62 protein-coding genes and 1 riboswitch (1 of these 63 cut by a window edge) are annotated in these 57252 nt (G+C 39.7%); of the genes, 24 read left to right on the plus strand and 38 right to left on the minus strand.

The window, feature by feature from the left end; translation table 11 throughout:
• Window positions 1–44 precede the first annotated feature (44 nt).
• Complete coding sequence (locus AR334_RS04490; protein ID WP_066305713.1) at window positions 45–353, plus strand: helix-turn-helix domain-containing protein; 309 nt, start codon at window positions 45–47, stop codon at window positions 351–353.
• Window positions 354–422: 69 nt separating this feature from the next.
• On the opposite strand, the gene AR334_RS04495 is transcribed toward AR334_RS04490, so the two are convergent.
• Both AR334_RS04495 and AR334_RS04500 read right to left on the minus strand, forming a co-directional pair.
• Window positions 423–1259: a DUF4405 domain-containing protein gene (locus AR334_RS04495; protein WP_172799155.1), complete on the minus strand. Its 837-nt coding sequence runs from the start codon at window positions 1257–1259 to the stop codon at window positions 423–425.
• A gap of 185 nt (window positions 1260–1444) precedes the next feature.
• Window positions 1445–1699 (minus strand): GlsB/YeaQ/YmgE family stress response membrane protein, encoded by a 255-nt coding sequence (locus AR334_RS04500; RefSeq protein WP_066305719.1) that lies wholly within the window; start codon window positions 1697–1699, stop codon window positions 1445–1447.
• Window positions 1700–1871: 172 nt separating this feature from the next.
• Between AR334_RS04500 and AR334_RS29375 the strand changes: the two genes are divergently transcribed.
• Both AR334_RS29375 and AR334_RS04505 read left to right on the plus strand, forming a co-directional pair.
• Window positions 1872–2030, plus strand: a complete 159-nt coding sequence (locus AR334_RS29375; protein ID WP_156431176.1) for a hypothetical protein — start codon at window positions 1872–1874, stop codon at window positions 2028–2030.
• Window positions 2031–2119: 89 nt separating this feature from the next.
• A complete protein-coding gene (locus AR334_RS04505; RefSeq protein WP_066305724.1) occupies window positions 2120–2968 on the plus strand; it encodes a hypothetical protein in 849 nt (282 codons plus the stop codon).
• Window positions 2969–3120: 152 nt separating this feature from the next.
• Here AR334_RS04505 and AR334_RS04510 read toward each other — a convergent pair whose 3' ends face one another.
• Window positions 3121–3489 carry a PH domain-containing protein gene (locus AR334_RS04510; protein ID WP_066305727.1) on the minus strand — a complete coding sequence of 123 codons (369 nt, stop codon included), beginning with the start codon at window positions 3487–3489 and terminating at the stop codon, window positions 3121–3123.
• Between the two features lie 114 nt (window positions 3490–3603).
• The gene (locus tag AR334_RS04515; RefSeq protein WP_066305731.1) at window positions 3604–4116 is read right to left on the minus strand and encodes a hypothetical protein; all 513 of its coding nucleotides are present in this window, start codon (window positions 4114–4116) and stop codon (window positions 3604–3606) included.
• Window positions 4117–4275: 159 nt separating this feature from the next.
• Between AR334_RS04515 and AR334_RS04520 the strand changes: the two genes are divergently transcribed.
• Both AR334_RS04520 and AR334_RS04525 read left to right on the plus strand, forming a co-directional pair.
• A complete protein-coding gene (locus tag AR334_RS04520) occupies window positions 4276–4503 on the plus strand; it encodes a DUF4177 domain-containing protein (protein ID WP_066305735.1) in 228 nt (75 codons plus the stop codon).
• On the plus strand, window positions 4481–4822 hold the full coding sequence (locus AR334_RS04525; RefSeq protein ID WP_066305743.1) for a hypothetical protein: 342 nt from the start codon (window positions 4481–4483) through the stop codon (window positions 4820–4822). Before AR334_RS04520 ends, AR334_RS04525 begins: the two co-directional genes overlap by 23 nt.
• A gap of 139 nt (window positions 4823–4961) precedes the next feature.
• Here AR334_RS04525 and AR334_RS04530 read toward each other — a convergent pair whose 3' ends face one another.
• From AR334_RS04530 to AR334_RS04550, 5 genes are all read right to left on the minus strand, one after another.
• Window positions 4962–5579: a hypothetical protein gene (locus AR334_RS04530; protein ID WP_066305746.1), complete on the minus strand. Its 618-nt coding sequence runs from the start codon at window positions 5577–5579 to the stop codon at window positions 4962–4964.
• 13 nt (window positions 5580–5592) lie between these two features.
• The gene (locus AR334_RS04535) at window positions 5593–5799 is read right to left on the minus strand and encodes a hypothetical protein (protein WP_253701182.1); all 207 of its coding nucleotides are present in this window, start codon (window positions 5797–5799) and stop codon (window positions 5593–5595) included.
• 139 nt (window positions 5800–5938) lie between these two features.
• Window positions 5939–7210: a hypothetical protein gene (locus AR334_RS04540; protein ID WP_066305748.1), complete on the minus strand. Its 1272-nt coding sequence runs from the start codon at window positions 7208–7210 to the stop codon at window positions 5939–5941.
• 220 nt (window positions 7211–7430) lie between these two features.
• Complete coding sequence (locus tag AR334_RS04545; RefSeq protein WP_066305763.1) at window positions 7431–8435, minus strand: anti-sigma factor; 1005 nt, start codon at window positions 8433–8435, stop codon at window positions 7431–7433.
• On the minus strand, window positions 8419–8955 hold the full coding sequence (locus tag AR334_RS04550; RefSeq protein WP_066305769.1) for a sigma-70 family RNA polymerase sigma factor: 537 nt from the start codon (window positions 8953–8955) through the stop codon (window positions 8419–8421). Before AR334_RS04550 ends, AR334_RS04545 begins: the two co-directional genes overlap by 17 nt.
• A 243-nt stretch (window positions 8956–9198) precedes the next feature.
• Between AR334_RS04550 and AR334_RS04555 the strand changes: the two genes are divergently transcribed.
• Entirely contained in the window at window positions 9199–9474 is a 276-nt protein-coding gene (locus AR334_RS04555) for a hypothetical protein (protein ID WP_066305772.1), read from the plus strand.
• A 26-nt stretch (window positions 9475–9500) separates the two neighbouring features.
• Window positions 9501–9782, plus strand: coding sequence for a hypothetical protein (locus AR334_RS04560; RefSeq protein ID WP_156431177.1), 282 nt, complete (start codon window positions 9501–9503; stop codon window positions 9780–9782).
• A 107-nt stretch (window positions 9783–9889) separates the two neighbouring features.
• On the opposite strand, the gene AR334_RS28720 is transcribed toward AR334_RS04560, so the two are convergent.
• Genes AR334_RS28720 through AR334_RS04570 form a run of 3 tightly spaced genes read right to left on the minus strand, consistent with a single transcriptional unit; the run spans window position 9890 to window position 12058 of the window.
• A complete protein-coding gene (locus AR334_RS28720; protein WP_082692789.1) occupies window positions 9890–10087 on the minus strand; it encodes an ankyrin repeat domain-containing protein in 198 nt (65 codons plus the stop codon).
• A 59-nt stretch (window positions 10088–10146) separates the two neighbouring features.
• Window positions 10147–10482 (minus strand): DUF6054 family protein, encoded by a 336-nt coding sequence (locus AR334_RS04565; RefSeq protein WP_066307659.1) that lies wholly within the window; start codon window positions 10480–10482, stop codon window positions 10147–10149.
• Window positions 10483–10534: 52 nt separating this feature from the next.
• On the minus strand, window positions 10535–12058 hold the full coding sequence (locus AR334_RS04570) for a hypothetical protein (protein WP_066305778.1): 1524 nt from the start codon (window positions 12056–12058) through the stop codon (window positions 10535–10537).
• Window positions 12059–12402: 344 nt separating this feature from the next.
• Between AR334_RS04570 and AR334_RS04575 the strand changes: the two genes are divergently transcribed.
• A complete protein-coding gene (locus tag AR334_RS04575; protein ID WP_066305790.1) occupies window positions 12403–13113 on the plus strand; it encodes a hypothetical protein in 711 nt (236 codons plus the stop codon).
• Window positions 13114–13274: 161 nt separating this feature from the next.
• Here AR334_RS04575 and AR334_RS04580 read toward each other — a convergent pair whose 3' ends face one another.
• The 6 genes from AR334_RS04580 to AR334_RS04605 all read right to left on the minus strand — a co-directional run bounded on the left by AR334_RS04580 (window position 13275) and on the right by AR334_RS04605 (window position 20681).
• Window positions 13275–14597 carry a VanZ family protein gene (locus AR334_RS04580; protein ID WP_172799157.1) on the minus strand — a complete coding sequence of 441 codons (1323 nt, stop codon included), beginning with the start codon at window positions 14595–14597 and terminating at the stop codon, window positions 13275–13277.
• A 483-nt stretch (window positions 14598–15080) separates the two neighbouring features.
• Window positions 15081–16022, minus strand: a complete 942-nt coding sequence (locus AR334_RS04585) for an anti sigma factor C-terminal domain-containing protein (protein ID WP_066305803.1) — start codon at window positions 16020–16022, stop codon at window positions 15081–15083.
• Window positions 16015–16521, minus strand: coding sequence for an RNA polymerase sigma factor (locus tag AR334_RS04590; RefSeq protein ID WP_066305805.1), 507 nt, complete (start codon window positions 16519–16521; stop codon window positions 16015–16017). Before AR334_RS04590 ends, AR334_RS04585 begins: the two co-directional genes overlap by 8 nt.
• A gap of 703 nt (window positions 16522–17224) precedes the next feature.
• Entirely contained in the window at window positions 17225–18406 is a 1182-nt protein-coding gene (locus AR334_RS04595; RefSeq protein ID WP_066305812.1) for a NupC/NupG family nucleoside CNT transporter, read from the minus strand.
• A gap of 435 nt (window positions 18407–18841) precedes the next feature.
• Window positions 18842–19087 (minus strand): hypothetical protein, encoded by a 246-nt coding sequence (locus AR334_RS04600; RefSeq protein ID WP_172799151.1) that lies wholly within the window; start codon window positions 19085–19087, stop codon window positions 18842–18844.
• 37 nt (window positions 19088–19124) lie between these two features.
• The gene (locus AR334_RS04605; protein WP_066305818.1) at window positions 19125–20681 is read right to left on the minus strand and encodes a hypothetical protein; all 1557 of its coding nucleotides are present in this window, start codon (window positions 20679–20681) and stop codon (window positions 19125–19127) included.
• 254 nt (window positions 20682–20935) lie between these two features.
• Here AR334_RS04605 and AR334_RS29845 point away from each other — a divergent pair, with 254 nt between their 5' ends.
• Together AR334_RS29845 and AR334_RS04610 are read left to right on the plus strand one after the other, a co-directional pair.
• Entirely contained in the window at window positions 20936–21094 is a 159-nt protein-coding gene (locus AR334_RS29845; RefSeq protein ID WP_172799158.1) for a hypothetical protein, read from the plus strand.
• A gap of 146 nt (window positions 21095–21240) precedes the next feature.
• Window positions 21241–21987, plus strand: a complete 747-nt coding sequence (locus AR334_RS04610; protein WP_066305825.1) for a VWA domain-containing protein — start codon at window positions 21241–21243, stop codon at window positions 21985–21987.
• A gap of 60 nt (window positions 21988–22047) precedes the next feature.
• On the opposite strand, the gene AR334_RS04615 is transcribed toward AR334_RS04610, so the two are convergent.
• The 5 genes from AR334_RS04615 to AR334_RS04635 are packed head-to-tail and all read right to left on the minus strand — an operon-like array spanning window position 22048 to window position 26264.
• Window positions 22048–23427: a cell wall metabolism sensor histidine kinase WalK gene (locus AR334_RS04615; RefSeq protein ID WP_066305832.1), complete on the minus strand. Its 1380-nt coding sequence runs from the start codon at window positions 23425–23427 to the stop codon at window positions 22048–22050.
• Window positions 23424–24104: a response regulator transcription factor gene (locus tag AR334_RS04620; protein ID WP_066305839.1), complete on the minus strand. Its 681-nt coding sequence runs from the start codon at window positions 24102–24104 to the stop codon at window positions 23424–23426. Before AR334_RS04620 ends, AR334_RS04615 begins: the two co-directional genes overlap by 4 nt.
• 27 nt (window positions 24105–24131) lie before the next feature.
• Window positions 24132–24521, minus strand: coding sequence for a hypothetical protein (locus AR334_RS04625; protein ID WP_066305846.1), 390 nt, complete (start codon window positions 24519–24521; stop codon window positions 24132–24134).
• 26 nt (window positions 24522–24547) lie between these two features.
• Window positions 24548–25228 (minus strand): ABC transporter ATP-binding protein, encoded by a 681-nt coding sequence (locus AR334_RS04630; RefSeq protein ID WP_066305849.1) that lies wholly within the window; start codon window positions 25226–25228, stop codon window positions 24548–24550.
• A gap of 1 nt (window position 25229) precedes the next feature.
• A complete protein-coding gene (locus AR334_RS04635; RefSeq protein WP_066305861.1) occupies window positions 25230–26264 on the minus strand; it encodes an ABC transporter permease in 1035 nt (344 codons plus the stop codon).
• Window positions 26265–26494: 230 nt separating this feature from the next.
• Here AR334_RS04635 and AR334_RS04640 point away from each other — a divergent pair, with 230 nt between their 5' ends.
• Window positions 26495–27214, plus strand: a complete 720-nt coding sequence (locus tag AR334_RS04640) for a metallophosphoesterase (protein ID WP_066305867.1) — start codon at window positions 26495–26497, stop codon at window positions 27212–27214.
• Window positions 27215–27268: 54 nt separating this feature from the next.
• Here AR334_RS04640 and AR334_RS04645 read toward each other — a convergent pair whose 3' ends face one another.
• The 3 genes from AR334_RS04645 to AR334_RS04655 all read right to left on the minus strand — a co-directional run bounded on the left by AR334_RS04645 (window position 27269) and on the right by AR334_RS04655 (window position 30369).
• On the minus strand, window positions 27269–28129 hold the full coding sequence (locus AR334_RS04645) for an EamA family transporter (protein ID WP_066305870.1): 861 nt from the start codon (window positions 28127–28129) through the stop codon (window positions 27269–27271).
• 195 nt (window positions 28130–28324) lie between these two features.
• Window positions 28325–29779, minus strand: coding sequence for a DHA2 family efflux MFS transporter permease subunit (locus AR334_RS04650; protein ID WP_066305879.1), 1455 nt, complete (start codon window positions 29777–29779; stop codon window positions 28325–28327).
• 161 nt (window positions 29780–29940) lie between these two features.
• The gene (locus AR334_RS04655) at window positions 29941–30369 is read right to left on the minus strand and encodes a MarR family winged helix-turn-helix transcriptional regulator (RefSeq protein ID WP_066305884.1); all 429 of its coding nucleotides are present in this window, start codon (window positions 30367–30369) and stop codon (window positions 29941–29943) included.
• A gap of 139 nt (window positions 30370–30508) precedes the next feature.
• Between AR334_RS04655 and AR334_RS04660 the strand changes: the two genes are divergently transcribed.
• Entirely contained in the window at window positions 30509–31000 is a 492-nt protein-coding gene (locus AR334_RS04660) for a CarD family transcriptional regulator (protein ID WP_066305887.1), read from the plus strand.
• A 30-nt stretch (window positions 31001–31030) separates the two neighbouring features.
• On the opposite strand, the gene AR334_RS04665 is transcribed toward AR334_RS04660, so the two are convergent.
• A complete protein-coding gene (locus AR334_RS04665) occupies window positions 31031–32857 on the minus strand; it encodes an APC family permease (RefSeq protein ID WP_066305891.1) in 1827 nt (608 codons plus the stop codon).
• Window positions 32858–33013: 156 nt separating this feature from the next.
• A riboswitch (cyclic di-AMP (ydaO/yuaA leader) is annotated at window positions 33014–33157 on the minus strand.
• A gap of 69 nt (window positions 33158–33226) precedes the next feature.
• Between AR334_RS04665 and AR334_RS29380 the strand changes: the two genes are divergently transcribed.
• The 3 genes from AR334_RS29380 to AR334_RS04675 all read left to right on the plus strand — a co-directional run bounded on the left by AR334_RS29380 (window position 33227) and on the right by AR334_RS04675 (window position 36311).
• Window positions 33227–33361 carry a hypothetical protein gene (locus tag AR334_RS29380; protein ID WP_156431178.1) on the plus strand — a complete coding sequence of 45 codons (135 nt, stop codon included), beginning with the start codon at window positions 33227–33229 and terminating at the stop codon, window positions 33359–33361.
• A gap of 143 nt (window positions 33362–33504) precedes the next feature.
• A complete protein-coding gene (locus AR334_RS04670; RefSeq protein ID WP_066305895.1) occupies window positions 33505–34080 on the plus strand; it encodes a TetR/AcrR family transcriptional regulator in 576 nt (191 codons plus the stop codon).
• 113 nt (window positions 34081–34193) lie between these two features.
• A complete protein-coding gene (locus AR334_RS04675) occupies window positions 34194–36311 on the plus strand; it encodes an MMPL family transporter (RefSeq protein WP_066305898.1) in 2118 nt (705 codons plus the stop codon).
• A gap of 63 nt (window positions 36312–36374) precedes the next feature.
• On the opposite strand, the gene AR334_RS04680 is transcribed toward AR334_RS04675, so the two are convergent.
• Both AR334_RS04680 and AR334_RS04685 read right to left on the minus strand, forming a co-directional pair.
• Window positions 36375–36722: a multidrug efflux SMR transporter gene (locus AR334_RS04680; RefSeq protein WP_066305901.1), complete on the minus strand. Its 348-nt coding sequence runs from the start codon at window positions 36720–36722 to the stop codon at window positions 36375–36377.
• A gap of 12 nt (window positions 36723–36734) precedes the next feature.
• Window positions 36735–37058, minus strand: coding sequence for a multidrug efflux SMR transporter (locus AR334_RS04685; protein WP_066305903.1), 324 nt, complete (start codon window positions 37056–37058; stop codon window positions 36735–36737).
• Between the two features lie 168 nt (window positions 37059–37226).
• On the opposite strand from AR334_RS04685, the gene AR334_RS04690 reads away from it, so the two are divergent.
• Window positions 37227–37781 carry a GNAT family N-acetyltransferase gene (locus AR334_RS04690; protein ID WP_066305905.1) on the plus strand — a complete coding sequence of 185 codons (555 nt, stop codon included), beginning with the start codon at window positions 37227–37229 and terminating at the stop codon, window positions 37779–37781.
• Window positions 37782–37965: 184 nt separating this feature from the next.
• On the opposite strand, the gene AR334_RS04695 is transcribed toward AR334_RS04690, so the two are convergent.
• Genes AR334_RS04695 through AR334_RS04705 form a run of 3 tightly spaced genes read right to left on the minus strand, consistent with a single transcriptional unit; the run spans window position 37966 to window position 40882 of the window.
• Entirely contained in the window at window positions 37966–38559 is a 594-nt protein-coding gene (locus tag AR334_RS04695) for an HD domain-containing protein (protein WP_066305907.1), read from the minus strand.
• 48 nt (window positions 38560–38607) lie between these two features.
• Entirely contained in the window at window positions 38608–39282 is a 675-nt protein-coding gene (locus AR334_RS04700; RefSeq protein ID WP_156431203.1) for a response regulator, read from the minus strand.
• Window positions 39283–39310: 28 nt separating this feature from the next.
• Entirely contained in the window at window positions 39311–40882 is a 1572-nt protein-coding gene (locus AR334_RS04705) for a sensor histidine kinase (protein WP_066305917.1), read from the minus strand.
• Between the two features lie 78 nt (window positions 40883–40960).
• Here AR334_RS04705 and AR334_RS04710 point away from each other — a divergent pair, with 78 nt between their 5' ends.
• The 3 genes from AR334_RS04710 (at window position 40961) to AR334_RS04720 (ending at window position 45100) form a co-directional block, all read left to right on the plus strand.
• Window positions 40961–42022, plus strand: a complete 1062-nt coding sequence (locus tag AR334_RS04710; protein WP_066305922.1) for a DctP family TRAP transporter solute-binding subunit — start codon at window positions 40961–40963, stop codon at window positions 42020–42022.
• Between the two features lie 129 nt (window positions 42023–42151).
• Window positions 42152–43414: a dicarboxylate/amino acid:cation symporter gene (locus tag AR334_RS04715; protein WP_066305924.1), complete on the plus strand. Its 1263-nt coding sequence runs from the start codon at window positions 42152–42154 to the stop codon at window positions 43412–43414.
• 300 nt (window positions 43415–43714) lie between these two features.
• Entirely contained in the window at window positions 43715–45100 is a 1386-nt protein-coding gene (locus AR334_RS04720; RefSeq protein WP_066305926.1) for an MATE family efflux transporter, read from the plus strand.
• 58 nt (window positions 45101–45158) lie between these two features.
• Here AR334_RS04720 and yidA read toward each other — a convergent pair whose 3' ends face one another.
• Both yidA and AR334_RS04730 read right to left on the minus strand, forming a co-directional pair.
• Window positions 45159–45971 carry a sugar-phosphatase gene (gene yidA / locus AR334_RS04725; RefSeq protein WP_066305933.1) on the minus strand — a complete coding sequence of 271 codons (813 nt, stop codon included), beginning with the start codon at window positions 45969–45971 and terminating at the stop codon, window positions 45159–45161.
• 60 nt (window positions 45972–46031) lie between these two features.
• The gene (locus tag AR334_RS04730; RefSeq protein ID WP_066305935.1) at window positions 46032–47066 is read right to left on the minus strand and encodes a pirin family protein; all 1035 of its coding nucleotides are present in this window, start codon (window positions 47064–47066) and stop codon (window positions 46032–46034) included.
• Window positions 47067–47300: 234 nt separating this feature from the next.
• Between AR334_RS04730 and AR334_RS04735 the strand changes: the two genes are divergently transcribed.
• Complete coding sequence (locus AR334_RS04735; RefSeq protein WP_066305938.1) at window positions 47301–47618, plus strand: hypothetical protein; 318 nt, start codon at window positions 47301–47303, stop codon at window positions 47616–47618.
• 85 nt (window positions 47619–47703) lie between these two features.
• The gene (locus tag AR334_RS04740; protein ID WP_066305940.1) at window positions 47704–48339 is read left to right on the plus strand and encodes a pentapeptide repeat-containing protein; all 636 of its coding nucleotides are present in this window, start codon (window positions 47704–47706) and stop codon (window positions 48337–48339) included.
• Window positions 48340–48464: 125 nt separating this feature from the next.
• Here the strand turns inward: AR334_RS04740 and AR334_RS04745 are convergent, their stop codons facing one another.
• Window positions 48465–49094: a fumarylacetoacetate hydrolase family protein gene (locus AR334_RS04745; RefSeq protein ID WP_253701183.1), complete on the minus strand. Its 630-nt coding sequence runs from the start codon at window positions 49092–49094 to the stop codon at window positions 48465–48467.
• A gap of 141 nt (window positions 49095–49235) precedes the next feature.
• Here AR334_RS04745 and AR334_RS04750 point away from each other — a divergent pair, with 141 nt between their 5' ends.
• From AR334_RS04750 to AR334_RS04760, 3 genes are all read left to right on the plus strand, one after another.
• Window positions 49236–49727 (plus strand): GNAT family N-acetyltransferase, encoded by a 492-nt coding sequence (locus AR334_RS04750; RefSeq protein ID WP_066305945.1) that lies wholly within the window; start codon window positions 49236–49238, stop codon window positions 49725–49727.
• 61 nt (window positions 49728–49788) lie between these two features.
• Window positions 49789–51003 carry an MFS transporter gene (locus AR334_RS04755; protein WP_066305952.1) on the plus strand — a complete coding sequence of 405 codons (1215 nt, stop codon included), beginning with the start codon at window positions 49789–49791 and terminating at the stop codon, window positions 51001–51003.
• Between the two features lie 259 nt (window positions 51004–51262).
• Window positions 51263–53020 (plus strand): PhoX family phosphatase, encoded by a 1758-nt coding sequence (locus tag AR334_RS04760; RefSeq protein ID WP_066305953.1) that lies wholly within the window; start codon window positions 51263–51265, stop codon window positions 53018–53020.
• 181 nt (window positions 53021–53201) lie between these two features.
• Here AR334_RS04760 and abc-f read toward each other — a convergent pair whose 3' ends face one another.
• The 3 genes from abc-f to AR334_RS04775 form a co-directional block, all read right to left on the minus strand.
• Window positions 53202–55124, minus strand: a complete 1923-nt coding sequence (abc-f, locus tag AR334_RS04765) for a ribosomal protection-like ABC-F family protein (RefSeq protein ID WP_066305954.1) — start codon at window positions 55122–55124, stop codon at window positions 53202–53204.
• Between the two features lie 473 nt (window positions 55125–55597).
• On the minus strand, window positions 55598–56761 hold the full coding sequence (locus AR334_RS04770) for a C40 family peptidase (RefSeq protein ID WP_066305968.1): 1164 nt from the start codon (window positions 56759–56761) through the stop codon (window positions 55598–55600).
• Window positions 56762–57067: 306 nt separating this feature from the next.
• Window positions 57068–57252, minus strand: the 3' end of a protein-coding gene (locus AR334_RS04775) for an LL-diaminopimelate aminotransferase (protein ID WP_066305970.1). Its footprint extends 1003 nt past the window's final position; only the last 185 of its 1188 coding nucleotides appear in the window; its start codon lies off the right edge, out of view — the gene reads right to left on this strand; the stop codon is at window positions 57068–57070.

Consider the following 57252-nt stretch of genomic DNA (forward strand, 5'->3'; position numbering starts at 1 on the left):
TTTAAAGAAATATGATTATAATAGTAAGTAAGGAGTTGATTTCAATGGATAAATCGATTTGTCCCCGATTTGAAAAAGCCATGGGAATGTTAAGCCAAAGATGGACTGGCATGATCATTTATCAGCTTTTACTTGGTCCCCAGCGTTTCTGCAATATTGAATCTTCCATTGGCATAAGTGGAAGAGTGCTTTCTGAACGGTTGAAGGATTTAGAGAACGAAGGAATTGTGAAGCGCGAAGTTTTCCCAGAAACTCCTGTTCGTATTGAATATTCTTTAACAGAAAAAGGCAAGGCCTTAGAACCTTTAATGAGAAGTATAGAAACTTGGTCACATACTTGGTTGAATGAATAAATGAAAGTAACCGCCCCATTAGAAGCGGTTACTTTCTTTTTTTATCATGAGACTAACCAGGCAAACATTTCATTGTAAAGATTGAGTATCTCCTGCAATCAACTTCCGCTTGGACTTAAATTTGCGCTTTCCAAAATAATAAACAGGAACGATGATGACAGCCCAGATGGCAAAATAGTTAAGGATGACAAGGAATGGGTTGCTGCTGCCGTTATGGCTCTCTATTCCCTCTCTCCTATGAAATTTTTCTCCATGAAACTCTCCATCAGGCCGTCCATGTTTCACATCCGTCTGATAAACTGAGGTCCCATTAGTTGGGGCCTCCCACCTTTGCTCCATTTGTTTTGGCATGAAATCCCCGCGATTGGCAGAGGCTGTTGAAGCAAACCACTGAATTCCGCCTGCCAGAATGGTGAGTGATAGGACGACAGGAACCAGGATACCCTTTCTGACCTTACCTTCCTTCGTTTTAAATGCTTTTTTGCAAATCGTCATGACCCATTGCCAATGCAAGGCAATATGAAGGCCGACTAGGACCAGCGTAGCGTCAGCGAATAAACCATGGAGTCCACGCAACCAGCGGCTCCCCTGGATAGCAAGACCTGGAAAAACAACCCGCGAAATAAAAATCCCAGTGATGATGACACCTGCCATCGCGATTAATAGCAATACGTTTAACATATAACCAAATCGCGTCTTATTGGGAAGTTTGGAATCAAGAATCTTTTTGGTTGTATTAACAACCCAGCGATAATTTAATCCGATGTGAATAAGGATCGCAACTCCGATTACAGTGCCGGCAATTTCATGGAACGGCAATCCGTCCAAGACTCTCGGATTCATCAGCAAAACAAAAGTAACAGCCATCAGCAAGTCTAAAACAATTTTTATATAATTCTTTTTCACGTCAATTCCTCCAAACTTAATGGTTCAAGCTTAACTGCCTTTATATTAGTTGGGGAATCTTAATAAATCCTTAAGATACTTTGGGCACTTTTAAAAAATATGTTGCTTTAACCTATAAGAGGCGAATTTTGAAATAAAAAAATAACCCCCTTTATTGTAGGCGGTTACTTTTTATTTATAAAAATTTAATCAAAAAGCCTTGTAATAATTCCGCCAATAATGACAACTACGATGGCACCGAGCAAAGCCGGCAATAACGAAACTCCCCCTATCACCGGTCCGAACGTTCCAAACAGATACTCGCCAAGCCATGCCCCGACAAATCCAGCAAAGATGGCCGCCGCCCAGCTGCCCGGCATTTTCAAAGGTGACAGCTTTTCCGCAACAGTCCCAATGACGAACGCTATAATGACAGCCATGAGAAAAGAAGTAATGGTCATCTGAACAACCCCTTTTTGTCATTTTATTCAAGAATTGTCCAATTGGTTCGAGAGCAATCAGGTATGTTTATATATAAGTAATTTCCTTATTCATTTAAAGAAAGTTCATATTATTTCATTTTTGCACTAGTATTTGGTGGTAAAATTATGAAAAACAGAGGAGGAATTTTTTATGTCTAGTATAATGGGGTTATTCTCATTATTTATTGTAACGGGAGTACCTGTGGCTATAATTTTTCTATTAGTATTGATTTATCAAATAAAAAAGAATAGCGAAATTCAAATTGAGCAAAACAAAAAGATTATTCAACTGTTAGAAAAAAGTCATTGAGGCAACTAGGCGGCTTTGCGGGTATTTTTTAAATCTCCCTTTGGCTATCACAATCTAGAACTATTGCTTAAAGGTTGGTAGGAAACCAAATGAAGAAGTTAAAATATTGGAGAGTTGCGGCGGTTATAGGGCTGCTGATCGGCATAGTATATTGGTGGGCAACATCCTTGGTGAAAGACTTAAAGGACCCGTTGAACAAAGCTGACGTGTTTGTATACAGCGATAACGGCATACTTCATTGGTTTGAACTGACTAGCAGAAGTGGGAAAGTTAAAGGAAAACTTCACCAACTGAGATTAATAGAAAAAGTCGGAAAAGCACCGTCTATGGAAGAGAAAATATATCCCGTGACCGGAGAGACTACCAAAAAAGGATATACATTTGTGGTGAATAAAGACGGGAACCTAAAATCATATGAGGCTTGGTTTTCTGGTCCGCATCTCTCAGTACGTATGCAAGTAGAACAAGACAGCATACTATACAATCCCGTTAATCAGGAAGAACTCAGTGGGTACGTGAAGGCCCTAAAAGATTATAACACGGAAGAAAAGGAAAATAAGCAACGAAGACAATTTTTTGACGAGCTACGTAGTGTAATCGGATTTCTTTACGTAGACGAGAACGATTTGTTCAAATTGTTCATCAAAATCGACGAAGCCTTAATCGAAGGCGAATTGACAGGTTCCCTTCTCATGATGGATAGTAATGGGAAAGAAACCAGGTATGCATTAAAGGGTATAACAGATGGACAGATGTTGAGGCTCTTCGCCACAGTAAACGGAGAAACAACCAAGCTGGAAGGCCATTTTCATGAGGGTGCAGCTGAATTCGACTTGTCATTTTGGACGGCAGACAAAAAACTGACGTTTCATGCCGTAACCGAAAAAGAGTTTAACCAGAGTTACGAGAAGCAAAAGAATAATTCGGCAACAGAATGAGCCTATAAAAAAACCGCTTGGAGATGCACCCAAGCGGTTTTTAGTGCTTTCTTAATAGACGGTTCATTTTTTAACTCATAATATCATACAACATTGGTTTGTTTTCAATAAATTTCTACTTCCAGCCAAGCGACAGAGATATTAGAACGTCTCTAAAGGATTGCATTTGCAATGAGTTTGTCAAATTTACGTATGTCGACACCTTTTTTTAGATTGACTTTTATGTGGCCCGCTCTGGTCCACAATTCAACCTCTGCATTTACGTCAAAAAAACTACCCGCATTTTCTGTTGACCACATATTAATCGATGAATATGGCAGTGAATAGATTTCTACCTTTTTTCCGGTTAATCCTTGAGCGTCTCTTACGATTAACCTCTTATTCGTGAAAATCGCACTGTCACGAATTGTTTTATAAGCAGCAACCGCCACCTCCCCATTCACTAATAGTTCATTTACATCATTTGGTATCGGACATTCAGAGATGAAAGTCCATTGCAAAATATCCTGGGTTGCAGCCATTAAAAAACCTCCTATTTTAATTTATCATTTACATAAGTTCTGTAAATATATGCTAAAACCTTTTTTTACCTATGGAAAGAAAACGCAAAATTACAAGGGAACCGAGCCAATCCCCTATTTCATCGACTTCTCATCAAATCTATAAAACTCCAACTTTCCATCCGCTAACCAAAACTCCAAAGAGATTTTTCTTTTTTTGTCGACATATCCAACAATGTCAAACCCTTGCTCCGAGCGTGTATAATGGTGTTTTTCATACTTTCTGATTACATCTTCCTTAGTATCGCCAATGTGAATCCCTTTTGCTGTTGGCAACCCTTGATCGGTAATGATGAATCGGCTGATCCTTCCTGCTTGATCAGTAGCAATTTCTACTCCATCCCTTAATAAATAGTAATTATATTTTTCAACATCTCGGCTTTTTTCCGTAGGTATCTCGTACTTTTTGGTGACTTTGTTGCTTTTAATATTATCCCCCACATAAATTCCTTCAATATTCTCATGACTTAAATCGGTTGAACTCGTTATCAGTTGATGAAAGCCCCGGGGAAAAGTATTTTCAAAAAAAATGATAAAAACCATTAGAACGATTCCAGATGCGATCAAAATAAGGGGTATTCTTTTCATTCGTGATCTCCCTTTATATAGAATTAATATGTATATAGAATTTCTATGTATATAGAATACACCCTGTTTTACCATTTTTCAACAGATTAATTCTAAAACCGTTTATGTAATTCAAAAAAATTGTAAAATATGAGTAATACATATAAGTGGGTGAAGCAGATGGACAGATGGGAATATAAATCTATCAAGTTTAAACCAGGCGGATTTTTCGGAGGAAAGCTGGATGAAAGTGAATTCGAAAATGAACTCAATGAGTACGGAAACAAAGGCTGGGAATTGATTTCTTGCTTTGATACCAGTTTTGGCCAAGGCACCTCGAGAGAAGTCATTGCTGTGATGAAACGAAAAAAAATTAGGACTAACAATGAAAAAATACCTATTACTTAGTATTACTACTGCATTGTTATTAATCGGATGCAGCCATAATCTACCTATTTACGAAGATGACAGAAACTTTGATACGACAATCATCAATGGAACTGAATATGCTCTGCAAAAATTAAGTTATAATGGCCAAACGTACATTTCCGAACCAGAACAGTTTATGAACCCTGATGACTATGACCGCTTTAAGCTTGGAAGACAAATTGGAAAAACTCAAGACAGTATGCAAATTTATGAAGTGAAAAACGATAAGAAACGTATCGCCATGTGTGGTTTCATGTTTCCAGCAACATTTTATAAATTGAGTGAAAGTGAAAAATAGCCATATGGATAATTTAAGAAAACCACCCTGCTTTCGATGGCTTCGGGTGGTTTTACCGTGTTTTTGACTGTTTTTTCAACCACAATAAAATTATTATTTCTCTCCCAATATTTGAGTGTCGCCAGTAGCATTGTTTAAATTAGTTGTCCATTTTTATGGTGAATTCAAAACCAGTCAGCTTTGTATTGTAGGGTGTTTTAGTTTCTTGAAAGACTAATTTTGTTTTAGACAAGTCGTCTGGTAAGGGCGGCGATACAATAAAAGTGTATGAGGTATGTCCTCCTGAACCGCCCCCACCTTCATTTCGACAGTCGTAATCGGTCCCTTTTCCATCGTCGACGGAAAGGCTAAACCAGTTATGGTCCAAAAAATCCCTCGGGTTTTCATCGGAATCATCCACATCAATCGTAAGGTGAACCACACTGGCATTTTGGAATTGACGGATAAATGTTACGGTGTAAAACAAATCATCCTTTTCAAATGATTTTAAGATCGGAATATTTTTAACAAACCCTTCTGGCTCTACAATAGGTTTAAATAATTCCTCGTTATAAAAATGGCCAAAAACGCCATTTAAGAAGAGCTCATATAAATCATATTTACTTGACCACTTGTTTATAAGTTGTTCGGTAGGAAAACCAGGATTATTATTTGTAAGGTCCTTCCGTTTCTTGATTAATTCACATATTTGCTCATCAATGTCCTCAATTCGAGTATCATAATGTTCTGTTGGTGGTTCAAATCCCATTCGTTTCATATTTTCCGCCTCCTTATATATTTTTGTTTAAGGCTCGCTTTATATCAATAAAACCTACAGTTCCACAAATGAAAACCCCTAATGCCAAAATCACGGTAAAAAACCAATTATCTCCCCAACTTACCACTACACTATACAAACAAGCCAATGCCGTGATGGACGCGGCATATGTCGCTCTCCATTTTTTTAATTTTTGAGACATTCCATTACTCATCATCATTTTCCTCCAAACAGCGAGCATGGTCTAACCATCACAACAACTTCTCTTCTTTATTTTCTTTTTCTTTTTCTTTTTCTTTTTGTCCCCGTGTCGTAAACGAATCGTCAACTTGATTTTGATTAGGAATTACTTCAATATCCTACAAATCGTCTAATGCGATTACTTCACCGCTCGAAGCATTCACTCCAAACTGGCAATCTAATTTCCCGCATAAAACATATTGTTTTCTGCCAAAATCATAAACATAATAAGGCTTTAGTTCAACCTGATCTTTTAGTTTTTCATATGCTACTTCTCTCGAAATCATGATTGGGTCAGGGGTTTGGAACTGCTTAAACATATCCAACATCAGTTTGTTGTCCATGTAATTTACGGCCCTAAGGTTGTTTGTATCAATTATGACCATGAGTTTCCGTTGAAACACATGCTGACTTTTTTTATTTGCTCTTAAACTGGCATGAATGTATCCTTTTTCACGATGGAGCGTTTTTAGCACCCATTTCCCCGTATCATTTGGATATTCCTGGCGTAAAAAGTTTGTCACTTCATTTATACATTTCTCTTGTTCTACTTTTGTGATGGGAAATGTTTCGGGTGATGGTTCCAAAGAGAACGCCTCGTCTGCCGATACTTCCTCGATCCATTTTATTTCCTTTCTGTCAAACGGGCGATCTAACGGTTCATCCCAATGAATGGTTTTGTTGATTTTTAAATAGGAATTGACATCTGCCATGATTTCGAATGGAATGGTCGATTCCCCATCATTTTCCACAAAAATCTCCTCCACCGCATAAATAGGAATTAATCTTTCCTGTTCATATGAAGGACAATGAATCAATTTCAATTGCTCTCTTGCTATGAGTTCTATTTTTTCAAGGGATAGTGAATAGTTTTCTTCCCTAATCAATTCTTTAGAAGGAAATTGACCATAGGCAGAGAAAGAGGTGAGCTTCCCTTCTGAGTCGAATTTCACTTCTATAGAACCAGCAGGTGACAAAGCCACTCCTTCAAAGCACTCGATAAATTGGAGTTCCCCTTCATCTTCTTTTTGTATTTGAAATTGTTTCCCATATAGTAGCCCTGTTTCTTGTTCGACCCATTCGATTATTTTCTTTGTATCCAGATTGGCAAACGTAATCCCATCTTTGGCGTATGTCTTGCCCAACACAAATATAGCACTCTCAAACTTACGGGTATTCACATTGATCTCAATACTTGCTGTACCTTCAGGATTCGAGTCATCATCCTCCTGTTCCATTTCATGGTTAGGGAACCACTCCATCCATAATGTATAGCTAGTATCATTGAAGAAGTTTACCTTTCGCGAAAGGCCATGGCGTTTTAAGTAATAGTTACCTAATCCAAACTTTTCCTTGGTAATTTCAATTAATTCTTGTATTCTACTATCCAATTTCCTATCTCCTGGTAACATTAAAACGTAAAAAAACGTACACTTATCGTAAAATGGCTACCAGGTTTCACCTCCTTATTTATTTTAACATAATTATCCAATTGCATTTCTTATATATGTAAGAAAGGCTACTATTTTAGCAGCCTGATCATCATGAAAGAAAGCATTCATTTGATTAGTACTTTTTTAGTATTTCATAAACGCCCCTTCAAATAAGTAACTACTCTTTATCCTCCAACTGCCAATTCCACAATTCTACTTCGCCTAGCTGCTCCCCTTGGATAAATGATTCATCCTTCAGTTTTAATAATTCCTTCACGGGCCCCGTTACAACAGCACCATATACGGTAAATCCCTTCTCTTTTAAATATTGATATTTTTGCTTTAAATGCCCAAGACCTAAAAATTGCTCATAATAGCTTTGGGGCTTATTTAACAGCTCCTCCATATTTTTCAACATTAATTGTTCGCTTTCGGTAAGGGTATCCTCATCCAATCGATTCATTCGTAACGACTCATGATAATTTTTATCATGTTCATTTCCGCCTGTTAGACCAATTAAATCAGAAATAATTATATCTTCATTTCCACCCCAGCCAGATGGTTTGTAATCGACAAACTCACCTGTATACAAAGGCATCCATAAAATATTGATATCGTACTTTCCTAGAGACTCAATTAGTTGTTTTGACTCCATAAAACTAGTCGTGGAAAAAGCTAACTCCCCAACAGTTCCTTCAGGAAGTTTTTCTAATGTTTCCCATACATTCGGCGAAGTATTAGCTTTAAGCTTTCTTTCAGTACGTGGATCTACCGGTAACGAAAAAGAAAAATCATTCAGTTGTTTGCGCCCGGGATGTGAAAATGAAATGGATGAAATGCCGGCAATTCGCTTCGTCAGCGTCGCTTGACCAATGACCTTGTCATCATATCCTACCTTTTTGATTAAGTTATACGATAATTTTTTCGTTCCGAAAAACGTCATATTTTCATCTTCAAAGTCAAAGTCTCCGCGTACATTCGGTACAGTCCATTCTAATGCCAGTTTCGAGTAATACGCATTTTCACCTGATATATTGAGTTTATCCGCAATAATATTTATCAAGATCATGTATCCGGAATAGATTAAAAAAACTAAAATCAATATGCGAAGAATTCTAAAGCTTAATGTAAATCGGGATTTCCTTAATATTCGTTTTTCCAAATCTTTATTCCATTCTGTCATACTGCCACCCTTTCTTTTCAGCAAGACTCGCTAATCGCTTTCTTGCTCGATAAAGTGTTATTTTTACTTGATCTTCCGTCAGTTGCAATGCATCCATTATTTCTTTATAACTAAATTGTTCATATTCTCGTAAATAAATTATGGATCGATATTGTTCAGGCAAGTATTTTAATAGCTCTTCAATTTGTTGATTCCGTTCTTCCGTTAAGAGAGATTCTTCCGGGATCCCATACGGACTAATCATTTCTTTTTTAGATAAAAAGATGGATAGAAGGGGGATTGTCTGCCACCGATGTTGTTTGCGCCATTCATCTAAATATGCATTACGAGCCACTTTAAATAGCCAAGCACGAGCCTCTTCTCCTTCATATGTGTGCAAAGAAACAGTCGCACGAACAAAAGTTTCTTGTGTTAAGTCTTCCGCAAGCTGCGTCGAACCACACAACTTTATGAGATAAAAATAAAGGGGCCTTGCGTATTGCTTATATAAATTTTCTAATTGTTGTCGTTGATTTTGCATTTTGCCCCCCTCTTTACTAATCTCGCTATTAACACGTTTAATCAACTTAAATGTTACAGTTATTCCAATAAATATTTTTTAAATGATCCATTCTACAGTACTTCAAACGCATATACAGGTTGATAAAAACCTTTTGTATCTAAATAGTAGCTTACCTCCACCCTATGGATATGTAAGGTTTTGATCATTTTATTTTCAGGGTATAATATGGATAAATATGCACCTAAGTGGAGGTGGAAATATTTGAGGAAAATAGTTTCGATATTTTGTATATTTATAATTATGGTCATGAGTGGCTGCAGTACTTTTTCTAAACCAAAAATTTCAGAAGAACAGGCAAAATCAATTGTGTTAGAAAACCACACTAAACACATTGGGAAAGTTGAAATAAAATCAGTTAGCCATAAAGGTGATAAGTATATTGTTAAATGGGAAAATAAAGAAAACTGTGAGCATGGAACGGACTATATTGATGATGAAAATGGCAAAATACTAAAAGGTGAAACGACAATTTGTTAAATACTTCCTATATCGGAGAGAAAACTATGAAATTAAATGAACGTTTTTTTAAGAACAGAGTAAAGTCTATTGTCATTACTCAATTTATATTAATTATCCCAATGATTATATTAATATATTTATCTTTTACGACCTATCCTGTGAATTTTTTCTACTCTGGATTTGTCCAAATTATTCTTGCTCTATCGATGATTTTATTGGGGATTGAGCAATACATATTAAAAGGGAAAAGGTCATCAACTCTTTTCTTTGCCTTAACATTATTAATAATATTGGTTGCTATAAAAACTTTTATGTATCAAGTATAAAATGATAGGTCTGTTTTGAAGTGCATCAAATAATACCAATAAAAACGGCTTACGAACTGATAACAGTTTTGTTGAGCCATTTTTATTGGTATGACCAGAGACTATCATCATTTTTTAGGATCTAATAATTTCGCGATGTTCTCATTGCCCATGATAATGGCATACATATACGGGGTCATATGGGAGTAGTCCTTGATGTTCGGATCTGCCCCTAATTCAAGCAGAGTCTTTACCGTTTCCTCATCTTCCCCTTGTGCCGTATACATTAATGCGGTCATACTGCTCTCAGAATCCTGATGATGCATGCAACTGCAATAAATGTCGTCCGATTCTTTTTCGAAAAATATCCGGATGTATTACAATATTAAACCATTTGTTCTACACTTCTTTCCACTATTTCCACCATATCAGCCTCGGCACCGAGACTAAAGTTTATAAAAATACCCTGTCCCCCTCCGGCACCAATGCCCGAAATAAAAATATTATTTTTTTGACCTACTACCGTCAGGCTCAAACTTGCTCTGTTTCCATTCCTCATAAAATATTTATCATAAACTCTAACAGCAACTTTAGTATCTCCAATTGTGTAGTTGCTTTCATCAACTAATTTCATACTTATTCCGCTATTACCAATATCGTGTTCCAAATGATGAACCACTTCCTCAAATTGACCAATAATTGTCTTTTCATATTTTGCCATGCTTACATCAGCCTCCCCATCATTATTTTCTACCGAAAAACCCAACACTCCCTCATAATGATAATTTTTGAACCCTTATATCATCAGGATATTTTTTGGCTAGAATTTTATATAATTCATTTTTAATTTCTTTATAGTTGATAATTTCCTCTTTAAATAATAATTCATAGCCCGCAATTGGATCGTTAGAGTTAATCTTTCGAACAGCCTCTGCATATCTCGCAGCATAGTCACCTGAAGATTGATTTTTCGCTACAAGTTGTTCTGCCTCTTCCGCATAAATTAATGATTTATGCGGGTTGGACAAAAGATATAACTCGGAGAGTAAATGCAGTTGATAATCCTTTCTCTCAACTTCTAATGTTTTGATTGCTTCCTCAAATTTGCCTTGCTTTACATAAGTATGTAGTAAAAGGTCGGCAGCGGTGTTGTTTTTTGGATCGATACGGAGAATATCCAAATAGATTCTCTCGGCTAAAGCGAAATCACCCTTTTTTCCAGCTTCTGCAGCTTGTTCTATTAAGCTATCGACTCGTTTCTTTTGTTTCATAAATGATCCTTGGAACTCCTCAAAACTTTTGCCTGTAACCTTTTGAAATGCGGCATAAAATGAATGATCTTTTGCTGCGAGCAACAGTTCTGGAATTACTTTAGTTCCATGTCCTAGAACAAGTTCCCGAACGGCTATATAGCTTTGCAGATACGGATCATAACTCCCTTGCCTTGCCTGTTGAAAGTCTGCATTCGAATCAAGTTTTTTTAAGTCAAGTAACACATCAGGAACAATATCCACATTGGTATCCGAGTAACCAAAAAATTCCCCAATCCCCTCATGAAACCATGCGGGAATACTGTTTATAGAAATTTTATTTTTCGATAAAAATTGGTGGGTTCGATAATGGGCATATTCATGATAAAAGGTATGCTCAAATTCTGTATCTTGGATTAGTTTAGGACTCAGGATATGGATCGATTGATTGTTATTTTGATAAAATCCTACTGCTTTTTCAAACCCAAAATTGAATGTTGGTATTTTTTTATTTTCATAAATGATAATTGTAAAAGAATCGGAGAATTTTCGGCCAAACAATTGATCCGCTTCATTTTTTATTTTAGGATAATAGCTTTGTAGCTTTGAGATGGATCCTTCTCCAGCTTTCGGATATTTAATCGTAAGACCATCTACTTTTTCTGTAAGCAGGTTATCCTCGTACCCAAGGGGAATAAACAAATTAGCAAGCACAAGCGTTTTTTCCTTAAACCCCAAATTCGATTGGGATATTTCTTTTTCTAAAAAAAGATTAACGAGCGCCAGTCCGCTTATATATAACAGAAAAATCACGGAGAAAAGCAACAAACCTAGCGCCCCGATTCGGCTCTTAATATATAAAAAAGTAATTTTCCCGGTAATCATTCCAAAAATGCTGATGGCTAGAAGAACCATTATTAATACATTGATACCGAGGGCAATGATAATACCCATGAAGCCATTTTGTGTCATGATCACGATAAAAACTAGACCTAGTAAACTTATGAACAAACAAAGAAATAAAAGAAATTGCACGATTCTTTTCATGGGGGCTCCTTTAATATTTATCAAAATCCCTGGCACCACTCACATTAACATAATATCCCAATTTATTATAAAAGTTTTAGAGACTTAACCCGATAAGAAGCAGAGAACCGTCCCCTGCTTCCTTTATATTTAAATTCCATTTTTTATATCATATCAACTTGGTTAATATTAAGTCCATCGTTATTTAGATAAGGTTGCCATTGTAGTTCGCTTTTTATGTAACGGGTCGGATAATATAATAAACGCATTCACAACTATGGAACTATTTGTTATAATTAGTGTAAAATTACACACAAATTCAATGTTGAAATTGTTGGGAAATTTTAGACAAAAGAGGGGTATCTATGAAAAAAAGACCGGTCATAGGCATTCTACTATTACTATTTCTTATTGTAATATCATTAAATGCTTATCAGTTGAAAAGTAATAGTCACTCAGAGATATTATTGGGTTTAAAAGGAAGCATTTATTATACTGAAAGAGTAGATGGGGTGCTCTCACTGTTCAAAGCGGATGCCACACTGCAAAATAAAATACTACTATACAGCCACAAAGGGAAAGGAAAAGACAGTTATGGGGGCAATAATGATAATATTATAGATTTTTATTATGATAAAACCAGTCAAACTATTTATTTTATTGCTATGAATAACGGTTCCTGGTCCTTGTTTTCCATAAAGGAAGGAGAGGTGCAACCGATTTTACTGCGGGAAGAGGATATGTTAGCCGAAACTGACTATATCCAAAATCAATTTGATCATCTTTCTGTTTCTTCAAAGCAAGGTTCCATTTACTTAAAAGAAAATGGCAAGGAAAAAATAATAAAAAAATTCTATGGAATGTACGATGAAAAATTTACTGGGTATGGACCGATTGGTTTTTCACCGGATGGAAAATATTTAGTGTACTATTCGATGGAACATTTAACCCCCTTTGGAACATTATTAGAAGGCTTTTTTAAAAACAAAGTCGGGAACACGTATATAATGGACTTATCAACGATGAAATCGACCAATTATTTAGATGCCTCCCAAATCCAATGGATAATAGACTAACTGGGTGGTTTCCAATTAAATAGCCGAAAATTGGCAAGGAACAAACAAGATCCTGCATATTTTCGGCTAATTGGATCTATTGAACAAAAGCAACTCGCCTCCTTTGCTCGAATAGCTTTAATCATTGCACCGCAAGATTTTGCATTTTGATGTTTATATTTCTAGATTCCCGGTATGAAGAGTGTCATATCCTCCCCATCTACCGTGCTTCGGAAATCATAAACTGGTTGATAAAAACCTTTAGAATCTAGATAGTAGCTTACCTCTATTTTATGGATATGTAAGGTTTTGATCATTTTATTTTCAGAGAAATATTTAAATTTCCCTTCTAAAATTTCTTTATATGCTTCTTGTTCGCTTTTTATTTCAACATCCCTTACCTTGTCATAGGTTACGAACTGATTGTCAATCCCCTTCACTGTTCCATCACTATAATAATTTACCGATAATGATCCATCTATTAGCTGATTTGCTACTACCCTCTTATTTACCGTCCACTTAAACGTACCAGTTTCGACTTTTTGAAAATATGTATCTTGCGGAAGAGCTATCCCAAACTTTGTTAATTCTTCTTTTAAGGTTGCTTCATCTGCATCTATTAATTCTTTATCCACATCGAAGCTTGAAAAATCTGTATAACGATAACTTCCATCTAAGTATTTGAACCAAATATTATGAGATCTCTCGCGTCCAAACCAATACACACCTTCATCCTGATACGAAATAACCTCCATATTCGATGTGTCGAGATGTAAGCTTTTAGAAAAATCTTTGACAAATGCATCAGCAGCAGCCTTCGTATAGCTTGGTGCTTTATATACAGGAACTGTCATTCTATTATCGTTGAGCTCTACATCCATAGTAACTGTCGCTTCTGACATATCAGTTTTATGAATAGGCACGATGGAAAGATTGCCAAATTCCTTTAAATGGTAGTACGTAAGCATACCTCCGAATGAGATGGCTACCAGCAATAAAGGCGAAAAGCAAATAATTGCTTTCTTTAATTCCTTTTCTTTTATCCTGATGAGGCCCTTGAGTATACCATATCCAATAATTGCACCCAGCAGATTATGAAACAGATCATCCAATTCAAAAATACCGAATCCCGTCATGAATTGGAAACTTTCAATAGAAAGGGTAAATAGCAACGCTGCCCCGAATGTCCAAAGAGCCTTTTGAAAACGCGAATGTAATAATGGCAAAAGGATACCGAACGGCACGAACATGAAAATATTTAAAAGCAGAAACTGCCAATTCCTTACCCTAAAGCTGTACCAAGCTTCCCGATAGGAACTAAGAAAAGATAAGTTCATACTCCCCTGAAAATTTGAACCTCTGTTTAAAAAAGTCACTCCAATCACCATGATGACATATCCGGCAAACAATCCCCCAAACAGCAATTGTTTCTTAGGAAGTCTTTTTTTTCCGCCAAAGAATTTCCTGTAAAAAACGAAATATCCTAAAAAGAAAAGAATCCCCAATACAATTACCGCGATTGCCGCAAGGAAAAAATACTCCCTAACAATACTCGTGATTTCTTGTAATCTCATTTCTATCTCCTTCCACATTTTTCATAACTTTTTCATCATGATGGATGGTCCATATATCCGTAACAATAGATAGACGATGTTACTTTTGATATAGTTTTAAAAGAATAGGCTCTATTATTATTTTATTGTTGCTTTTTTGTGTAGATATAAGAATTAATAAGCGGAGATATTCCGGTTAATGGCTCCAAATAAGGCAAAATTCAAAGATTTTGAAAAGATAACGGAAAAACTCCGCTTATTCTCCTTTAGTTAAAATAATGAAATTATATTGTTTTTTAAAAATTTTGTCACTAACCCGCTTTTTCCCATTTACTCGCCATACTTTGCCATGATCACAATTTAAGAGGTTTACCTGGCACTGAAAATCCTTTTTATTAAAAATGGAAGCAGGGACCGTCCCCTGCTTCCTACATACTAATAATTATCAATAACTCCGCCAAGAGAAGAAGCTTTAATAATAGGCTCTTTCATAATCTCAGCTAATTCATCCTTTGTCCCATAAACGACAACCCCTAATATTTCTACATCGTCTATTTTTTTATCTTTTAAAGTCTTGAACGCCTTTTGATGTTCATTGAAAGCACTCGTTTCCAGTAACTTTTGGAAATTTTTATATTTAAACTCCAAATCATCGGTGGTAATAAAAGGAGTATTTATAGAAAAACCTAAGGCTTCATTTTCCCTAATAAACGTTGCAGACCAGTCGTATTCCTTCGCCTCTTTTTTAAACGTGTTTAATTGGTTATTGCTATAGGTATTTACCCAGAACCAAGTCATTTCGGGAAGCTTTTTGAAAGGTAATTCACTTGGTTTGTATGGCTGATCAAAGGAGAGGGCTACCTCATATATTTTGTCTCCTTGCATCCCTTTAATCAGTTCCTCATCATTTTTATATTTTTTATAAGCAACATTTGGATGGAAAAACAGCATTTCTCTCCAACCATTTTCTTTATAGGAGACTTGCCAATCCTCTCCTGTGACTCCCATGCTGCCGCCGGCCCCCCTTGAAATCAAAACATATGGGATCAGCCCGTATTGATATTGCTTTTGTTCGACGACGACGGATTTAATTTTCATGTCTTTTGCTATTTTATAATGGCTCATCCCTCCTAAAAAGCCTCGTGAATCCACTGTTTCACTGATATAGCCATTCGGAGTACTTAGTCGGACATACGCATCCCATTGCTTAAATGCCTTTTGGCTAAAGAAAATAGAAATAGCGAAATTGGCTATGTTTAATACAACAAATACGAGTATAGAAACCAAAACAATCGTGATCATTGTCTTCTTTTTGCCTTTTTTTATTGCCTTTTTAATCTTTTTCTCATCAAAAACATCATCTAAATGTTCATTCATGAAGATCCCTCCACTTTTTCTGAAATTCTTTTCTTGCGCGAAATAAGTAAGTCCTAACGGTTTCTTCCTTCATTCCTAGCAATAGGGCGATCTCTTTATAGCTGAGATCAAGTTCGTATTTTAATAATAAAAGCTGCTTATAGACTTCTTGGATGAGTTCTAAAGTATGGGCGATTTCATCATTCGTTTCGAGACTTAATACGCTGGATTCAGTGTCTTGGTCATTCGTAAATTTATTCCAGAAGTGATGATCATCGATCGAAATTGCTTGTTCTTTTCCGTTTTTCCTTAGCATTTTTTTAAATTCATTCATTGAAATGGCGAAAATATAAGCAAGGGCTTTATCCGAAGGAACACCACTACTATATGCGATATATTTCATATAACTTTCTTGAACTATATCTTCGGCATCTTCATGACTGCAACCATTCTTTTTTAAATAAAAATAAATCATTCTTCCTTGTTTTTTGTATATTTCCAACAAAATCTGAGAATCCATGGCGCCTCCTTTCTAAAGTCCTTCAATAATAAAGAGTCTAATCACTTAAAAAAGTGTACAGCAAAACGATAAATTTTTTTGGATTTAAAAAATTAAAAAAGCTACTCTTCCCCTTGAAGAATAGCACAATTAAGTATAGACGTAATTATTGGTTGGTCCATTATCGATAATGGCTGCGGGACCTTTTCATTTTTCTTTTAAGCTCTGTTATAGCTGAGTGTTGATTTCGTTGTGTTTGAAAAAATAGACGGAGAATTCCGGTTATTTTGGGAGTTCCTTATTTTATCTCCAAAAATAAGCGGAGTTTTCCGCTTATCTTATTAAAATCTTTGAATTTTTCCTTATTTGCAGCCATTAACCGGAAATTTCCGCTTATTTCAGCCTCTTAAGCCTCATCTATATACATTAACCGGAAATTTCCGCTTATTAATTCTCATACCTACACAAAAAATCAACAATAAATAATAACAGAGCCTTCTTTTAAAAAGGATTCTTTTGTATAAAATGGATTAATAATTACCTCAACAAAATGGTGTCAGTATTCATGGAGCCCGATAGAATCGAAGCTCGATTTAGTGGTTCAATCCAAAAATAAAAAACCTTTCATTCGTTAATGAAGATTCGATATTAAACCAAAAGGCAGTGGTTCGTACACTGCCTTTTAAATCATTATTTCGAATTCTAATGCAATGAAATCATACATTTATAGAATAATGCTAACGATTACACCTGAAAGGATGCTAACAAGCGTTGCGCCATATAACAGTTTTAACCCGAAGCGAGCGACCACATTTCCCTGCTGCTCATTCAGACTTTTGACCGCTCCGGTAATTATGCCGATTGATGAGAAGTTGGCGAAGGATACCAAGAATACGGAAAGAATTCCGAGTGTGCGTTCACTGAAGTGATACTTACCTCCGGATAAATCCAGCATCGCGACAAATTCATTGGTCACCAGCTTCGTTGCCATAATCCCCCCGGCATTCACCGCTTCCTTTAAAGGAATTCCCATAATAAAGGCGAAGGGTGCAAACAAATACCCTAATATCTGCTGGAAAGGAATGCTAAACAATAATTCGAACACGTGATTGATTCCTGCCATTAAAGCAATAAACCCAATCAACATAGCCCCTACTATAACTGCTACCTTAAAACCATCAAGGATATACTCACCCAGCATTTCAAAAAAGGACTGTTTTTCCAAATTCTGAATTTCCAAAATATCCTCACTTGGTTTTACCTCGTATGGATTAATGATTGAAGCGATGATGAAACCGCCGAATAAATTTAAAACCAAAGCAGTGACGACATATTTCGGGTCGATCATCGTCATATAAGCCCCAACAATCGACATCGAAACAGTCGACATCGCTGAAGCACAAAGCGTATACATACGCTGCTTTGAAATGAGGCCCAGTTGTTTTTTTAACGTGATGAATACCTCTGATTGCCCGACCATCAACGAAGCCACCGCGTTATACGATTCAAGTTTTCCCATGCCATTGACTTTACTTAATAGCAATCCGATTCCCTTCATAATAAACGGCAGGATTTTTAAATATTGAAGAATTCCAATTAATACTGAAATGAACACGATTGGCAGGAGCACAGTTAAGAAGAATGGCGCCTCTCCCTCATTCGCCATGCCGCCAAACACAAAGGAAACCCCTTCATTTGCATATTCGAGAAGTTTGTTGAAGATCGTGGAAATCCCTCGGATAATGCTTAAGCCAAATTCAGTATTCAAAAGCAGCACTGATAAAATAATTTGAATGACAATCATCATAATGATTGGTTTGACTTTTACTTCTTTTCGATTGGAGCTGGCCAACCAGGCCAAAAGCAGAACAATCAAAATACCTAAAATTGAAACAATATAGCGCATTTTTACCCTCCTGATGCATTAAAACATGATGTACACGCTTTTAATCTTGTTACAGCTGTATGGGAACCTTACACATTTTAAATTGCTTCGTATATTTTGTCCAACATTTATAAAAAAACAACCAGGCATTTTTGACTCTGGGACCTAAATGGATTCGATTTAAATGTATAAAAAACGTTTATCAGTAATATCTAATCAGAAGAGGAAGTATTTGAAACATGCTAAGGAGCGTTTGATACTGGGGGGTGCGATGTGGCTGTTTGGCATAGTTGGCTTTAGTGTATTTAATTCACGCCGCCATGATTTTTGCTAAGAACATGAAAGGAGAAAAAAGTTCGTTTTGAATAAGTTCACCTTGGGGACATGGGTTGTCAAACTGATCCCATGTCCGTAAGAAAGGAATCACCACAAGAAAGAAAAATCGAACATTACATGTTATCCAATAATCCTACTTAACTCTTTCGCTATGACCATTCTCCCCTGCTTATTCAGGCATTTAATTGACATGCCTCTTCTTCTGGCTGAATTTTCAATTAACCGTAACTCTTGGTACATCGACTTAGACAGTATTCCTTTTTCAATATTTCTCTGTAATTGATAATAAAATCCCGCTAACATCTCTTCAGGAAGGCAATCGTAAAGAGATGTTCTATCCATGAAATGAATTTGCTTATCCTTCAAATGAATAACCTCCATTAATCACAAACCGGCCATTACCTCATGTTAGCCAATTATAAATTTCCACTATAGTTTTCTCCGGATTGCCATTCCCATTTATATAATACAGAGATGTGTTGCTGTTGCTCAGTTCCTTAATAATTTTTTTATAAAATGAATGAGCAAATACAGAAGTATTGATAAATACCGCATCCACACGTTTAGTTTTTGATATATCTCGATTAATCTCATCTACCTCGATAAACTCAATGGTAGGCAGATGCTCAATTAATTTTTGCTGCCAAGTTGTTGAACCGCCAAATATAATAATTCTCTTATTTTCAATAAATTCAGTCATGACGTTCAGTGGCGGCGTTTTTTCTGAGTCCATCTGTTCTTCACGGTAGGCGAAATTTCTGAGAGCATGAACCTCATTGGTGTAGTCTTCTATGCTCTGAATTTGCTGATCCAATTGACGAATTTTCGCCTGCGCCTCCCAGAGCTCACTCGTCAATCCAGCAATCTCCTGTTGCTGCTTCTTAACAGTGCGTTCCCACTCTTGCCTCTTCCGTATTAGCTTGGATTCCTGTTCATTGATTTCTGTTTCTCTTGATTTCATTTCAAGATAGTAATCAAATTTCGAGTGATCCAAATAAAGTTTTTTTGTATCATGATAAAGCGAACCAAGGCATTTAAGATACAGGCACGTGATAAAAAACAAATCCTGGTCTTCTTCCGTAATGTGATTATATTTTTGGGCATAAAGAATTTCTAAAAAGACCGTATCCAGATCGTGTTTTGTCAAAGGAATCTGTTCAGTTGCATCCAACTCATGAATGTTCAGCGTTTTGAACCAACCGCCGATGGCTCCAATATATTTTGCCGGTTTATCTTGAAATACCCTTTGCTCTGCCTGAACGGAAGAACAATCGGGATCAGTTTCATAGATTCTTTTTAAGGTGTCACTTATCAGATACTCCAACAATTCCCCTAACGAAGTAAATCGGGGATTTTTCGGTATGTTGTATTTTTTATATAGACGAGAAATCTCCTCTTTATGTTTCACCATCATATCCTTGGAAAAAATAACTTTTTGCATGTTAATTTCATTTAAAGTTGTACCCAATACCGATTGAAAGGATTTCCAGGCCACATTCTCTGTATTAAACGGTCGTTTTTCCCGAACACACAGATACCAAAGCACGATATTTTGGTATACCAGCTCAACTTCTTTAACAGTCTCACTTTTTTTTCTTCTGGAAAATGTCCGCATAAAATGGTCAAAATCAATGTAAGTATGCTGCTTTAAGTATTGATAAACGAACTTGTATCCCTTTTTAATAAGTGATTGAATTTTGGAAAAATCATTGGTTTGTTCCGACAAGGCTACAATCCCTGCCACTTGTCTAATTTTTTCCTCATTTTGCGTGGAATACATGGAAAACAGAGGATTTCCCTTTAAACCACTGCTTGTGTATGCCTCATAATATTCCCATTCATTCTTTCGGTACAACGCTTCAATATATGGGTGCAAATACGAATTTCCACCTAATGCAATGATGAAAAATTGTTTTAACATAATCGATTCCTGCGGAAGATTCTCTATTTGATACGCCATTGCTATTTACCTCATTTTATGGAGATATTTATTTAAACCAGATAAGATTATTTCACCATGTTTAACTATGTTAAGTAAATAATACCACAACACTGTTCACAAAACCTTAACAAAACTTAACAAAACCAAACAAAACCCAACGAATTTAAGGGTGGTTCACTGCTTCCGTTCAAAGAAGGTTCATAATAAAGAATAAACAACTATGTTAAAATTTAGTTAATAGGTCTGGAAATGACGGGAATGGGGATGAGAAATTGAAAAATGGATGGAATACCCTCTATTTGTTCGTGCTTGGCATTATCGCGGTCTACACAGGGGAACTCGTTACGTTTATTATGTTAGGGATTATTTTAATCAGCCTAAATAATATTAATTCAACTTTGAAGGAAATTTTAAAAGCTACCAAAAAATGAAGCAAGGGATGATCTCTTGCTTCATTTTTTATCTCAGTAAACGATGAAAATAACATCCCATGCACACTACAGGATAATATTGGAATTATATGAAGTTTTAATACTATAATAAAGATGTATTCATTATTTGGACAAGGGGGATAAGGATGGCGACAATCGATTTGCAGAAAAAGACTGTAAAAATCGTCTTAGAAAAAAAGAATCTCGTGAAAGTAACCGCTCGGGTTGGCCTGGTTCTTGATATCACGGGTTCCATGAGAAACCTGTATAAAAATGGAACAGTCCAAAGAGTTGTCGAGAGAATATTGGCAATGGCCGCCCAGTTTGATGATGATGGCGTTTTGGATGTGTGGGTGTATGACAATGAATTTTCCAGATTAAAGCCAGTAACCGAAAGGGATTTTGAAGGCTATGTGAATCGAATTATTCTAGAGGATGATTTAGTACATAAATTTGGAAGGAATGATGAGCCGCCTGTCATGAAAGACGTATTGAAAAAGTATCTAGAAGAAGACCCTTCGCAAGATCCGGCTTATATTGTATTTATTAATGATGGCGGCTGCAAGAAATCGATTAAACCACTAATTGAAAGCTCCGCTAAGTATCCGATCTTTTGGCAGTTTGTCGGCATTGGGAACGGGAATTTTGATTTCTTAAGAACACTAGATACGATGGAAGGTAGAGTAGTGGATAACGCGAATTTCTTCCATATTGACGACATCGATCAAATTTCAGATGACAAGCTTTACGATGCATTGTTATCTGAATTCCCGGGCTGGCTAAAGGAAGCAAGGGAAAAAGGGATTCTGAAAGTGGCAGAACCAAAGCCGCCAACAAACCCCTCACCTGTTGAGAAAAAACAAGGATTTTGGAATAGAGTTTTGGGGCGATAAAAACCCCTGCTAGCAATAATTAGGAACACCTATTTGGGTGTTCCTTTTCAATCCTACAGTCTATCCAATCGGCAACTCCACAATAATAGTTGTCCCTTCATTTTCCTTACTCCTTACATGAATATGGCCTTCATGCAGGTCAATGATGGTCTTGACGATTGATAACCCAAGCCCAGTACCCTCTATTGTTCGAGTGCGTGCCATGTCTGCCCGGTAAAACCGTTCAAATACCCTTTCAACATCCGCCTCTTTCATACCGATTCCGGTATCAACAAAGGCGACGTAAATGGATGCACTTCTTTCTTTCAAGGTAATCTCGATACTGCCATTCGGTTTATTATATTTAATCGCATTTGATAACAAATTATCCCAAACAGTATTCAGCAACGATGGATCGCCAATCATCTCTATTTCTGGCAACGAGTAGCTAAGCATGATTCCTTTTTCACTAATGGACCATTGGTGATTCCGCACCAATTCCTTAATTTGCGCACCGACATTAAATCGCTTTTTCTTCAGGATATCTTCATTTCGGTCCAACGAGGCGAGCAGTAGCAATTGTTTGGTTAACGTGGACAGCCGGCGGATTTCACCGTTAATAATACCAACGTACTGGGACCGTTCCTCTTTCGTGGCTGAATCCTTATCCAACAAGTTGGTATACCCTTTAATGTTCGAAAGCGGTGACTGGATATCATGCGAAATATTTGAAATAAAGTCCTTCCTCATGTCTTCCACTTGTTCCAATTGTCGCGCCATCTTCATAAAACTGTGGGAAAGCTCTCCCAACTCATCGTGGCGAGTGCTATCCAGTTTGACCCTAAAGTTGCCATTTTCCAGCGACTTTGTTGCTATCGTCAGGTCCGATATAGGTTTGACCAAATATCTTGTATTAATGATGACCATTACCATCGTCAACACAAACGCGATGAGGATAATCCAGCCAAATAAAACATGCATCTCGTTAAAAAGGAATTTGATATCAGGCCGGACAAAGAGCGCAAATTGCTTGTCATTATGCCGCAACGGTACCCCAATGGTATTTTTTAGTTCATTAGCAAAAAACCCCGTAACAAAGGTTTCCTGTGGATAATGAAGAATACCATGAAAAATTTGGCCATTTAAAACGGTCTGGATTGTTGCCGCGGAAAGACTCTTATCCCTAAAGTCTTCTCCAAAATAAGTTCTCGTACCTTGATCGTCCACCAAACAAATTTGATAACCCACCGCCGCAATACTAGCCAAATATTCTTTCAGGTTGATGTTTTCATGGTTTTCGGCAAATGTTACTATATCCAGAGCCACATTTGTGTTTTTCTCATCGTTATAGGGTTTTAATTTTTGCTGATAATACGTATTGGAAATCAAAAATGCAAGAATAAAGCTGAAGAACATCATGCCACTTGTGATGACGATAAATTTCACATAAAGTGTTTTCATCCCCGTTGGACCTCCAAAAAGTATCCAACCCCGCGGACTGTCTTGATCTTAAAATCATCAGTTAACTTGGCAAAACGCTCCCGTAATCTTTTGATATGCACATCGACTGTTCGTACGTCCCCTTCATAATCCAATCCCCAAATTTGTTCAATCAAGTCCTCTCTAGAAAACACTTGCTTCGGGTTGGAAGCCAAATAATATAGAAGTTCAAACTCTTTTAATGGTAGAAGTAAGGTTTTGTTTCCGATTTGAACTTCATAGCTCTTTTTATTGATGGTTATGCCGCCAATCTTCAGCAACGAATCCTCATTTTGCTGGTCGTATCTGCGCAGCATTGCTTTGATGCGAAAACTGAGTTCCTTTGGTTCAAATGGCTTGACCAAATAATCATCCGTTCCGGCCAGAAAGCCTCGTTCCTTATCCTCGATTTGGCTTTTTGCTGTCAAGAGAATCACAGGAATGTCATACCGTTTGCGAATCTCTTTTGTCAGCTCATAGCCATCCATGAATGGCATCATTACATCCACTACAGCTAAATCACAAGCTTCCTTTTTTAAAACTTCCAGCGCCTCGATGCCGTTTTTTGCTTGCGATACGTGATAGCCCTCTTCAAACAAGTGAATTTCTACAAACCTAATTATATTAATATCATCGTCAACAATTAAAATATTTTTCATGTCTGAACCCCTACTTTAGTATACCGTTTATTTTTTCTCTCTATAAAACAATGTGAGAAGGAAAAAGGCAATGAAGCTTGCAAGCAGCGCAACGCCGCCGCCAATATAGCAGATTAACGTAATCGCTTCTGGCAGTTCAAAAGGTTTCACCATGTATAACCACATGCCTACTGTTAAACCAACAGAACCAATTATTGCGCTCCAGACATGCACTTTTGTCACAATGCCTTCCGCTGTTGGAAAAACCTTATAATACACAGCCCATGCAAATAGGCTTAACCAACCAACGACCAGAATATGAGCATGAACAGGACGGAATGCATAAGAGCCAGAGCCGGCCATATGTGCCCCTAGTATGGCTCCTACCACGCCAAACATTCCTGCAAATCGTAGTAATAATACACTATTTTTATTCATAACCTTTCTCTCCCTCTTTTATTTTTTTAGTTCGGTAAAACATGTCCGTCACTCATTTTAATAATGTGATCCACATAGGTCAGCATCTCTTCGTCATGTGTCACAATTAACGCCGCAATGTTCAACGTTTTCGTTACCTCACGGATGAGCTGCATAATATCCTTGGATCTATTTGAATCCAGACTGGCGGTGGGTTCATCAGCGAATAGAAGCTTTGGTTTATGAATCAAGGCGCGGGCAATCGCGACTCGTTGCTTCTCCCCGCCTGATAAGGACGAAGGATACGCCGTTTTCCGGTGCTCCATCCCAACTAACTTTAGCATTCTGTCAATTTCTTTTCGTTGTTCACGTTTGGCCATTTTCGCTTCAGCCACATCCAACATGAGCTGAAGCTGTTCTTCCACGGTAAGAAAAGGGACCAGGTGGGCAAATTGAAACACAAACCCAAATTGGCTGGCACGAATTTTTCGGACTTGCTCTGAACTCATAGACGTCAGATTTTCCCCTGCAAAATTTACTCTCCCTTCTGATGGCGTTTGCAAACCCGCCGCAATCGTCAGCAGGGTGCTTTTCCCTGAGCCCGATGCCCCGACCAATGCGTTAACCTCCCCTTCCTTAAGCGAGAGGTTTACTCCTTTAAGGATTTCTTCCTCTATTTCACCATTAGTAAAGGTTTTTCTCACTTCATCTACTGTAAATAGTTGCATTTTACATCTCTCCTTGTTGAATCGCTTGTATTGGTTCCACTTTTTTAATTTGAATACCGGATAGGGTAGCGCCGATAAACCCAATTGTTATAAAGACACCAGACAATAGCACGGTTGTTTCTGTCGTTAAACTAAATGGGATGTCCTTAGGTGCGAATGTATTGAAGGTGTGGCTGAGCGTGATTGATATAGAAAGTGCGATGATTGTAATCAACACCATTTGTGTCCACATCATTTTGAACAACGCACTTGTTTTCATGCCGATTGCTTTTAAAATTCCGTACAGGCCAACTTTTTGAACATTCATCATATAGAAAAAGATTGCAAACAACATGCCGCTAATAACCACTAAAAACCAAGTAATCATATTTAGGGACAGCTGTTCTGCTTTATAACTTGCAATTGTATTTAGAAATTGTTTTTGCGAGAAAGCTTCCAAGCCAGCGAAATTTGCTCCATTGGTATCCCCGGGTACAAATATCAATTGCATCTCAGTAACTCGGTACATTTCTTTAAAGTCATCCATATTGATAAATGCCACTGGCGCATGGCTGAACTTACTGTCTTCGGCAAAGCCTTTTACAGTAAATTCTCCTTGTAGTTGATTATTCGTTAATGTATCGCCGACTTTAATGCCTTCTTTCTTCATGGAAATATCGAGGACAATTTCTCCTCTTTTTACCTTTGGAAACAATTTGGTGTCTGTTGCCGTTACAAAGGCCACACTCTGCTGCTTGTCAACAGCATCATTTATGAAGCCCATTTGAATCGAAAGGGCAGTTGCATCTTTCTGTTGTGATAAAATTTTGTCTTGTAGACTATCGTCAATTCTTGACAGTCCGAAAGTCTGATTTGCCTCTTTGGTCATATAAAATTGCCCGTCCGGCAAATTTTTGATTAAAGCTGCGTTGTCATGTGACAACCCATTGGCCAAACCAGAGATTATAAACGTTAATAAGCTAACGAGTAGCACAATTGATCCCAGAATTAAAAACCGCACTTTGTTTTTTTTCATTTCCTTCCACGCCATATTCATCATGATTCCTCCCATCGTTTTGATACTCATAGTGTAATGTCGCAGTATGAACGGAAGATGAACAAGAAGTTACATATTTGTTTGTTGGGATTGTTTTGTTGAATTGCTTGGGAAAAATGGTGAGGTGCGGGTAAACTGGAAAAGCGCCTGTAATTACTTGCCGTTTGGTAAGATTGACCAATTAATGGTATTATTTTTTCAAAAGATTAGGTTGGGGGTGCGTAGCTGTAATGAAAATGGCGTTTATTTCTGATATTCACGGGAATGGTGTTGCCTTGGATGCGGTCCTTGCGGATATTGCACGGAAAAAAGTGGACAAAATTTACGTCCTGGGAGACATTTGTTATCGCGGGCCGGAACCGAAGCGGTCACTGGAATTAGTTCAGGCTCTTCAAACTGAAGTCATTAAAGGAAATGCCGATGAGTGGGTAGTACGCGGCGTTCGCGAAGGGGAGGTCCCTGATAAAGCGTTGGAATTAATGAATACCGAGCGGCAATGGACGGTTGAAAAACTAGACCCGGCTGACCTCCAATATCTCGAAAACCTGCCAACCCACTTAAACATGACTGTGGACGGAATCAAAGTCGCTGCGTTTCACGCAACGCCAGATAGTTTGTTCGAAATCGTCCTGCCAAATGCTGACGACGACACCATCCTGTCCGAGTTGATGAAGCCTGCCGATGCGACCGTTTATTTGTACGCCCATATTCATCGGCCATATATTCGCTATATTAACGGAAAAGTGATCATGAACATTGGCAGCGTAGGGTTACCGTTTGATGGCCTGACCAAAGCATCTTATGGATTAGTAGAAATTGAGCAGGGCAATATCCAAACATCGATCCAGCGGGTTACCTACAATTTTGAAAAGGTCATCAGACTTTACGATGAAGTGGAATATCCCAATCAAGACGTGATGAAAGCAGTTATTCGAAACGCAAAAATCTAACCCAGAAACTAAACATGCATGCGAAAAAGGGAATAGCATAGGCAGCTGTTCCCTTTATAGTATCAGCAGAACGGTTCCCGCCGTGATAACAATCCCACTGATTATCGTATGCTTGGCTGCCTTTTCTTTTAGAACAATGAAACTTAAAATCATCGTCAGCACGACGCTGAATTTATCAATCGGTGCGACAACAGAAACCTTTCCCATCGCAATGGCGGCAAAATAACATAACCACGATAGGCCCGTCGCAACCCCGGACAGAATTAGAAACAAGTATCCCTTCTTTGTAATCTTGTTCAATTCCTTATGCGTTCCTTTGAAAAAAACAATTGCCCAGGCAAATAACAGGATAACTATTGTTCTGAGGAAAGTAGCCAAATTTGAATCGACATCTTCCATCCCGATTTTCGCCAGTATCGAGGTCAAAGCGGCAAAGACTGCCCCAATAATGGCATACACTATGTAGATTTGCGAGCCAGCGAAGCGTTTCTTTTCTTCATTTTTTCCTATTAATACAAAGGTACCAATGGCAATAATCGCTCCTCCCGCCAATACCAGCGGTTCGGCCGGCTCGCCAAGAACGAGGATGGAAAATGCAATCGTCAATACGACACTTGCTTTATCAATAGGAACGACCTTGGACACATCACCGATGGCCAGTGCTTTAAAGAAAAACAACCATGACAAGCCTGTTGCCAAACCGGAAACCAAAATGAACCATAATGCCCTTGTGCTAATCTGCATGACGGAATCCAGTTGGCCGGTGACAATCACGACAATAAATGCCATGATTAAGACAACAATCGTCCTTATTGCCGTAGCCAGGTTGGAATTTACTTTCTCAATACCGATTTTAGCCAGGATGGCGGTGAGCGATGCAAAGACTGCTGCTAATAATGCTAAAATGATACTCATTTATGTGACTTCCTTTAATGATATATGAAGCGGTTCCTTTTCATAAATTCAGTATATCGTTTTATTCTAAAAATAAACAAATTTACCTACAGCAAGGAAAATGTTCTATTCGTACTATTTCCAAAAAAACGACCTCATCATATAAAAGAACCCCAATCGTAATTCGTTTACGATTGGGGTTCTCATTCCATTGAACTAGCTGCGTACCGGTTGTGTTACTTTTACCAACGCTGGAGCTTGTTCCTTTACGGTACTTGGTGTTCTCATAAATAACGAACAGATTAATGTAATGACTGAAATTCCCGTAACAAAATAGAAGGCATATTTTACGCCGGCAGCTAATATTTCGCCCTGACCGGCTTCTGGAGTGCCTGCTGCAAAACTATTTTGGCCTGCTGTAAGCAGTGTAATGGCAATAGCTGTGCCTGCTGCACCAGCTACTTGATTCAATGTATTCATGGCGGCCGAGCCGTCTGCATACAACTCACGTGGCAATGCATTGAGTCCATTTGTTTGCGCCGGGATGGTTACCATCGTTAACCCGAAGAACAATACCATAAATGCTACAATGATTTGCCAAGCAGGTGTTGTCGCTGAAATAGTCGCAGCAAACATGATATTTCCAATCAATACAATGATTGAGCCAACGATTGTTAATTTACGCGGCCCAATTTTATCGAACAGCGTGCCGACAATCGGTGACATAACCACGTTAACGGCATTACCAGGAAGCAGCAATAAACCCGCCACTGCTGCACTAAATAATAAAGAGCCCTTTAAATACATCGGCAATAAAATACCAACTGATAAAATCACTAAAATGCTTAAGAACATCATCGCTGTTCCTAATGTGAACATAGAGTTACTGAAAACACTTAAATTAATCATTGGCTTATCCATTGTCTTTTGACGAACTCCAAATAAGACAAGAGCAATAATTCCTATCAGCAAAGACACCCATACGATAGGAGTTGTAAAAGGCGCTCCTGCCATAGAAGCCAATCCATAAATTAATCCGCCAAATCCGGCTGTTGATAAAACGATGGATAGACCATCGATTTTAGGTTTCGTAATTTCCCCGACATTTTCGATTTTTAATGTGGCCGCAAGAGTCAAAATGACATAAAAAGCAGCGCTAATCCAGAAAATGTAATGCCAGCCTAATGTACTTATAACAACACCTGAAAGGGTCGGTCCTAAAGCAGGCCCTAATGTAATCACAAGACCCATGATCCCCATGACTACCCCACGTTTATGAACCGGAAAAATAATTAATAGAACACTTACCATGACCGGCATGATGATACCTGTTCCGACCGCTTGGACAATTCGGCCAGTTTCCAAGATGACAAAATTTGGAGAAACTGCCGCTAGAACCGCCCCTGCCATTGATATGATAAGTCCACCAATGACTAATTGGCGAGTACTAAACCATTTCATTAAAAGTGCTGATATCGGCACCAAAATCGCCAATGTTAATAAATATCCTGTTGTCAGCCATTGTGCAGTGGCTGCTTTTATTGAAAATTGCTCCATCACATTTGTTAATGCCATATTTAAGGCAGTCTCGCCAAATAATCCGATAAGGGCCCCCAGCATTAAGATGGCCGCCATTACCTTTGGACTTTTTACTTTAATTTGTGTACTCATTTAAATCTCCTTTTTATTCAATAGACCAGTCTCTGGTTGCAAAGTTTATCCATTTTGTAGCACACCCCCGAATACTAACGTTCTCCACTATATCAAGAATTTTTTCATAATGTCAACCGGGTTGACAATATATTTTTATTTAAGTTGCACTCAGTATTTACCTACAAGCCCCAATCGAGCTTCAATATTTGATTGAGTAATTGGAATTTTTCATCGCCTATTTCATCTATGATTTTTTTAACGAGATCGGCCTTTATCGACTGGTTTTTTTCGTAGCATTCTTCACCTAGTTCTGTTAACTGAATGCATTTATCCTTTTTGTTATTTTCTAAGCTGCTTATTACTACTAAACCCTTTGACTCCAGGCTTTTGATGAATTTATGGGTTGCTTGGCGGGAAATATCCACACTTTTTGTCACATACGAAATAGTTGGCTTACTTTTATAAATCCTTGCCATAATAAACCATTCTGAATTTGATAAATAGATGTCACTGTTATCGTTCCATACTTTTTCAATAATTCTGCGAAGTTGAATATGACGTTCACTTAATAAGTCAATAAAATCTAATTTATGTAAATTTGTTTCCAACGTATTCACCTCATTTTGTCTCTTTGGCTATTACTATACGAAAGCGCTTCAAAATTGTCAACAAAGTTGACGATTTACGAAAATTATGATAAAATTATTTGTAAACTTGGTTAACGATTTATAAGATAGGAGAGATAAAATGTTTCATATTGGAGATGTAATTATCTATTCCGAACATGGCTTATGCGAAATTGAAGATATATGTGAAAAAACCATATATGATGTTACCAGAACGTATTATGTGATGCATCCTCTAGGAGATACAAAATTAACCATCAGCACCCCTGTCGATAGCGATAAAGTTCTGATGCTCGAGTTGTTGAACCGTGACGACGCCGTGGGAATTATTGATTCCTTTAAAGAGCCAGGTGCAAAATGGATCGAAGATATTAGACAACGTAATATGAAATACCACACGGTGGTTAAATCGGGGAATCGCAAGGATATTGCCCAAATTGCCAATACGTTAATGAGGAAAGAACGTGAACTTGGCCAAAATAATAAGAAGCTCTATGATCAGGACCGTAGGCTCTTAAATACCATCCAAACGATATTATTTACCGAACTTACGACGTCATTAGATACTAATGTTGAAGAGATAAGGAACAGGATCACAAGCGTGATCCCGTAATGGAAGCAGGAGACAGTTCCCCTGCTTCGTTTATTTACTTAAATGATAAGGTACAGTCGTGATAATAACGTTCCTTCTATACAATAAATATGCGCGAATCAGTAAACTGGATTGATTATGAAGAATGTTCTCCCAATTATTCTTCGGAATAAATTGCGGAATAATCACGGTAACCTGATAGTTTGCCTCGCTCGCTTTTTTTTCTACCGTATCAATAAATTTGGTTAATGGATGAATGATACTTCTATAATGGGAATGCAATGTTACCAGTCTAATATCGGGCTGCCACTTCTTCCATTTTTCCTCAAACTTCTGTTCATCCTCTCTTTCAAACGCGACATATACAGCAATAATTTGGTCGGGTGAAAGGGATTTTGCATAGTTCATCGTATTTTCGACCACATGCGTGATCCCAGCCACTGGTACAATCATGACATTCCCTTCAATTTCCGTAATTGGCTCACCGGCAGTAATCCTGAGCTGCTCCCCAACTGCTTCATAATGTTTTCGAATCCGATGAAACAGGATAATGATAAGCGGCAAAAAGATTAAGACCGGCCACACCTGCGGAAATTTTGTTAAAAAGAAAATGATGGTGACAGTAAAACTGATTAGCGCCCCGGTAGTATTGATGATAAATTTCGGTACCCAGCCAGCAGGTTTTTCGCGGAGCCATTTTACCATCATCCCGGATTGCGATAAGGTAAACGGCACAAATACCCCCACTGCATAAAGCGGAATAAGGTGCTCAGTTTCTGCATGGAATGCTGCTATTAGCAAAATCGATGCCAATCCAAGTATAATAATTCCATTTGAGTACCCCAATCGGTCTCCTCTAATCAGGAACATCCTTGGAATGAATTTATCCTTCGCCAGGTTCACCGCCAGTAACGGAAAGGCGGAATAACCGGTGTTTGCTGCCAGAATTAAGATTAAGGCAGTCGTTCCTTGGATAAAGAAGTACATGAAATTCCGCCCAAATACTTCCTCGGCAATTTGCGAAACTACCGTTACCTCTGCTCTTGGTGCAATCCCATAAAAATAAGCCAATGTTACAATTCCTGAAAACAGCACCGCAAGCAGGATACCCATAGCCATTAAAGTTTTTGCAGCATTAACAGGGGCGGGTTCTTTGAAATTGGGAATCGCATTGGAGATGGCTTCTACCCCTGTTAACGCTGAGCTTCCTGAAGCAAATGCCCTCAAAAGGATGAACAAACTGACTCCAGCCACAGGGGTTCCAATCGGTGTATGCAAATTGGCAGAAACATCCCCTGTCATCACATGCCAAAGACCGACACCAATCAAAATGAACAAGGCGAGCACAAACAGGTATACAGGGTACGCTAAGATGGAAGCCGATTCCGTGACCCCTCTTAAATTTAAAATTGTTAGAAATAGGACAAAAGTGACGGCAATCGCAACATTATGGCCATGCAAATTCGGAAAAGCAGAAGTAATCGCATCCGTTCCGGCGGACACACTAACCGCAACTGTCAGGATATAATCAACTAATAACGACCCCCCGGCTACCAATCCAGGGTTCACGCCCAGATTACTTTTTGAAACGACATATGCCCCGCCGCCGTGAGGATAGGCAAAGATGATTTGCCGATACGATAAGATAAGCGCCGTTAAGAGAATTAATACTCCCACCGCGATTGGAATCGAATACCAAAGTGCAGCAGCTCCGATTGTAACGAGAACAATCAAAATTTGTTCCGGGCCGTAAGCGACAGATGACAGCGCATCCGAAGACAGGATGGCCAATGCCTTTGTCTTATTGATTCGTTGTTCCCCTAATTCATGTGTTTTTAAAGGCCTCCCAATTAGAAACCGTTTGATGAAAGAAAGCATGGTTGACTCACCGTCCAAAAGTTTATAGCTTATTTTCCCCATTTAATAAGTAAATTTCGATGTTGAAGTTTTATTTTTTCGAATAAAAAAAGTGTCCACAAGTCAAACTAAATAGACCTGTAGACACTCTTATTTTATTAGCGTCACAAGTTCCACCTTCCTTCTCATATAACGCTTACGAGGTTAGCTGTCGGATTCGGACCTTGAGTAGCCCTACCTTCAAAAGGATTCACCCCATGGAATAAGGCATAAAGCCTTAACTGGTTCCCCCGCACCAATCGGTTTCAGCGATTTAGAAATATGAAACAATGAAAATAGTACTACTGTATTCCATTAATGTAAATAAAAACTTTTACGTGGAGGATTTACATGACTAAACAAAATAAACCTCTATTATCTGATGAATTTCTCAATGAATTAGCGAAAGAAATTAACGAACAATATGGCTGGACAGTAAAAGAACAAAATGATGAACCGAAATCGTTTCTTTCTCCTGATCGCTAAATAACGGCCTTCTCATCTTTTTTCCCTCCATGGAGGGGCCATAAAATTCCACTTTGCTTAGCTTTTGCCAAAAGAGAGTTTTTTATGAAATCAGGTTATATGTTAAACTGAATGTAATAGGCTTTGGAATGGAGGTGGCAGTAATGGCACGGGAACGTAAATTTTCGACGGAGGAACTTTATCAATGTACCAAGCAGTTGCTGCTAGAGCATGGGTATGAAGGCTTTACCTTCAGCCTGCTGGCAGATCGGCTCGAGGTTTCTCGCGGGGCGATATACAAATACTTTGAAAATAAAGAAGAACTGATTACGGAATTTATGCTTGATGAAATGAAACATTTCCTTGCTGAACTTAAGGAAATCGCTGTATTGGACGACTTTGACAAGCAGTTTGATTTCTTGTTCAGGCTTATTTTTAAAAATATCAACATCCAACAGCTCATTGAGATTGGCAAACAAATTCCTTTGTCCACAAGTGAAAAGGTTCGAACTAATATACTGAAGCTTGAGGCCATGCATTTGGAAATGTACAAATATATGCAAAACTTTGTATCGCTGGGAAAGTCTGAGAAAAAGCTCAAGTCCCAAATCCCTGATACGCTGGTGCTAGGGATGATTTTTCAAACAGTAGCCATTCCCAATCATTTTGGCATCCCACACGATACCTGGGTCAAGTCGATTAAAGAGATTATCAGTCACGGTATGTTCCAAAATAAATAAATTGACACCATTGTCACTATAAAAGATAATGAGTATGACAATGGTGTCATTTATTTTTTACCAAAAGTGACACAACTGTCACTTTAACTTCTACAGAAGGGTGGGTTTATTATATGAAATCATTCTTACAATCTATCACCGACCGAGTCTCGACGAAAAAAGGGATGTGGATCACGCTTGGAATCTGGTTAGCGGTGACCATGCTGCTGGCTGTCTTTGCCCCAGGCGCCAAGGAATATGAAGTGTCAAACATCCAAACTATTCCCGATGACGCACAGTCCGTAATTGCCCAAGGGAAAGTAGATCATTATTTCAAGGATAATGAAGGGATTCCCGCCATTCTTGTTTTTCAAGCTGAGAATGGAAAGAAAATTGACGTCCCTCAGCTGGTGGGAATTGTCCAACAGATTGAGGAGGCAAAAATTGAAGGCGTTGACCAGGTCGTGCCGCTGTCGAAACTGCCACCACAAGCAGTTGCCGGTTTCTTCTCTAAAGATCAAACCACGGCCATTCTTCCAATAACAATTGATTCAGCACTGGAGAATAAAGAAATTCAAGATGTGGAAAAAGCCATCCATAAGGTTGTTAAGGATAACTCCGATTTAACCTTGTATGTGACCGGCCCAGCCGGGATTGCCACCGACACATTGGATTTGTTTTCACGGGCGGATGTCGTCCTAATTTTATCAACAGTAGGATTAATCCTCGTTCTGTTAATTGTTATTTACCGCTCGCCGCTCTTGGCGTTGATTCCATTGTTAACTGCAGGATTCGTGTATGAAGTAGTAATGCAAACGCTTGGCCTGATGGGTAAAGCTGGCTTGGTTTTGAGCAGCCAAACACTGTCAATAATGACAATTCTCTTATTTGCAGCCTTGATCGATTATTCACTATTTGTGTTCTCCCGATTTAGGGAAGAATTGAAAAAGCATGATGATAAATTTGAGGCAATGAAGCTAGCAATGCGAGAAGTTGGTACCCCTGTCTTCTACTCCGGCGGAACAGTGCTGGCCGCTATGCTGGTGTTATTTTTTGCCCAGTTCGGAGACTATCGGAACTTCGCGCCAACATTTGCAACGACCATGCTGATTATCATGCTCGCATCGGTCACTTTGGTTCCGGCGATGTTTGCCCTTTTCGGTAGAAAATCGTTCTGGCCAATGATCCCGAAGGTAGGGCAAACTGCGATTAAAAGCAATTCTTTCTGGAGCCGAGTCGGGCGCTTCGTTGCAGCAAAGCCAGGGCTATCCGTTGTGATAGTCGGATTGGTCCTGCTCTTGTCGGCAAGCAATATGGTGAATTTGAAATATGAATTCGATACGATGAAGTCCTTCCCGAAAGATATGCCATCACGGATGGGCTATGAAATTCTTGAGGATAAGTTTGAAAAAGGTGACCTTGCCCCTACCACTGTGTTATATGAGGGTTCTGAGCCGCTTACGGCAGAACAGCAGGAGTCTTTGAAAAATAAACTGGCGGAACAGGATATGGTAGGTTCTGTACGGGTAAATGGTGTTGCGGATGAAGGCAAAGTCGTGCAATACAGCCTGACTTTTGCAGAAAATCCGTACTCCGCTAAGGCAATGGATGCTTTGGAGTCGATGCTGGACCGCTCGGATAAGCTTGCTGATGGTGCGGGTGTGGATGGGAAGCTTTATTTTGCCGGGGAGACAGCCACGAAGGTCGATGACCGTTCGATTAATGACAGGGATTTGATTGTGATTGTCGCGTTGGAAACACTGTTGATTTTTGTAATGTTGATTAGTTTGACCCGCTCAATTCGTATGTCAATTTATATGATTGGAACGATTTTAATTTCCTTCCTTGCCGCCCTTGGGCTGGGGATGTTCTTAAGCAACTTGTTCTTTGATATCGACACCATCAGCAACCGGGTTCCGCTTTATTCGTTCGTCTTCTTGATTGCGCTGGGCATCGATTATAATATCATGCTAATTTCGCGATACCAAGAGGAACGGGCGAAGCATTCAGTTAAGGAAGCGGTAGAAATTGCTGTCGCTAGCACAGGCGGAGTGATTTCTTCTGCAGGACTTATTCTGGCAGCGACCTTTGCGGTCCTGATGACCCAGCCGATCCAGTTATTGTTTGTGTTCGGCTTTATCGTCGCCATCGGCATTTTGCTGGATACCTTCCTTGTGCGCGGCGTTTTGCTGCCGGGATTGATTGTGTTGTTTGAGGGGAAGAAGGAGAAAAAGGCCGAGACTGCACGTTGATAGTTGTAAATGAGAAAGCGGACCGGCTTTGGTCCGCTTTTTCTTATTAAATGGTTTTTGTTTTTAATGATTCAATTCTTTCGCAGTTTCCGCCTTATCGGGTATATTTAATAAGACAACGCCGCCTATAATGAGGACAATTCCAGAAAACGATAGAATGTTAAACAACTCTCCCCACACTAAAACACCTATTAAAGCGGTCAGCGCTGTTCCCACTCCTGACCATATGGCATAGGCGATACTTAAAGGAATTTTAGTTAGTGCTTTTGCAATAAAGTAAAATGAAAGTCCATACCCGACAACAACGCCAATTGAAGGAAGCAGGACAGTGAATCCATCCGACAATTTGAGCATGGTCGTCGCCAATACCTCACAAATAATTGAAATGGCTAAAAAAAGAGACCCTCTCATCTTTTCACTCTCCTAATGCACCCTGCCAAAGTTTAATAGTATAACCCCAAAAATAATTAGGGTGATCCCAATGAATTTTTTTCGGTTAAATTTTTCTTTATAAAAAGTAATGCCCACCATAGCCGTGAGCGCAGTGCCTAAACCTGCCCAAATCGCATATGCCATCCCAAGCGGCACCGTTTTTAATGCTAAAGATAACGCATAGAAAGCTATTCCGTATCCGATGACCACTCCGAGAGACGGCAGAAGTTTTTTAAAGCCGTTTGTGGCTTTAAGCATAGAGCTGCCGAACACCTCACTTAAGATAGCCAACAGCAAAAGTCCATAAGCATTCATCACTAGCCCTCCATTTGCAAAAAGACTCCTATTTATTGTACAGGAAACTGTATGGTTTTCGGTGACTAATTATTTTTATTTTGACAACTTTATAGTCGGACTTTTTGCCCAAAATGGTAATCTTCCTGTAAAATTATGCTAGTAAATATTAATAATGGGGTGAGACAAGTGATAGATTTAAGTTTTAAGCCGACACTTGTGGGGGAAAAAGTTATTTTGAGGCGTTTTAATGTTATGGAGGATTTCCCCTATTTGGTGGAATGTTTGCAGGATCCCGAGGTTTTAAAATTTACGGGCGGCTCCGATGATTTTGATAGAGAAAAAATCATGAATTGGTATAATACGAGAAATGAACAAACTGATCGGTTGGACCTTGCAATCGTGGATAAATCCCTTAATAACTTGGTTGGGGAAGCGGTGGTCAACGAATATGATCAAGTCAACCATAGCATGAATTTTAGAATCCTCATTGGCCCCAGGGGGAGAAATCGGGGGCTGGGATCGGAAGCAACACAACTGATCATCGATTATGTATTTGAGAATACTGATTTGAATCAACTTACTTTAGGTGTGTATGCATTTAACCCTAGAGCGATAAAAGTCTATGAAAAAATGGGATTTGTCGTTGATAGTGTCGATAAAAAAGATCTAGAGTATGAGGGCGAATGGATTGATGCCTTTAATATGAAGTTGACGCGTGAAAAGTGGATGAATAATAAATAGGCTGGATGCAGGCGGCTCAGTTTGCTTTGAACTGAGCCGTTTTTTTGTTACAAAGTTGTGAACTTTGTAGATATATTCTAAAATTTGTAGATATATTTGAAAAATTGTAGATATCCTCCGAGATTTTGTAGATATCTCCTAAAAATTGTAGATATATTCCTAAATTAGTAGAAACCATTCTCATTTACCGCGGAGGCTTTTTTTCATCTTGAAGGTCCCCATCCAAGTATTTTCCCAAAGTCTCCCGATCAACCAATTCCCTAATCGCCCGAATGATAGGGTCAAAATTGGAATAATTCTTTCCGTATTCGAGGTTAAATTCATAGTCAAAATCGGACGGATTTTCACCTTGGTTATGCTGGATGATGGTCTCGATTTTATCAAGTGCTTTGACCAGTTTCGCTTCTTTCGTTTCCGCTTGATTATATTCATGCCATAATGCCAGAAATTGCTGCTGCATTTTCACCGAAAGCGGTGCGATTAAACACTCAATCGCTTCCTCTTCTCCCTTTAGTTTTTCCTGTGGCTGTACGGCCAGTTTCGCGGAAAAATCACCTTCATAAGCTTCCCCCAAGTCATGGATTAAAGCCATCCGAAGGACTTTATTAAAATCAATTTCAGGAAAAAATTCCTCCAGCACCAGCGTAAACAGACTTAGACGCCAGGAGTGTTCGGCGATGCTTTCCTGCCTCCCGGAACTAGTCCACGCAGTCCTTGTATTGATTTTTAAACGTTCCAGTTCTTTAATAAAAGTCATGATATTCCTGATGTCTTCCATAAGAATACTCCTTTTTTTAGAATAAAAATGTTTTAATGGCAAGCCCTCCTAGCCACGTACAAGTTTATACTGATTCACTGGCCGGCCAACTCCGCCATATTCAATGACAATTTCCACTTTCCCGCTCTGCTCCAAATATTCCAGGTACCGTCTGGCAGTCACCCGGGCGATGCCGATTCCTTCCGCAACGGCTTCTGCCGAAGTGGCCTCGTCCTGATTTTTCAAAAAATCAATGACTTTATCTAAAGTAAGAGCATTTAGTCCCTTCGGCAGTTCCCCTTTATCTTGCCGGCCCTGATGAAACAACAGGCCATCCAACTCTTGCTGGGAAATGGAATCTCTTTTTAAAAAGCTTTGATGGTACGTTTTATAATTTGTGAGCGCCTGCTGAATACGGTCAAATTTAAATGGCTTCATAATATAATCGACGGCACCGAGCTGTAGCACCCCGCGGACGGTTTCCATATCACTTGCCGCTGTCACCGCAATTACATCGGTCCCCAACTCTTCAGAGCGGATTTGTTTAATCGTCGTCAGCCCGTCCTGATTAGGCATATAAATGTCGACAAACGCCAGATCAGGCTTTTCCTTCTTTATCAGCTCAACGCCTTCCTTCCCGTTTGCAGCGCAGCCGATGACCTTAAAGCCCTCTACCCTCTCGACAAACTGCCGGTTTATTTCTTGGACCATCGGGTCGTCCTCAATTAACAGCACTGTAATCAACTCACTAGCCATCACGAAAGCCCCCCCACTAAATCGTCACAATAAAGGTAGTGCCTTTTCCTAAGTCCGATTCTACCTGAATCGTGCCATTCGCTTTTTCCACGATTTCCTTTATTAAAAATAGCCCAATGCCATGATCTACACTGCTCTTTGTTGTATAACCCTTTGTAAAAATATACGGCAGGATGGTGTCCCGGATTCCACACCCATTGTCCTCAACCAATATAGATAAAAGCCCTTCTTCCTGCTCAATGCTGATATAAATATTCTTTTTCTCTACTTCCTTATCCTTAAAAGAATCGAAAGCATTTTCTATTAAATTTCCGATAATGATAACAAAATCGTGTTCATCGAGCGGTTCCGGAAATGAATGTAAACGGCTGTTGCGGTCAATCTGCAAATGGATCCCCAATTCCTTGGCGCGGCTGACTTTGCTTAACAAGAGGCCCGACAAGCTTTCACTTCTAATATTTTTCGACAAGAATTGCGTCAATTCCTCTTGTTCTTCAGTAGTTTGAAACACATATTCCAGCGCTTTCTTCGGATTTCCGAGCTGCAACAAGCCGGCAATCGTGTGGAGCTTGTTCATATGCTCGTGATTTTGCACCCTAAGGGCACTGACAAACGCCTTGACGCCCGTTAACTCTTCCGCCAGCTTTTTTGCTTCGGTCCGGTCTTGGAAAATCGCGACGGCTCCGATTATTTCTTCATTTACTTTAATTGGAATCCGATTGCTAAGGATATTTGAGTTTCTTACGGTCAACTCTTTGTTAAATACAGGCTGTTTCAGATCAAGGATTTCCGGCAACCTGGTGTCAGGCACCACATCGCTAATCTGCCGGCCGATGACATCACCCGATACCCCCATCATCGTTTTGGCCTTATCGTTAAAAACGGTAATTCGCTGCTCTTTGTCAATCGCGATAATGCCTTCGTGCATGGCGTTGAAGGTTTCCGTCCGCTCCTGCACCAATTGGGCAATTTCGTGAGGCTCCAAATTGAACATCTGCTTTTTCATTTTTGAAGCCAAAAGCCAGGCTCCCCAGCCGCCAAAAAATAACGAGATCGCCCCGGCGACGAGGATTTCGACCCGCATGTCCCAAATCATTTCGAAAAAAGTCGGCAACAAGTAGCCGGCCAGGACGACACCAACCTGTTGATGCTCGGCATTCATAATTGGAACAAAGGCGCGAATCACAGTTCCTACCTCACCTTTTGCCTTCGTGGTATAGGTTAGTTCAGCAAACGCCTGACCCTCATCTCTTCCAGCCGACTCCTTTCCAACCAAGCTGGAAATAGGGTGTGATAAACGAATATGGTTCATATCCATGACGACAATATATTCGGCATGATGGATGATCCGAAGTTTTTCCACCCGGCTGCGGATTTTGTCTTTTTCCTCTGCAGTTCCCGTAATATTGGACTTAATTTCAGCATCCTCAGCGATGGTCTGGGCTGTCAGCAGGGCTCGTTTCTTTAATTCCTCTTCCTGTGAATCTATGAAATTACTAATGATAATGATTCCGGCTAGCAACAGGGAGAATCCTACAATAAAAAATATTAACGCGGTAATCTTTGTTTTCATGGTCAGACGGTTCATAGCAGGATTCCTTTCTTCAATACTACTAAAATAATTTTATCATGATAAAATTAAAGTGAGAACAGGGAGGAATTTGGGATGAAGTATTTGCTTGGAGCCAGCTTGCTTGTTATGACCTTAATTGTCGGCATCTTCTTTTTTCCTTCGAATTTATTTACCAGCAAAGAAATCCCTTACGATGATGAACAGGACGGATTATCACAACAAATCGTCATTAAGTTTAGCCACGTCGTTGCGGAAAATACGCCGAAGGGTCTCGCCGCACAAAGATTTGCTGATTTGGTGGAGGAAAAAACCGATGGATTGGTCATCGTAGAGGTCACCCCGAATGGAGCGCTTTATACGGATGATGATGAGCTTGAGGCTTTAATCAATAATGATGTGCAAATGATTGCCCCTTCTCTATCAAAACTGACAAAGCTTTCGCCGGAATGGGCCCTTTTTGATTTGCCATTTCTGTTTGAAAATGATCAGGACATTAAAGATACCCTTTCAAGTGAGCTTGGGGAAAAGTTTTTGACTTTAAACGAAAAGAAGGGCATCAAGGGGATTGCGTTATGGAGCAATGGATTTAAGCAAATGTCGAGCAATTTAAATCCTCTTCGGAAACCCAAGGACTTTTCCGGGCAGCGGTTCCGGATTATGCCGAGCCCGATTATTGCCGAACAGTTCAAGGCATTGAACGCAGAGCCGATTGAAGTTCCGTTTGACCAATTGTATACCTCTCTTCAGAATGAGGCATTTGACGGCCAGGAAAATACCATTTCGAACATCTACTCCCGGCGGATTTATGGGATGCAAAAATATATGACCGTGAGCAATCATGGCTTTTTAGGATATGCCGTTTTAATCAACAAAGAGTTTTGGGACAGCCTTCCGGAACAAGTTCAGCGAGACATTAACGAGGCCATGGCCGAGACGACCTCATGGATGGTCTCCGAATCGCTTCGGGTGAACCGGGAACAGCTTAGGTTGATCGAGCAGGAATCGCCAATTCATATTGACTACTTGTCGGAGCAGGAAAAGAAAGAATGGTTCGAGGCGTTAAAGCCTGTTTATCACAAGTTTCTGGATATGGTTGAAGACAATGAAATGAAGGAATTTATAAAACGGCGAATGGTGCAAATGGGGACACGGTAAGTGTCTTCTTTTTTTTCGACCAAAAAGACCAAAAAGACCATTATCACCAAAAATATAATAATTCTAAATTATCAATTAATATGAAGACAGGGGATTTGAAAGCGTTGTCAAACAAAGGGAGGGAATAGAATGAAAATTAATTTTCGCAACTTAACGGTTCAAGTTATTATCGGTATTATTCTAGGGATCACCGTGGGATTTTTGTTTCCAGAATTCGGTGCAAAGCTAAAGGTTCTTGCGGATATTTTTATTAAACTCATTAAAATGGTGATAGCACCGATCATCTTCTTCACCATTGTCATTGGAATTGGCAATATGGGTGATTTAAAGAAGGTTGGCCGAATCGGCGGCAAGGCACTTCTCTACTTTGAAATTGTTACTACATTTGCCTTGGCCATTGGGATTCTTGTTGTTTCGCTGATTAAGCCTGGGCATGGCTTTAACACCAAAGGGGCAGAAGGAGCCGACGTGTCCCAGTACACGAAAGCCGCTGCGGAATCGAGTCATGGACTCATGGACTTTATCCTCGGGATTGTACCGGATAATGCTCTTGCCGCGCTTTCCGGAGGAGAACTGCTTCCTGTTCTGTTCTTTGCTGTCCTATTCGGAGTTGCCGCTGCGTCTCTTGGAGAAAAGGCTGCGCCAGTGATTTCATTTTTTGAAAAAGTCTCTGAAATTTTCTTCTCGATTGTTAATATGATCATGAAGATTTCGCCGATTGCGGCATTCGGAGCGATGGCCTATACGATTGGCAATTTTGGAATTGGTTCGCTCGTTTCACTGGGAAAATTGATGGGTTCTGTTTATATTACGATGTTCCTTTTCATCGTATTGGTCCTTGGCTCGATTGCAAAATTTTATAACTTCAATATCTTTAGCTTCCTCAAATATATAAAAGATGAAATTCTATTAGTTTTAGGAACATCCTCTTCTGAATCTGCACTGCCTAAGATGATGGAGAAGCTTGAGAAATATGGTTGTTCCAAGTCAGTTGTCGGCCTTGTCGTTCCAACAGGCTATTCGTTTAATCTTGATGGAACATCTATATATCTTTCAATGGCAGCAGTGTTCATCGCCCAAGCTTACGGTGTTCATTTAACTGTTGTCCAGCTTTTGACCCTGCTTGCTGTGTTAATGCTCACCTCTAAAGGTGCGGCTGGGGTAACTGGTTCAGGTTTCATTACCTTGGCGGCCACTTTGGCAGCATTCCCAATGATACCAGTTGAGGGCATGGCACTCATCCTTGGCGTCGACCGTTTCATGTCAGAAGCCCGCGCGATCACAAACTTGATTGGAAATGGTGTCGCAACGGTTGTTATTTCAAAAACGGAAAAAGAATTTCACCCTAATAATCTAGCTGCAGCGAAAACAGAATCTTCGATCGCTTCTTAACATGAAAAGGGCCGGCTCATTTTGAGTTGGTCCTGTTTTTATTTTCCTTTCACTAACTTCACCACTTCCTCTTCGGCGCACTAAATATGGAATATTTGTGACAATTGTAGATATCTTTGAAAAATTGTAGATATCCTCCTGATTTTTGTAGATATATTCTTAAAATTGTAGATATCTCTAAAATTTTGTAGATAAAATTAAAAACCGGACTTCAAAATTCAGGCCCTTTCCTAATTAGGACGCAATATATGATAGAATTTAATTATTGTCAAATGTGTTTAGGAAGGAAGTTTATACAGTATGAGTACTGCAACTGTCAATAGATTAGAAACAGAAAGCGTCGGGAGGCTTCTCGTTAATTTGGCCCTACCGGCTATTGCCGCCCAATTTGTTAACATGCTTTATAGTGTGGTAGACCGTATTTACATTGGGCATATTCCGGATATCGGTTCAGCAGCCTTAACAGGGGTGGGAATTGCTTTTCCTATTATTATGATGATTGCCGCCTTTAGTTCATTAATTGGACTCGGAGGTGCCCCGCTTGCAGCCATTAAAATGGGCAAAGGCAGATTTGATGAAGCAGAACAAATTTTGGGTAACTGTTTTGTTGCTTTATTAGGAATTTCGATTGTCTTAACGGCATTTTTCTTAACATTTGGCGAAGAATTGTTGTTGCTGTTCGGGGCAGGTCCGGAAACCCTCCCCTATGCAAAAACCTTTTTAAATACCTATGTTTGTGGCACTATTTTTGTCCAAATCGTCTTGGGGCTGACCCCATTCATATCGACACAAGGCTTTGCTAAAACAAGTATGGTTGCTGTGATGATTGGCGCTATAATCAGTACCATTCTTGCGCCGATTTTTATTTTTATATTTGGCATGGGGGTGCAAGGTGCTGCTTTGGCCAATATCATTGCCCAAGCGATTTCCGCTTCATGGGTATTACGCTTCTTGTTCGCTGGTGGAACAAAGCTAAGAATCCAGAAGAAGTATATGAGAATACAAAAAGCGGTAATCATTCCCGTCCTGCTGCTGGGTGTGTCGCCTTTCATTATGCAAAGTACGGAAAGCCTACTGAATATCGCCTTTAATTCTTCTTTGAAAAATTATGGCGGCGATTTGGGTGTCGGGGCCATGACCATTCTGGCGAGTGTCATGCAGGTTTTAATCATGCCAATTTTAGGATTAACCCAAGGGGCACAACCCATTATCAGTTATAATTACGGGGCAAAGAATAATGAACGTGTGAAAAAAGCATTTAACTTTCTATTTGTCATTTCCATGGGCTATTCGGTCGTGTTCTGGCTGCTGCTGATGATTTTCCCATCACTGTTTGTTTCTATATTTAGCAGTGATCCCGAACTTGTGGAAACAACCGTATGGGCGACAAGAATTTATATGGGATTGGTATTTGTAATGGGGGCACAGCTTGCTTGCCAGCAAACTTTTATCGCCCTCGGTCAGGCAAAAACCTCTCTGTTTCTGGCACTACTACGAAAAATAATCCTGTTAATTCCATTGATTTACATTCTGCCGCAGTTCTTTTCCAATAAGACGTTTGCTGTCTTCCTGGCAGAACCGGTTTCGGATTTCCTTGCCGTTGCCGTTACCGTCACGCTATTCTTTATTCAATTTAAGAAAATCTTAGCAAGAAACACTATGGTGCAGGCGGAGAATGTTAGCTAGCGGGATGGTTGTATATAAAAAAAGACTTGGCTCCCAACCAAGTCTTTTTCCGTATGATTTATTGATTCAAAATCAATTTTTCAATCGCATAAGCGACCCCGTTTTCATTATTTGACATCGTCTGAAACTCGGCGACTTCTTTGACGCTGGCTGTGGCATTTCCCATTGCGACACCGCAGCCCGCGTACTTCACCATTTCCAGATCATTCTCACCGTCACCGATGCAAACAACCTCTTCCCGTTTCATTCCCAGTTTTTCCGCAAGCTGTTTTACTGCATTTCCTTTGTTGACGCTTGGATGAAGGATTTCCAAAAAGAAAGGCGCGCTTTGCACCATTGTATATTTTTTACGGTAAGAAGCCGGGATGGCCGCCATGATTTCGGTTAACCGTTCGGGTTCGTCAATAAACATCACTTTCGGAATCAACATGTCTTCCGGAATTTCCTCTATCGCCCTAAATGAGAGCGGTACTTTGTTGGCAAAAGATTCATAAACAGTATAATGGCTAATGTCTTTGTTCGGCGTGTAGATTCGTTCTGTATCAAAAAAGTGCATCGGAGAACCAAGTTGCAGACTTAACTGGTACAGCTCCTTTAAATCGGAAACCGTCAAGGAAGTCTCGGAAACGACTCCCCCACTATTCGTACCTTGCACAAGTGCACCATTATATGTAATCACGTATTCATCTTTATCGGCTAATTCCAATTCTTCCAAAATCGGACGGACACCGCCGATCGGCCTGCCGGTACATATAACCACGTTCACACCTTTGGCCTTTGCTGCTTGGATTGCTTCATTTACCTCCTGAGTAATTTCCCTTCGGTCATTAAACAATGTGCCATCTACATCGATTGCTACTAATTTATACAAATTTTTCACCTTCTACTATTGTTGTCCTGAATATGACAGTCCCCTATATCATAACTGATACTAGGAACCGTCCTCTGCTAATCTCTTTTCCATTTTCCCATTGCCATGTTGGGCGAATCTTCCGGCGTCGCGCTCGTTAACTGGGTCGAGGCGCCCCCACGGCCAGCCACCGAATTGGGTTTTGCGGTAATCGCTGAAGGCCTCTTGGAGCTCTTGTTGGGATGTCATCACGAATGGTCCATACTGTGCGACCGGTTCCTCAATCGGCTCACCTTCGAGAACCAAAAGATAGGCAGTTTTGCTGCCATTCGTGATCTCAATGTCCTGGTCACCTGCAAGCTTAACTCGGTGATAAGCCTGTATCGTTTTCCCGTCTATCCCAATGGTCTCGCCTTCGTAAAAATATAAATTTCTGTTCATTGTTCCAGACACAGCCTGGAGCACGAACACAGCCCCTGGTTCCATTTGAAGAAGAGAAATCCCTACATGATGATTCGGATCTTTGGCCCATGAGGCATTGGTTGGCTCCAAGCTGTTAGTTCCAAGCAGATTCCCGGAAATCAACCTGACCACCGTTTTTCTCCCACTGGCATCCGCAGATTCGATGACAGGAATATCTTCAGCCCACAGCATCTTATATTCTGGGGCAGCACTTTTGTCCTTGGACGCAAGATTTAGCCATATTTGAAAAAGCTCAAGCGGATTATCCTTGTCCTTATGTACGAGTGGAAACATTTCGGTATGAAGGCAGCCCTTACCGGTTGTCAGCCATTGCACGTCTCCATTTCCATAACGCCCTCTTGCCCCGGTCGAATCAAAATGGTCCACTAATCCTTCAAGAACAATCGTTACAGTTTCAAACCCTTTGTGCGGATGTGCTGGAAATCCTGGAACCGTTTTTCCATGATACATCCTAAAACCATCTTTTACTATAAAGTCTTCGCCAAGATTTCTACCCTCCAGTGAGGTACTAGGTCCCTGTTCTTCATTACCAGACGGATAAGCGTCTTTATGATGAACGGAGAAAAGGAACGGGTCTTCCGTTTCCCACTGAAATCCCAGCTTTTGTATTTTAAGAATGTTTTCTTCAGGCATTATTTTCGCCCCTTTCATATGTTCAAAAAATGTTCACATCTAATCACATGGCCCCGTTATCTCCATCACACCTTTTGTTAAGTGCAAAGAGTACAATCGTATTGATTTTATCAAATGAAAGGGGTGGAGGCTAATTTTGGGTTGACAGCAACATTTTGTGTGACCGGGCAAAGGTTTTAAGTTGGAATCTATTTTTACATAATTTTTTTAAAAATTTTACAGGGGGTTATTATTTTGTTTCAAATCTTTATGTTTGTATTAATATCTGCAACTTTGGTTTTACTTAGCATGTTTGTTGATGGACTAATTGAGTTAAATAAGCAGGAAGAGGAAGAAAAAAAATCTATTATTAGGGATGGTTTATACGGTTACCTCGATCAAACATTTGGCTTTGGTAAGGTTACCATCTTCAAAACAATACTAGATTGCGAAGGCAATGTACGATATCTTGTGTATCTGCCGAAGTACGAATGGCTCAAGTCCCCCGAATATCAATGGTATGAAGTGTTTGCCACTCAAAAGGGCTATCAGCATTTAAAATTCGAAAGATAATTCATTGAAAAACACCCGAATGAATTTCCTTGGGGTGTTTTTTGTTTTATACTGTAGCTAATTCGTTTTAGAAAGAGGCCATTGTATGAAAATCGATTCACCTAAAATTTCGAAAGAATTATCAACTAGGGATTTCATGGATATTTTAAACGACGGGGATGCAGAACTTGAAATGTGCACGGTTGCGGACAGTGTTTTTGAACATGAGGCAGTCAGCCGGGCCAGGCTGTCAAACATGGTAATAAAGAACTGTCGGTTCAATCATACCGATTTTCAAAACATAGACATTACCGATGTTTGTTTTGAAAACTGCGATTTATCGAATGCCAATTTAAGCAAATCTTCCATCCACAGGGTCATTTTTAAAAATAGTAAACTGGTAGGCACGGATTTTACCGACTCCCGGTTAGGAAATGTGCAGTTTGAGCATTCAGTATTAAATTTGACGGCTTTTGGAGAATCGAAATTGGAAAAGGTCTTATTCCAAGATGCCTCCTTAAAAAATACTGACTTTTTCGAATGCAAGCTTAAAAGCGTAGAATTTCAAACATGCAACCTGGACGGGGCAAACTTTGAAGGAACCTCTTTGAAAGGGATTGATATCAGCACTTCAACGTTCGATTATATGACCGTTTCCATCGACGATTTAAAGGGGTGCAAAGTCTCCTCCTACCAGGCGATTCAATTTGCGGCTTTAATGGGGTTAATTATTAAGGATTAATGAAAAACGGGGACGATTGTTTGAACCGTCCCCTGCTTTTTTATATCACATAAATGTCCCCATAAGCTTTTTATGCGTACATTTCCTATCTGTTTCCCAACGGTTTTGTCCTCATGAGCCCGTCGTCATTTGGTAAGTTTTATTATGCATTCTCCTAACACGGTTTGATCCCACACCAATGACAGCTTGTCACCACTCTTCACTTCTCCCACACCTTCTGGAGTTCCTGTAAATATGATATCCCCTTCCCCCAATCCAAAGTGTTCAGCCGAAAAGTCAATGATTGTTTGCAAATCAAAGATCATACTAGAAATATTGCCGGACTGGACCAGCTCACCATTTTTTAAAAGCGAGAAGTTCCTTTTTAGAATTTCTTCCACTCCAACAAACGGGATAAACCTACTTACAACTGCCGAATTGGGGAAGCCTTTAGCAAGCAGCCATGGATACCCTTTTTTCTTAAGCTCACTTTGCACATCCCGCAACGTAAAATCGATTCCAATTGCCATTCTTTCCACAATTTCGTCTACTTTTATTCCCTTTTCATAGGGCCTTCCCATTCTAATCACCAGTTCCGTTTCAAAATGAACGGGGCCACGTTTTCCCGGTAGAGGAATCTCCTGGCCCATTGCTTCCACAAGCGCATGCGTCGGCTTTGAAAATAAAAATGGGCTAGTCGGCACCTTATTGTTCAATTCAGCAGCATGGGCAGCGTAATTCCGCCCGACGCAATAAATATTTCGAATCGTGTTCAAGTTCCATTCCCCTTTCTGGATGCAGTCTATCATTAGTCAATTTTACCATTTCACGCAAGAGTATAAAAATAGAAGTCATCTAAAAAGAGGAGTATCATAAAGTAATGAGATATTGATTAGATTTGGAGGTTTGGAGTACAAATGCTGAAAATCCGCAATGTGGAATTATCAGATTTACCCGCTGTTGTCGCAATAGAAAATTTATGCTTCTTAAAAGAAGAAGCGGCCACTGGGGAAGCCTTTGAAAAAAGAATTCAGCAAATCCCGGATAGTTTTTTTGTAGCGGAAGAAGATGGGCGAATTGTAGGGTTCGTGAACGGACCTGTGATTAGTCAACCATTCATTACAGATGACTTATTTACTGAAATCAGACAAAATTCGGCGACTGGCGGGCATCAATGTATCCTTAGAATTGCCGTTGAGCCAACCTCCAAGAATCGGGGAATTGCTGCAGCCTTGCTCGCCCATCTTGAAAATTCAGCACGAGCGAAACAACGTGAAACTATTACGCTTACTTGCAAAAAGCAATTGATTTCTTTTTATGAAAAACAAGGCTACACCAACGAAGGTGCATCTGAATCCGAGCATGGCGGCGTCACTTGGTACAACATGGTTAAAAGATTAATAATATAGAACTGCTTACAATTGTTTACACCCAACTAATGGTATTGGTATAAAAGGGGCATCTATTAACATGAGTTATATACGGCGTGGCACACACAAATTTAAAATGGTAAACTTGGCTTTATTTGCGGGTGGTTTTTGCACCTTTGCCATCCTCTGGGGGGCACAGCCGCTGCTCCCGGACCTTGCCAAGGAATTCCACATCTCGCCGGCAGTTTCGAGCTTAAGTTTGTCATCTGCCACAATCGCTTTGTCTATTAGTTTATTATTATTCGGGTCCTTATCAGAGGTATTTGGCCGGAAACCAGTGATGACTTTCTCATTGTTTGTCTCGTCGATACTTTGCATCCTCACGGCCTTCACGCCCAACTTTCATTTATTAATTGTATCGAGAATTTTACAAGGAGTCGCCTTAGCGGGGCTGCCGGCGGTGGCGATGGCCTATTTGGGGGAAGAAATGGAACCCAAAAGTTTGGGAATGGCAATGGGATTATACATCAGCGGAAATTCTGTAGGGGGAATGGCAGGGAGGATCATCAGCGGCATTTTAACGGATTATTTTAGCTGGCATATCGCATTATTTGGTATCGGCATCATCAGTTTATTGGCCAGTATTGTCTTCCTAAAGATTTTGCCTCCATCCACTCATTTTAAGCCGCAAAAATTTGCCCTGAAGCAACTGACAGGCTCCTTGTTGAGTCAATTTAAAGAGCCCGGTCTACTTTATCTATTTGGCATCGGGTTTCTGCTAATGGGGAGCTTCGTCTCTTTGTACAACTATATCGGGTTTCAATTAATTAAGCCGCCATATTCGTTAAGCCAAACCTTGGTAGGATTTATTTTTATTGTCTATATTGTCGGTACCTTCAGCTCAACATGGATGGGAATGCTTTCTGATCAGTATGGAAAAAGGAAAATTCTGCTCCTGTCTCTGCTCATTCTATTAATTGGCGCCTGCATGACGCTGAATACGAGTTTATGGTTTAAGATTTTTGGTATCGCGGTTTTCACCTATGGCTTTTTTGCCGCCCATTCAATTGCCAGCAGCTGGGTCGGGAAAGCGGCAACCCACGATAAAGCGCAGGCCTCGGCACTATACTTATTTTTCTATTACGCCGGTTCAAGCATCGGCGGGACCGCTAGCGGTGCCTTTTATGGGCATTTTGGCTGGAGCGGTGTTGTGACGATGATTGTCGTTCTTGCACTTACTTCCATTGTGGTATCCTTCCGGTTAGGAAGCAAAACAAGACTTTCTAAGTTGGAAAAATTGCAGCAAAGCAGTTAAAAAAGCAGGCACAGGTCTGCTTTTTTATCTTAGCCAGGCCCCACCTATTCTATTAATCTCTTTTCTTTCCTATAGAGTTTTCGGGACCTTTCGCAACCCTAAACGTTGATTTTCACTCCTTTCTACCTACGTTCTTACATCCTTCCAAATTACCAGAAAACTTCAACTTTTCTTTACGTCACATGAATACTGGTTTAACAATCCAATATTATGATGAAGTTGTAACCAATTCTATTAAACTTTTGGGAGGAAGAATATAATGAAAACGAATAAGATCCTAGTTCCACTCTTAAGCGCAGCCATTCTGTTCCCGACTGCAATCAACGTTCATGCTAATCCTCAACAACCAGTTTCAGTAAAATCGGTTGAATTTGTTGGGATGCAAGCACCCGACACAGATGCGAAACGCTCATCCATGTATAGCGAAGCATCAGCTATTGTCACTTTAAACGATGGCACCCAAAAGATTGTGCCTTTAGAATATCATTCAATGGCACAACCTGGCGATGTCATTAATGGTAAGATTGTTGGTGCTGCTTATGATGTAAACGGAAATTACATTACTGATAAAAATGGCAAGCCGATTACTTCGACCGCTCCAGATATGAATACCATTCTAAGTGTGAATGGTAAAAGCGGAAAATTATATATGCTGAATCACTTTGAAAGCATGCCGAAAAATGAAATTGGCAACGTGCCAAAAGCGATGTATTTAAATACGGTTGAACAGAATAAGAAAACGGGCGAAATGAAAATAACTGATATTACACCGGTTGATTTTTCAGCAGATGGCGGACTTTGGACACCATGTGCCGGCGTTCTGTCGCCTTGGAATACCCATTTAGGCAGTGAAGAATATGAGCCAAATGCCAGGGTACACGAGGCAAACCCGGAAAATTCAGACGTGACACAATTTGCCCGCAACTATTACCAAGACCCATCAGTGATTGGCAATCCATACCTTTATGGATATACCACTGAGGTAAAAGTTCATCCAAATGGCGAAGCCAAAGCAGTCAAGCATCATAGCATGGGTCGCTTGTCATTTGAAAATGTAACCGTCGCACCAGATAATCGTACCGTATATTACGGAGATGACGGTTCGTATACGATGTCGTTCATGTACATTGCCGACAAAGCAAAGGATTTATCAGCTGGTACTTTATACGCGGCAAAATGGAAACAAACCAGTGACCAAAACGGCGGTGCTGCTGACATTGAATGGATTAAACTAGGGCATGCCAACGACCAAGAAATTAAGGAAATGGCTCAAAACCTGAAATTTAGTGATATTTTTGAAACAACAAATGATGCCGCCTATGCACAAGCAAACGGCTTTAAACAGGTAAAAGCTGCAGGCAATCTCGAATGGCTGAAGGTAAAACCTGGAATGGAAAAAGCAGCAGCATTTTTGGAATCCCGCCGTTACGGTGCTCTTCTCGGGGCAACAGCGGAGTTTAATAAGATGGAAACTCTCACGTTTAACAAGGCCGATAATAAAATTTATATGGCGATGTCCTATATTGAAAAGGGAATGACCAAAAATCCAACTGATCCAGCTGATGATATTCAATTGCCAAAGCTCAGTGCTGGTGCCATCTATGAAATGGATCTGGCAGCCGGACAAAAAGATCGTGACGGGCGCCCTATTGATAGTGATTATGTGGTAACCAAAATGTCAGGACTCATTACAGGTGAAGACTTAGCTGTTAAGGATGCAGACGGAAATAGAGCCAATCCTGATAAGATTGCGAACCCGGACAATATTGTTTTCTCTGAAAAATATCGCACGTTATTTATTGCTGAAGATAGTAACATGCATACCAATAATTTTGGCTGGGCTTATAATGTCGATACTAAGAAGCTATCCCGGATTATCTCTGCCCCGGATGGCGGTGAAGTAACCGGCCTCCAAGCCGTTGATGAATTAAATGGCAAATCCTATCTCATGGTTGGATCACAAAACCCTGGCAACATTGGTTATATCGATTTAACTTCATTAAGCGCAAAAGAGTAATTCAATCTCCTATTTAACTAAATTCCCCCCTATTCATTTATTTAGGGGGGCTTTTTTCTATGCAATTTGCTTTTTCCCACTTAAATATCTTGCACAAAACACTGTGAAAGTAAGAATGACAAATGACACTATTACACCGACAAACGATGCCAGGATAGGCTGTTGGACACGTAGATAAGCATTAACTTATGTCCAACCAAGTTTCCATCACTGTTTCCAGTTCTTCAGTCAAGGCTTGTTTCCTTTCGTACAGCCTTCCAAGCTCCTCATAATCCAGTTGGCCCTTGCCCATGGCTACATCCAGCTCGCTCATTTCTTTTTCGAGATTTTGAATCCTTGCCAGCACCTCAGCCTCTGTCACTTCCGGCTTCACTGCCGAATTTTTGTCTTTTTGTTTCTTTTCAGATTTTTCAACAGTCTTTTTAGGTTCCACCGGCTTGATTACCTTCGCCTTCTCAGCCTTATAATAATCGAAATTTCCCAAATAGCTTTTCAGGCCGTAATCCTCGACAGCAATCACCCGTTCACCAATTTTATTAATAAAATAGCGGTCATGCGAGATAAAAAAGATGGTTCCTTTAAAATCCTCAAGCGCTTCCTCGAGCGTTTCGATGGAATCGATATCGAGGTGATTTGTCGGCTCATCGAGGATCAATAAATTAATATCCTGATACAGGAGCATCCCGAGCTTTAGCCTGATTCGCTCTCCCCCGGACAAATGCTTCACTTTTTTGAAGACGCTGTTTTTATAAAACATGAATTTGGACAGATATTCGCGGGCCTTGCCCTCAAGAATCGAAATCCCCTCCCGGAAAGTCTCCAGCACGGTAAGCTCTTCATTGTCAAACGTAATCTTCTGCGGCAAATAGGCCGCCATTACATTAGCGCCCAATTCGACTACTCCGGCATCCGGCTGCTCTTCCCCCAGCAGCATTTTTAAAAACGTGGTTTTCCCGCTGCCATTTGGACCGATAAGACCCACTCTTTCACAGTACTGAATCAGTACTTTTGCACCCCTAAATATCACTTTATCCCCATAGGTCTTCGACAGCCCGACAGCCTTGATGGTTTCATTCCCCGACCGCTCTGCCGTTTTAAAATCTAATCTCATATTTCGCCGTTCGAACTTCGGCTTATCTACCCGATCCAATTTATCTAACCTTTTCTGTATACTGGCCGCTCGTCTAAAGAATTTGTCATTTCCGCCGCGCATTGCCCAATCGCGCAAATCCTTTACTGTCTGTTCCATCGAATTGATTTTCTTTTGCTGCTCCCTGAAATGCTCGAATTGAATCCGCATATTCTCTTCTTTTTGACTAACAAAGGACGAATAGTTCCCTTTGTAAGCGATGGATTTCATATCCTCGATTTCGACAATTTTATTTACGACATTATCGAGAAAATAACGGTCATGGGAAACGATTATGACAATACCCTTATAGGTCTTTAAATAGCCCTCAAGCCACTCAATTGCCTCCATGTCCAAATGGTTAGTCGGCTCATCCAGCAGCAGAATGTCCGGATTGTGAATCAACAGCTTGCCAAGCACAACGGTCGTCTTCTCCCCGCCGCTTAATAAATCAAACTCCTTGTTCAAAAAGCTTTCTGAAAACTGAAGCCCAGTGCAAACCCTGCTCAGCTTTTCTTCACGGTCATATCCGCCCTTTGCTTCAAATTGTTGTACGAGATTGCTGTATTTATTCAAGGCTTTTTCAAGTGCCTCACCCTCAAGCACTTGCATTTGCTGTTCCAGTTCCCGCATTTGAGATTCAATCCCGTCCACTTCCTCAAAAGCCAGGTTTAAAACATCAATAACCTTCATGCCTTCCAGATAGACTGGCGTTTGTTCAAGATAGGCCCTAGTAGCTCCTCGCGGCAAATGGATCAACCCCTCATCATAGCCATAGCTTGAGGTTTGCGGGTATCCCGGGTAATAGTGCATATGTTCCACACCGGCAATTAGTTTGAGAATCGTGCTTTTTCCGCTTCCGTTTGCACCGACAATGCCGATCTTGTCTCCTTCATATGCTTCAAACGTGATATTTTCAACAACGAGCGTAGCCTCCATAAATTTTTTCACGCCCATTAACTTTAATTCCAACATGATAAATTCCCACTTTCATCCATAATATGGGTCATGCCTTTATGGACAGGGCAAAGAAGCACTTCCAATACTATTATTTTTTAGAATAAAAAAGACCGTAAGAAGATGGATTCCTCTTACAGTCCAAAAATTCAGCATGAGTATAATTGCCTGCGTTAAATTGGCGACTCATAAAAATGTGCCTTCAATACAGGGTTAATCAACGGTCATCTCGAATTCAGTAAAGTAAGTTGCCTTCTATATTGCCTGATTCCATATGAGCATGACAAATAAACCTAACTAAAGTTAGGAAAAATGCGCTCAATACAAAATCGATATTAATTTTTGAAAAATTAATATTGGCAATTAGATGGTTCCATAAACTACCTTACCTCCTCCGCAAATTTCCTTAATTATCACATATTTCCATCGATTTGTAAAATATTTTTACAGCAAAAAAGCCTTTCGCTAGGAAAGGCTTCTTACAATCATCCTTATTGTAATACTCTTCTCGCATTTGTAAACTTAGCTGGATTAAAGCCGGCAATTTTGACAACATCGCCTGTTTGCGGTGCATGGATATATAGTCCACCGCCAATGTAAATGCCGACATGGTAAGCTGGGCTGCCTCTAAAGACTAAATCTCCCGGCTGTACTTCATTAAGAGAGACGGCTGTTCCAACTCTTTGCTGGGCGCTTGAAACCCTAGGAAGGCTGATGCCTGCCGCATTTCTAAACACATAAGAAGTGAATCCGGAGCAGTCAAATCCTGCTGGCGTAGATCCGCCCCAAACATATGGTACACCTAAGAATTGCTTAGCATAAGAAATGATAGCATCTGCTGACGCAGAGGCTGGTACATTCACAGGAATCGATGGTGCCGGCTTTGAAGAACTTCCACTGGAAGACTGTTGAGTTGCACGCTGTTGTGCTGCACGCTCTTGCGCTGCACGCTGTTCAGCCAAGCGAGCCTGGCGCGCTGCCTCTTCCCGGGCAATTCGTTCTTGGCGGTCTCTTTCTTCTTGAGCTGCAAATTCAGTTTCCAAGTTTGATAGTTCACTTTGCTTTTCTGCTAATATTCTTTCAGCTTTACTCTTATCTTCTTCAATTTTCTTCTGCTCAGCAGCAAGTTGTTCCTTATTCTTGTTTAAGTCCGCTAACTCAGTTTGCAATTTTTCCTTTGCTGCTTCTAAAGCCTGTTGCTTTTCTTTTAAACTATTCAGCATATCAGTATCTTTTTCGATAATCATCGAAATCGCACTGAAACGAGTTAAAAACTGGGATAGGTCATTCGATGTAAGCAAAAATTCAGCATAGGTAGCAACGGACGTTTTTCCTTCTGCCTGAATACTCTTTAATCTTTCGGAATATATCTCTTTATGTGTATCTAAATCTTTCTGGGCCTGTTCGATTTCAACCTTAGCTTGTTCAATTTTCACCTGTTGTCCCTGGATTTGCTCATTTAATTTTTGAACCTTATCCATTGCTATGGTGATTCGGTTGCCCAATTGTTGTAATTGTGTTTCAATGTCTTCAACTTGTGCCTTTTGTTCTTCAATTTGACTCTTCTGAATTCGCTCTGCGTATGTAGGTGTTGTTATTTGAAACATGCTGGCAAGTACGGCAGCTGATATGGTATATTTAATAAATTTTTTCATTACAAAATCTCCTCTTGTAACTTATCTTTTTTTCACTCGTCTAATATATTAATAGTTTATATGCCAATTCGTCGAAACACAATGAATGTGTCGGATTTGTAATACAATTGTAATTTAATGTTGAAAAATATTACAAAAAATCGACAACTTCCCTCTTGCATCATGTAAATGTAATACATGTCAATTTTGTGACAGAAACCTTGGTTGTCCTATGTATCAACAAAAGAAGCAGGAACCTCAGCACAAGGTTCCTGCTTCATTTTTCGACATTTTCACGTTTAATGTCGCTTTTTCTACTAAAATCTTTTACTCTTTTGTTACAACGGCTGCCCCTTGAAGAAAGCTCTGAATCTTTTCAGCAGCTTTCGCCAATCTTTCAGGAGATTGAACCAGTGCCATCCTGACATAGCCTTCCCCTTGGGTTCCAAACGCATCGCCAGGGACCACCGCCACTCCCGCTTTCTCGATTAATTTAAAGGCAAATTGCCGTG

The organism is Bacillus sp. FJAT-29814 (assembly GCF_001510715.1).
Lineage (GTDB): Bacteria > Bacillota > Bacilli > Bacillales > Cytobacillaceae > Neobacillus.

What these genes read in the sequence shown, in the direction of transcription:
- AR334_RS04520 (WP_066305735.1), top strand. Translation starts at nt 4,276, where the DNA reads ATGGACAGATGGGAATATAAATCTATCAAGTTTAAACCAGGCGGATTT.
- AR334_RS04695 (WP_066305907.1), bottom strand. Translation starts at nt 38,559, where the DNA reads ATGGAAGACATCAGGAATATCATGACTTTTATTAAAGAACTGGAACGT.
- AR334_RS29375 (WP_156431176.1), top strand. Translation starts at nt 1,872, where the DNA reads ATGTCTAGTATAATGGGGTTATTCTCATTATTTATTGTAACGGGAGTA.
- AR334_RS04490 (WP_066305713.1), top strand. Translation starts at nt 45, where the DNA reads ATGGATAAATCGATTTGTCCCCGATTTGAAAAAGCCATGGGAATGTTA.
- AR334_RS04705 (WP_066305917.1), bottom strand. Translation starts at nt 40,882, where the DNA reads ATGAACCGTCTGACCATGAAAACAAAGATTACCGCGTTAATATTTTTT.
- AR334_RS04715 (WP_066305924.1), top strand. Translation starts at nt 42,152, where the DNA reads ATGAAAATTAATTTTCGCAACTTAACGGTTCAAGTTATTATCGGTATT.
- AR334_RS04730 (WP_066305935.1), bottom strand. Translation starts at nt 47,066, where the DNA reads ATGCCTGAAGAAAACATTCTTAAAATACAAAAGCTGGGATTTCAGTGG.
- AR334_RS04530 (WP_066305746.1), bottom strand. Translation starts at nt 5,579, where the DNA reads ATGAAACGAATGGGATTTGAACCACCAACAGAACATTATGATACTCGA.
- AR334_RS04615 (WP_066305832.1), bottom strand. Translation starts at nt 23,427, where the DNA reads ATGAAAACACTTTATGTGAAATTTATCGTCATCACAAGTGGCATGATG.
- AR334_RS04635 (WP_066305861.1), bottom strand. Translation starts at nt 26,264, where the DNA reads ATGAATATGGCGTGGAAGGAAATGAAAAAAAACAAAGTGCGGTTTTTA.
- AR334_RS04665 (WP_066305891.1), bottom strand. Translation starts at nt 32,857, where the DNA reads ATGCTTTCTTTCATCAAACGGTTTCTAATTGGGAGGCCTTTAAAAACA.
- AR334_RS04740 (WP_066305940.1), top strand. Translation starts at nt 47,704, where the DNA reads ATGAAAATCGATTCACCTAAAATTTCGAAAGAATTATCAACTAGGGAT.
- AR334_RS04610 (WP_066305825.1), top strand. Translation starts at nt 21,241, where the DNA reads ATGGCGACAATCGATTTGCAGAAAAAGACTGTAAAAATCGTCTTAGAA.
- AR334_RS28720 (WP_082692789.1), bottom strand. Translation starts at nt 10,087, where the DNA reads ATGCATCATCAGGATTCTGAGAGCAGTATGACCGCATTAATGTATACG.
- AR334_RS04770 (WP_066305968.1), bottom strand. Translation starts at nt 56,761, where the DNA reads ATGAAAAAATTTATTAAATATACCATATCAGCTGCCGTACTTGCCAGC.
- AR334_RS04685 (WP_066305903.1), bottom strand. Translation starts at nt 37,058, where the DNA reads ATGAATGCTTATGGACTTTTGCTGTTGGCTATCTTAAGTGAGGTGTTC.
- AR334_RS04565 (WP_066307659.1), bottom strand. Translation starts at nt 10,482, where the DNA reads ATGGCAAAATATGAAAAGACAATTATTGGTCAATTTGAGGAAGTGGTT.
- AR334_RS04645 (WP_066305870.1), bottom strand. Translation starts at nt 28,129, where the DNA reads ATGAGTATCATTTTAGCATTATTAGCAGCAGTCTTTGCATCGCTCACC.
- AR334_RS04760 (WP_066305953.1), top strand. Translation starts at nt 51,263, where the DNA reads ATGAAAACGAATAAGATCCTAGTTCCACTCTTAAGCGCAGCCATTCTG.
- abc-f (WP_066305954.1), bottom strand. Translation starts at nt 55,124, where the DNA reads ATGTTGGAATTAAAGTTAATGGGCGTGAAAAAATTTATGGAGGCTACG.
- AR334_RS04650 (WP_066305879.1), bottom strand. Translation starts at nt 29,779, where the DNA reads ATGAGTACACAAATTAAAGTAAAAAGTCCAAAGGTAATGGCGGCCATC.
- AR334_RS04720 (WP_066305926.1), top strand. Translation starts at nt 43,715, where the DNA reads ATGAGTACTGCAACTGTCAATAGATTAGAAACAGAAAGCGTCGGGAGG.
- AR334_RS04750 (WP_066305945.1), top strand. Translation starts at nt 49,236, where the DNA reads ATGCTGAAAATCCGCAATGTGGAATTATCAGATTTACCCGCTGTTGTC.
- AR334_RS04505 (WP_066305724.1), top strand. Translation starts at nt 2,120, where the DNA reads ATGAAGAAGTTAAAATATTGGAGAGTTGCGGCGGTTATAGGGCTGCTG.
- AR334_RS04510 (WP_066305727.1), bottom strand. Translation starts at nt 3,489, where the DNA reads ATGGCTGCAACCCAGGATATTTTGCAATGGACTTTCATCTCTGAATGT.
- AR334_RS04550 (WP_066305769.1), bottom strand. Translation starts at nt 8,955, where the DNA reads ATGCAAAATCAACGACAACAATTAGAAAATTTATATAAGCAATACGCA.
- AR334_RS29380 (WP_156431178.1), top strand. Translation starts at nt 33,227, where the DNA reads ATGACTAAACAAAATAAACCTCTATTATCTGATGAATTTCTCAATGAA.
- AR334_RS04590 (WP_066305805.1), bottom strand. Translation starts at nt 16,521, where the DNA reads ATGGATTCTCAGATTTTGTTGGAAATATACAAAAAACAAGGAAGAATG.
- AR334_RS04525 (WP_066305743.1), top strand. Translation starts at nt 4,481, where the DNA reads ATGAAAAAATACCTATTACTTAGTATTACTACTGCATTGTTATTAATC.
- AR334_RS04680 (WP_066305901.1), bottom strand. Translation starts at nt 36,722, where the DNA reads ATGAGAGGGTCTCTTTTTTTAGCCATTTCAATTATTTGTGAGGTATTG.
- AR334_RS04640 (WP_066305867.1), top strand. Translation starts at nt 26,495, where the DNA reads ATGAAAATGGCGTTTATTTCTGATATTCACGGGAATGGTGTTGCCTTG.
- AR334_RS04605 (WP_066305818.1), bottom strand. Translation starts at nt 20,681, where the DNA reads ATGGCGTATCAAATAGAGAATCTTCCGCAGGAATCGATTATGTTAAAA.
- AR334_RS04560 (WP_156431177.1), top strand. Translation starts at nt 9,501, where the DNA reads ATGAAATTAAATGAACGTTTTTTTAAGAACAGAGTAAAGTCTATTGTC.
- AR334_RS04675 (WP_066305898.1), top strand. Translation starts at nt 34,194, where the DNA reads ATGAAATCATTCTTACAATCTATCACCGACCGAGTCTCGACGAAAAAA.
- AR334_RS04595 (WP_066305812.1), bottom strand. Translation starts at nt 18,406, where the DNA reads ATGCGCTATATTGTTTCAATTTTAGGTATTTTGATTGTTCTGCTTTTG.
- AR334_RS04630 (WP_066305849.1), bottom strand. Translation starts at nt 25,228, where the DNA reads ATGCAACTATTTACAGTAGATGAAGTGAGAAAAACCTTTACTAATGGT.
- AR334_RS04625 (WP_066305846.1), bottom strand. Translation starts at nt 24,521, where the DNA reads ATGAATAAAAATAGTGTATTATTACTACGATTTGCAGGAATGTTTGGC.
- AR334_RS04515 (WP_066305731.1), bottom strand. Translation starts at nt 4,116, where the DNA reads ATGAAAAGAATACCCCTTATTTTGATCGCATCTGGAATCGTTCTAATG.
- AR334_RS04500 (WP_066305719.1), bottom strand. Translation starts at nt 1,699, where the DNA reads ATGACCATTACTTCTTTTCTCATGGCTGTCATTATAGCGTTCGTCATT.
- AR334_RS04585 (WP_066305803.1), bottom strand. Translation starts at nt 16,022, where the DNA reads ATGAATGAACATTTAGATGATGTTTTTGATGAGAAAAAGATTAAAAAG.
- AR334_RS04575 (WP_066305790.1), top strand. Translation starts at nt 12,403, where the DNA reads ATGAAAAAAAGACCGGTCATAGGCATTCTACTATTACTATTTCTTATT.
- AR334_RS04570 (WP_066305778.1), bottom strand. Translation starts at nt 12,058, where the DNA reads ATGAAAAGAATCGTGCAATTTCTTTTATTTCTTTGTTTGTTCATAAGT.
- AR334_RS04755 (WP_066305952.1), top strand. Translation starts at nt 49,789, where the DNA reads ATGAGTTATATACGGCGTGGCACACACAAATTTAAAATGGTAAACTTG.
- AR334_RS04710 (WP_066305922.1), top strand. Translation starts at nt 40,961, where the DNA reads ATGAAGTATTTGCTTGGAGCCAGCTTGCTTGTTATGACCTTAATTGTC.
- AR334_RS04620 (WP_066305839.1), bottom strand. Translation starts at nt 24,104, where the DNA reads ATGAAAAATATTTTAATTGTTGACGATGATATTAATATAATTAGGTTT.
- AR334_RS04660 (WP_066305887.1), top strand. Translation starts at nt 30,509, where the DNA reads ATGTTTCATATTGGAGATGTAATTATCTATTCCGAACATGGCTTATGC.
- AR334_RS04535 (WP_253701182.1), bottom strand. Translation starts at nt 5,799, where the DNA reads ATGATGATGAGTAATGGAATGTCTCAAAAATTAAAAAAATGGAGAGCG.
- AR334_RS04670 (WP_066305895.1), top strand. Translation starts at nt 33,505, where the DNA reads ATGGCACGGGAACGTAAATTTTCGACGGAGGAACTTTATCAATGTACC.
- AR334_RS04545 (WP_066305763.1), bottom strand. Translation starts at nt 8,435, where the DNA reads ATGACAGAATGGAATAAAGATTTGGAAAAACGAATATTAAGGAAATCC.